Annotated in this window: 50 protein-coding genes and 1 pseudogene (1 of these 51 running past the window's edge); 15 read left to right on the top strand and 36 right to left on the bottom strand. The window is 42.7% G+C overall.

All coding sequences use genetic code 11. The annotated features are described in order from the left end of the window. From ftcD to hutG, 7 genes are all read left to right on the top strand, one after another. Positions 1–252, top strand: partial view of a glutamate formimidoyltransferase gene (gene ftcD, locus ADH27_RS05655; protein WP_023027213.1) — the end only. 648 nt of this gene lie to the left of the window's left edge; only the last 252 of its 900 coding nucleotides appear in the window; its start codon lies off the left edge, out of view; its stop codon occupies positions 250–252. A 12-nt stretch (positions 253–264) separates the two neighbouring features. Continuing rightward, positions 265–894: a cyclodeaminase/cyclohydrolase family protein gene (locus tag ADH27_RS05650; RefSeq protein ID WP_023027214.1), complete on the top strand. Its 630-nt coding sequence runs from the start codon at positions 265–267 to the stop codon at positions 892–894. 52 nt (positions 895–946) lie between these two features. Beyond that, positions 947–2,620, top strand: coding sequence for a formate--tetrahydrofolate ligase (locus ADH27_RS05645; RefSeq protein ID WP_048716390.1), 1,674 nt, complete (start codon positions 947–949; stop codon positions 2,618–2,620). Positions 2,621–2,635: 15 nt separating this feature from the next. Further along, positions 2,636–3,214 carry a HutD family protein gene (locus ADH27_RS05640; RefSeq protein ID WP_048716387.1) on the top strand — a complete coding sequence of 193 codons (579 nt, stop codon included), beginning with the start codon at positions 2,636–2,638 and terminating at the stop codon, positions 3,212–3,214. A 20-nt stretch (positions 3,215–3,234) separates the two neighbouring features. Next, positions 3,235–4,563, top strand: coding sequence for an APC family permease (locus ADH27_RS05635; protein WP_048716383.1), 1,329 nt, complete (start codon positions 3,235–3,237; stop codon positions 4,561–4,563). Between the two features lie 228 nt (positions 4,564–4,791). Then, positions 4,792–6,333: a histidine ammonia-lyase gene (gene hutH / locus ADH27_RS05630; protein ID WP_048716381.1), complete on the top strand. Its 1,542-nt coding sequence runs from the start codon at positions 4,792–4,794 to the stop codon at positions 6,331–6,333. 87 nt (positions 6,334–6,420) lie between these two features. Then, positions 6,421–7,407, top strand: a complete 987-nt coding sequence (gene hutG, locus ADH27_RS05625; protein ID WP_048716377.1) for a formimidoylglutamase — start codon at positions 6,421–6,423, stop codon at positions 7,405–7,407. 102 nt (positions 7,408–7,509) lie between these two features. Here hutG and ADH27_RS05620 read toward each other — a convergent pair whose 3' ends face one another. The 5 genes from ADH27_RS05620 to ADH27_RS05600 form a co-directional block, all read right to left on the bottom strand. After that, a complete protein-coding gene (locus tag ADH27_RS05620; RefSeq protein ID WP_048716373.1) occupies positions 7,510–10,446 on the bottom strand; it encodes an AAA family ATPase in 2,937 nt (978 codons plus the stop codon). A 132-nt stretch (positions 10,447–10,578) separates the two neighbouring features. After that, positions 10,579–11,454 (bottom strand): methylenetetrahydrofolate reductase [NAD(P)H], encoded by an 876-nt coding sequence (metF, locus tag ADH27_RS05615; protein WP_048716370.1) that lies wholly within the window; start codon positions 11,452–11,454, stop codon positions 10,579–10,581. A gap of 71 nt (positions 11,455–11,525) precedes the next feature. Then, positions 11,526–13,775, bottom strand: coding sequence for a 5-methyltetrahydropteroyltriglutamate--homocysteine S-methyltransferase (gene metE, locus ADH27_RS05610; RefSeq protein WP_048716367.1), 2,250 nt, complete (start codon positions 13,773–13,775; stop codon positions 11,526–11,528). Positions 13,776–14,048: 273 nt separating this feature from the next. Next, the gene (locus ADH27_RS05605; RefSeq protein WP_048716365.1) at positions 14,049–15,656 is read right to left on the bottom strand and encodes a glycoside hydrolase family 13 protein; all 1,608 of its coding nucleotides are present in this window, start codon (positions 15,654–15,656) and stop codon (positions 14,049–14,051) included. 256 nt (positions 15,657–15,912) lie between these two features. Continuing rightward, complete coding sequence (locus ADH27_RS05600; RefSeq protein WP_048716363.1) at positions 15,913–16,962, bottom strand: acyltransferase family protein; 1,050 nt, start codon at positions 16,960–16,962, stop codon at positions 15,913–15,915. 120 nt (positions 16,963–17,082) lie between these two features. Between ADH27_RS05600 and pabB the strand changes: the two genes are divergently transcribed. The 4 genes from pabB to ADH27_RS05580 all read left to right on the top strand — a co-directional run bounded on the left by pabB (position 17,083) and on the right by ADH27_RS05580 (position 21,548). After that, positions 17,083–18,813, top strand: a complete 1,731-nt coding sequence (pabB, locus tag ADH27_RS05595; RefSeq protein ID WP_048691168.1) for an aminodeoxychorismate synthase component I — start codon at positions 17,083–17,085, stop codon at positions 18,811–18,813. Continuing rightward, on the top strand, positions 18,810–19,460 hold the full coding sequence (locus tag ADH27_RS05590) for an alpha/beta fold hydrolase (protein WP_048716361.1): 651 nt from the start codon (positions 18,810–18,812) through the stop codon (positions 19,458–19,460). Before pabB ends, ADH27_RS05590 begins: the two co-directional genes overlap by 4 nt. 372 nt (positions 19,461–19,832) lie before the next feature. Next, a complete protein-coding gene (locus ADH27_RS05585) occupies positions 19,833–20,741 on the top strand; it encodes an ABC transporter ATP-binding protein (RefSeq protein WP_048690315.1) in 909 nt (302 codons plus the stop codon). Positions 20,742–20,795: 54 nt separating this feature from the next. Beyond that, positions 20,796–21,548, top strand: a complete 753-nt coding sequence (locus ADH27_RS05580; protein ID WP_048716360.1) for an ABC transporter permease — start codon at positions 20,796–20,798, stop codon at positions 21,546–21,548. Positions 21,549–21,568: 20 nt separating this feature from the next. Here ADH27_RS05580 and ADH27_RS05575 read toward each other — a convergent pair whose 3' ends face one another. Then, a complete protein-coding gene (locus ADH27_RS05575; protein WP_048716358.1) occupies positions 21,569–22,456 on the bottom strand; it encodes a sensor histidine kinase in 888 nt (295 codons plus the stop codon). Then, complete coding sequence (locus tag ADH27_RS05570; RefSeq protein WP_048716592.1) at positions 22,456–23,145, bottom strand: response regulator transcription factor; 690 nt, start codon at positions 23,143–23,145, stop codon at positions 22,456–22,458. Before ADH27_RS05570 ends, ADH27_RS05575 begins: the two co-directional genes overlap by 1 nt. A 203-nt stretch (positions 23,146–23,348) precedes the next feature. Between ADH27_RS05570 and ADH27_RS05565 the strand changes: the two genes are divergently transcribed. Continuing rightward, complete coding sequence (locus ADH27_RS05565; RefSeq protein ID WP_048716357.1) at positions 23,349–23,882, top strand: hypothetical protein; 534 nt, start codon at positions 23,349–23,351, stop codon at positions 23,880–23,882. A gap of 114 nt (positions 23,883–23,996) precedes the next feature. Here ADH27_RS05565 and ADH27_RS05560 read toward each other — a convergent pair. The 8 genes and pseudogenes from ADH27_RS05560 to ADH27_RS05525 form a co-directional block, all read right to left on the bottom strand. Further along, positions 23,997–24,335, bottom strand: a pseudogene (locus ADH27_RS05560) (family 1 glycosylhydrolase); the annotation flags it as partial. Between the two features lie 47 nt (positions 24,336–24,382). Then, complete coding sequence (locus ADH27_RS05555) at positions 24,383–25,678, bottom strand: serine/threonine-protein kinase (RefSeq protein WP_082160980.1); 1,296 nt, start codon at positions 25,676–25,678, stop codon at positions 24,383–24,385. A gap of 7 nt (positions 25,679–25,685) precedes the next feature. Continuing rightward, on the bottom strand, positions 25,686–26,966 hold the full coding sequence (locus ADH27_RS05550) for an AAA family ATPase (RefSeq protein WP_048716350.1): 1,281 nt from the start codon (positions 26,964–26,966) through the stop codon (positions 25,686–25,688). A 275-nt stretch (positions 26,967–27,241) separates the two neighbouring features. After that, complete coding sequence (locus ADH27_RS05545) at positions 27,242–28,681, bottom strand: 6-phospho-beta-glucosidase (RefSeq protein WP_048716348.1); 1,440 nt, start codon at positions 28,679–28,681, stop codon at positions 27,242–27,244. A 639-nt stretch (positions 28,682–29,320) separates the two neighbouring features. Further along, positions 29,321–29,668, bottom strand: a complete 348-nt coding sequence (locus tag ADH27_RS05540; RefSeq protein ID WP_048716347.1) for a VOC family protein — start codon at positions 29,666–29,668, stop codon at positions 29,321–29,323. Between the two features lie 109 nt (positions 29,669–29,777). After that, positions 29,778–31,553: a pyruvate oxidase gene (gene spxB / locus ADH27_RS05535; protein ID WP_048688661.1), complete on the bottom strand. Its 1,776-nt coding sequence runs from the start codon at positions 31,551–31,553 to the stop codon at positions 29,778–29,780. 334 nt (positions 31,554–31,887) lie between these two features. Beyond that, positions 31,888–32,520, bottom strand: coding sequence for an SGNH/GDSL hydrolase family protein (locus ADH27_RS05530; protein ID WP_048716345.1), 633 nt, complete (start codon positions 32,518–32,520; stop codon positions 31,888–31,890). A 52-nt stretch (positions 32,521–32,572) separates the two neighbouring features. After that, positions 32,573–33,406 carry a Cof-type HAD-IIB family hydrolase gene (locus ADH27_RS05525; protein WP_048716344.1) on the bottom strand — a complete coding sequence of 278 codons (834 nt, stop codon included), beginning with the start codon at positions 33,404–33,406 and terminating at the stop codon, positions 32,573–32,575. Between the two features lie 248 nt (positions 33,407–33,654). Between ADH27_RS05525 and ADH27_RS05520 the strand changes: the two genes are divergently transcribed. Next, entirely contained in the window at positions 33,655–34,530 is an 876-nt protein-coding gene (locus ADH27_RS05520) for an AraC family transcriptional regulator (RefSeq protein WP_048716342.1), read from the top strand. 53 nt (positions 34,531–34,583) lie between these two features. On the opposite strand, the gene ADH27_RS05515 is transcribed toward ADH27_RS05520, so the two are convergent. The 6 genes from ADH27_RS05515 to ADH27_RS05490 all read right to left on the bottom strand — a co-directional run bounded on the left by ADH27_RS05515 (position 34,584) and on the right by ADH27_RS05490 (position 39,857). Then, positions 34,584–35,294, bottom strand: coding sequence for a DUF554 domain-containing protein (locus tag ADH27_RS05515; protein WP_048716340.1), 711 nt, complete (start codon positions 35,292–35,294; stop codon positions 34,584–34,586). A 58-nt stretch (positions 35,295–35,352) separates the two neighbouring features. Next, positions 35,353–36,633: a CapA family protein gene (locus tag ADH27_RS05510; protein WP_239681775.1), complete on the bottom strand. Its 1,281-nt coding sequence runs from the start codon at positions 36,631–36,633 to the stop codon at positions 35,353–35,355. Positions 36,634–36,985: 352 nt separating this feature from the next. Then, on the bottom strand, positions 36,986–37,189 hold the full coding sequence (locus ADH27_RS10425) for a hypothetical protein (RefSeq protein WP_082160978.1): 204 nt from the start codon (positions 37,187–37,189) through the stop codon (positions 36,986–36,988). Between the two features lie 34 nt (positions 37,190–37,223). Further along, positions 37,224–38,159 carry a peptide-methionine (R)-S-oxide reductase MsrB gene (msrB, locus tag ADH27_RS05500; RefSeq protein WP_048716334.1) on the bottom strand — a complete coding sequence of 312 codons (936 nt, stop codon included), beginning with the start codon at positions 38,157–38,159 and terminating at the stop codon, positions 37,224–37,226. 282 nt (positions 38,160–38,441) lie between these two features. After that, entirely contained in the window at positions 38,442–38,798 is a 357-nt protein-coding gene (locus ADH27_RS05495) for a hypothetical protein (protein WP_048716332.1), read from the bottom strand. 123 nt (positions 38,799–38,921) lie between these two features. Then, positions 38,922–39,857: a dihydroorotate oxidase gene (locus ADH27_RS05490; protein WP_048716330.1), complete on the bottom strand. Its 936-nt coding sequence runs from the start codon at positions 39,855–39,857 to the stop codon at positions 38,922–38,924. 377 nt (positions 39,858–40,234) lie between these two features. Here ADH27_RS05490 and gdhA point away from each other — a divergent pair, with 377 nt between their 5' ends. Next, positions 40,235–41,581: an NADP-specific glutamate dehydrogenase gene (gene gdhA / locus ADH27_RS05485; RefSeq protein WP_048716328.1), complete on the top strand. Its 1,347-nt coding sequence runs from the start codon at positions 40,235–40,237 to the stop codon at positions 41,579–41,581. A gap of 94 nt (positions 41,582–41,675) precedes the next feature. On the opposite strand, the gene dnaJ is transcribed toward gdhA, so the two are convergent. From dnaJ to ADH27_RS05420, 13 genes are all read right to left on the bottom strand, one after another. After that, positions 41,676–42,818 (bottom strand): molecular chaperone DnaJ, encoded by a 1,143-nt coding sequence (gene dnaJ / locus ADH27_RS05480; protein WP_048716326.1) that lies wholly within the window; start codon positions 42,816–42,818, stop codon positions 41,676–41,678. Positions 42,819–43,040: 222 nt separating this feature from the next. Then, positions 43,041–43,673 (bottom strand): DJ-1/PfpI family protein, encoded by a 633-nt coding sequence (locus ADH27_RS05475; protein ID WP_048716325.1) that lies wholly within the window; start codon positions 43,671–43,673, stop codon positions 43,041–43,043. A gap of 197 nt (positions 43,674–43,870) precedes the next feature. Next, a complete protein-coding gene (gene dnaK, locus ADH27_RS05470) occupies positions 43,871–45,694 on the bottom strand; it encodes a molecular chaperone DnaK (protein ID WP_048716323.1) in 1,824 nt (607 codons plus the stop codon). A 237-nt stretch (positions 45,695–45,931) separates the two neighbouring features. Further along, entirely contained in the window at positions 45,932–46,456 is a 525-nt protein-coding gene (grpE, locus tag ADH27_RS05465) for a nucleotide exchange factor GrpE (RefSeq protein ID WP_325049894.1), read from the bottom strand. A 24-nt stretch (positions 46,457–46,480) separates the two neighbouring features. Further along, positions 46,481–47,515 (bottom strand): heat-inducible transcriptional repressor HrcA, encoded by a 1,035-nt coding sequence (hrcA, locus tag ADH27_RS05460; RefSeq protein ID WP_048716318.1) that lies wholly within the window; start codon positions 47,513–47,515, stop codon positions 46,481–46,483. A 166-nt stretch (positions 47,516–47,681) separates the two neighbouring features. Beyond that, positions 47,682–48,455, bottom strand: coding sequence for a M15 family metallopeptidase (locus ADH27_RS05455; protein ID WP_048716316.1), 774 nt, complete (start codon positions 48,453–48,455; stop codon positions 47,682–47,684). Next, on the bottom strand, positions 48,448–49,146 hold the full coding sequence (locus ADH27_RS05450; RefSeq protein ID WP_048716315.1) for a histidine phosphatase family protein: 699 nt from the start codon (positions 49,144–49,146) through the stop codon (positions 48,448–48,450). Before ADH27_RS05450 ends, ADH27_RS05455 begins: the two co-directional genes overlap by 8 nt. A gap of 41 nt (positions 49,147–49,187) precedes the next feature. Then, entirely contained in the window at positions 49,188–49,904 is a 717-nt protein-coding gene (locus tag ADH27_RS05445; RefSeq protein WP_048716313.1) for a histidine phosphatase family protein, read from the bottom strand. Between the two features lie 133 nt (positions 49,905–50,037). Continuing rightward, the gene (locus ADH27_RS05440) at positions 50,038–51,375 is read right to left on the bottom strand and encodes a PFL family protein (protein ID WP_048716311.1); all 1,338 of its coding nucleotides are present in this window, start codon (positions 51,373–51,375) and stop codon (positions 50,038–50,040) included. An 18-nt stretch (positions 51,376–51,393) separates the two neighbouring features. Further along, positions 51,394–51,660 (bottom strand): ACT domain-containing protein, encoded by a 267-nt coding sequence (locus tag ADH27_RS05435; protein ID WP_048716309.1) that lies wholly within the window; start codon positions 51,658–51,660, stop codon positions 51,394–51,396. 282 nt (positions 51,661–51,942) lie between these two features. Further along, positions 51,943–53,064, bottom strand: coding sequence for a VanZ family protein (locus tag ADH27_RS05430; RefSeq protein ID WP_048716307.1), 1,122 nt, complete (start codon positions 53,062–53,064; stop codon positions 51,943–51,945). A gap of 137 nt (positions 53,065–53,201) precedes the next feature. Beyond that, positions 53,202–53,798: a rhomboid family intramembrane serine protease gene (locus tag ADH27_RS05425; protein WP_048716305.1), complete on the bottom strand. Its 597-nt coding sequence runs from the start codon at positions 53,796–53,798 to the stop codon at positions 53,202–53,204. A gap of 164 nt (positions 53,799–53,962) precedes the next feature. Next, entirely contained in the window at positions 53,963–54,673 is a 711-nt protein-coding gene (locus ADH27_RS05420) for a CPBP family intramembrane glutamic endopeptidase (protein ID WP_048716303.1), read from the bottom strand. Between the two features lie 458 nt (positions 54,674–55,131). On the opposite strand from ADH27_RS05420, the gene ADH27_RS05415 reads away from it, so the two are divergent. Next, positions 55,132–55,335 (top strand): CsbD family protein, encoded by a 204-nt coding sequence (locus tag ADH27_RS05415; RefSeq protein ID WP_021154436.1) that lies wholly within the window; start codon positions 55,132–55,134, stop codon positions 55,333–55,335. Between the two features lie 299 nt (positions 55,336–55,634). Here ADH27_RS05415 and ADH27_RS05410 read toward each other — a convergent pair whose 3' ends face one another. Further along, positions 55,635–56,222: an SMI1/KNR4 family protein gene (locus ADH27_RS05410; protein WP_048716299.1), complete on the bottom strand. Its 588-nt coding sequence runs from the start codon at positions 56,220–56,222 to the stop codon at positions 55,635–55,637. Between the two features lie 484 nt (positions 56,223–56,706). Further along, a complete protein-coding gene (locus ADH27_RS05400; RefSeq protein WP_048716295.1) occupies positions 56,707–57,324 on the bottom strand; it encodes a CPBP family intramembrane glutamic endopeptidase in 618 nt (205 codons plus the stop codon). Between the last annotated feature and the right edge of the window lie 347 nt (positions 57,325–57,671).

Here is a 57,671-nt window from a genome sequence, read left to right as displayed (position 1 = left end):
ATCGGTGTCATGCTAGAAGATCGCAACATCGCCCAAGTCTCTATCAACATGGTCAACTTGGAAAAATTCCCATTGTATCGCGTCGTTGAAACCGTTCGTTTCGAAGCACAACGCTACGGGGTTCGCATCACTGGAACAGAACTCATTGGACTGGCTCCTGCTAAGGCTTTGATTGACTCTGCTGAATACTACTTGCAATTAGAAGACTTTGACTATAGCAAACAAGTCTTGGAAAATCACTTGTTGGGTTAGAAAGGGAGTTCTATGAAACTAGTTGACTTAAGTATTACAGAGTTTGCCAAGGTTCTTGGTTCAGATGCCCCAGCTCCAGGTGGCGGTTCTGCTGCTGCCCTATCTGCTGCAAACGGGATTTCACTTACAAAAATGGTCTGTGAACTGACCATCGGTAAGAAAAAATACGCTGAATTTGAAGACCACATCAAAGGGGTTCACGAAAAAAGTGCCCACCTCCAAGACCAATTACTAGAAGCCATCGACAAAGATACAGAAGCTTTCAACGTGGTATCAGCAGTCTTTGATCTTCCAAAGGAAACGGAAGAAGAGAAAGTCGCTCGTCGTGAAGCCATGCAAAAAGCTTTGAAACATGCGACAGTATCTCCTTTCTCTATGATGGAGCTCATCGTTGAGGCGCTTGAAACAACAAAAGAAGCTGTTGGTAAGTCCAACACCAATGCGGCGAGTGACCTAGGAGTGGCTGCTCTCAATCTCAAGGCTGGACTTCAGGGGGCTTGGCTCAATGTCCTGATCAACATTTCAGGAATCAAGGACCAAGACTTCGTCCAAGAATACCATAGCAAGGGACTCGAACTCCTCCAAACAGGCTCTGAGCTTGCAGATAACATTTACCAAAGCATTTTAGAAAGCCTATCTTAAACCTACCAATTAACGTTATAACTTTAATACCTACAAAGAAAGAAGGGATTCTATGGTTTTATCGGATATTGAAATTGCCAATTCTGTCCAAATGAAGCCCATCATGGAAATCGCTGCTGAACTTGGATTGACTGAAGACGACATTTCGCTCTACGGAAAATACAAGGCAAAAATCGATAGCAACCAACTGGAACAACTAAAGGACAAGGAAGATGGAAAGCTAATCCTCGTGACAGCCATCTCTCCGACACCTGCTGGAGAAGGAAAGACAACCACCTCTGTTGGACTAGTGGATGCCCTCTCTGCTATCGGTGAGAAAGCGGTCATTGCCCTCCGCGAACCTTCACTTGGCCCTGTCTTTGGGATCAAGGGTGGTGCTGCCGGTGGTGGGTACGCTCAAGTGGTTCCAATGGAAGATATCAACCTTCACTTTACCGGAGACTTCCATGCCATTGGGATTGCCAACAACTTACTTGCAGCCTTGATTGACAACCACATCCATCATGGCAATGAGTTGGGCATCGATTCTCGTCGCATCACCTGGAAACGGGTGGTCGACATGAACGACCGGCAACTCCGCCATATTGTAGACGGCCTTCAAGGAAAGACAAACGGAGTTCCTCGTGAAGATGGCTTTGACATCACGGTGGCGTCTGAAATCATGGCTATTCTCTGTCTCTCAGAAAATATCCTTGACCTCAAAGAACGCCTCGATCGCATCATTATTGGGTACAACTACCAGGGACAACCAGTGACAGCCAAAGACCTCAAGGCTGGAGGTGCCATGGCAGCTGTTCTCAAAGATGCCATCCATCCAAACTTGGTACAAACCTTGGAGCATACTCCGGCTATCATCCACGGCGGACCATTTGCCAATATCGCTCATGGCTGTAACAGTGTGCTGGCTACCAAACTAGCCCTCAAATATGCAGACTATGTCGTGACAGAAGCTGGTTTTGGAGCAGACCTCGGTGCTGAAAAATTCATCGACATCAAATGCCGCATGGCCGGACTCAAACCTGCTGCCGTTGTCCTCGTCGCGACCATCCGTGCTCTCAAGATGCATGGTGGTGTCGCCAAAGCGGACTTGGCTACTGAAAATGTCCAAGCCGTGATCGATGGTCTGCCAAACCTGGACAAACACTTGGCCAACATCCAAGAAGTCTACGGTCTACCTGTGGTCGTTGCCATCAACAAATTCCCGCTGGATACAGAGGCTGAGCTACAAGCTGTCTATGAATCTTGTAAGAAACGCAATGTAGACGTGGTCATCTCTGATGTCTGGGCACATGGTGGAGCTGGCGGCCGTGACCTAGCTGAAAAAGTCATTCAACTAGCTCAAGAAGAAAACCACTTCTCTTATGTCTATGACGAAGAAGACAGCATTGAAACAAAATTGACCAAGATCGTCACAAAAGTCTATGGTGGTAAAGGCATCAGCTTAACACCCGCGGCCAAACGCGAACTAAAAGAATTGGAAGCACTTGGTTTCTCCAACTACCCAATCTGTATGGCCAAAACGCAATATTCCTTCTCGGATGATGCCAAGAAGATCGGAGCACCGAAAGATTTCACTGTCAAAATCAGCAACCTTAAGGTGGCAGCAGGAGCTGGCTTTATCGTTGCGCTCACAGGAACGATCATGACCATGCCTGGCCTACCAAAAGTTCCAGCCAGTGAAAAGATTGATATCGACGCCCAAGGCAATATTACTGGTCTCTTTTAAGAAAGAGGAGGTCCTATGGTGACTATCCTTCATCTCACCCCCGCAGATTATCAGATTTCTACTTGGTCTGGTGGTCAAACCACCCAACTCTTCCTCTCTCCAAAAGAGGGAAGTTATCCAGATCGGACCTTTGACTTTCGCCTCTCTACTGCAACGGTGGAGGTTGAAAAAAGTGATTTTACTGATCTCACTGGCTACCACCGAATCTTGATGCCTCTGACTTCATCGATTACACTCACCCATCAACATAAAGAAGTTGTTTTGAAGCCATTTCAAAGCTACTTCTTTGACGGGGGAGATCCCGTATCTAGCCAAGGGACCTGTCAAGATTTTAATCTAATCTATAAACCTTCTTATCAGGGGCATATGAGTGCTATATCCCCAAATGAAAGTGTCACGAGCCAGAGTCGCTATCAATGGATCTATGCTCTCTGTCCACTAACACTTGAATGGAAAAAGGGACAACTTTACTCCCTCAAAACTCACGAGCTCCTGTTTATCGAACAAGCATCTCCTCTTCAAGAGATGACAATCACGTTTTCACCCCTTCAGTCTGGGAAGCAACCGATTGCTATCTGGACTGCGCTAAGATAATGTTTTAAAGGAGAGACATTATGAACGGAGCACATAAACAGTCGATTGAGGAACAAGAAAAAGCGAAATTCAGCTTTAGCGGTGCCACTCTATACGGTATCAATGCCGTGATTGGGTCTGGTATCTTCCTCTTGCCCAAAAAGATATATTCTGGCCTCGGACCAGCTTCCCTGGCCGTCATGTTTGGAGTAGCTATTCTTGTCATGCTACTATCAGCCTGTCTGGCTGAAACGGCTGGCTACTTTGATAAAAACGGTGGAGCCATGCAATACTCAAAAGCAGCTTTCGGAGACTTTGTCGGCTTTAACGTCGGGATCCTCGGATGGGCCGTTACCGTTATCGCTTGGGCTGCTATGCTAGCTGGTTTTGCTAAGATCTTCATCATTACCTTCCCAGCATTCGAAGGCTACAACCTACAGATTAGTATCGTTATGTTGGTTCTCTTGAGTCTTATGAACATCGCCGGTCTGAAAACATCGAAAATGTTCACACTGACAGCTACTGTTGCAAAATTAATCCCAATTGTCCTCTTCTCACTCTTCGCCATCTTCTTTATTCCTGGTGGAGTAAGCAAGGGCAACTTCACACCTTTCCTTCAATTGGAAAGTGGATCAAATCTCTTTAGTGCAATTTCGAGTACCGCTGTTTACATCTTCTATGGATTTATCGGATTCGAAACCATGTCCATCGTTGCAGGGGAAATGCGTAACCCTGAAAAGAACGTTCCTCGTGCTATCTTGGGATCCATCAGTATCGTCTCAGTTCTCTACATGTTGATCATCGCTGGAACAATCGCTATGCTTGGTGGAGGCATTATGGGAACCGAGGCACCAGTACAAGACGCATTTGTTAAAATGATTGGCCCTATCGGTGCCCCTCTTGTCTCCTATGGTGCTCTCATTTCAATCGCCGGTCTCAACATCGGTGAATCCATTATGGTTCCTCGTTTCGGGGCGGCCCTAGCAGACGAAAAACTCTTGCCAGCAGAACTTGGAAAAACAAACTCCAAGAATGCTCCTGTCATTGCCATTATCATTTCCGGTTTCTTTGCATTCTTACTCTTGTTATCTGGATCTTTCGAATCCTTAGCAACTTTCAGTGTTGTTTTCCGTTTCTTCCAATATATTCCGACTGCTTTGGCAGCGCTCAAACTCAGAAAAATGTACCCAGAGAAAAAGGTTACCTTCCGAGTGCCATTCGGTCCAGTTATCCCAATTTTGGCTGTTGTCATCAGTATCTTGATGATTGCAGGGGATAATCTAATGAACTTTGTATGGGGAGCTATCGGTCTAGTAATCGCTAGTGGACTTTACTTTGTTTTCCACGGTGACAAACTAGCTAAAAAATAAAACAGTCCTCACCAATTCTATTTACACATTAGATGGGAACTTAGGAGGAGCAAAGCATTCCTTTGCTCCCTAGCCCATCTAAGAAGCCACGAATATCAAACCTGAGCTCTTTTCTCTAAGACTTCTTTCAATCCTTCTAAGAATCATAGACAATGGGCTCACGTTTGGTATTCAAACCGAAGTAAACAAATCTACTTCTACAGAACAATTCATAATCGGAGGTTTTATATGACTCAATTGATTCATTTAGATGGTAACAGCTTAACACTGGAAGAGGTCATCGCCGTCGCTCGGCACGGTGCCCAATGTGAGTTAGACGAAGCAGCCAAAGAAGCTGTTATCGCATCTCGTAAAATTGTTGATGATATCGTCCGTGAAAAACGTGTTGTCTATGGTGTGACCACTGGATTTGGCTCTCTCTGTAATGTCAGCATTTCTCCAGAAGATACTGTCCAACTGCAAGAAAACTTGATTCGTACCCACGCATCTGGTTTTGGTGATCCACTTCCAGAAGATGCCGTTCGTGCTATCATGCTCATCCGGATCAACTCGCTCTTAAAAGGCTATTCTGGCATTCGTCTGTCAACTGTTGAAAAACTATTAGAATTGCTTAACAAAGGAGTGACTCCTTATATTCCAGAAAAAGGATCACTCGGAGCTTCCGGAGACCTTGCCCCCCTTTCTCATATGGTGCTCCCAATGTTGGGACTTGGACACGCCTACTACAAAGGTCAACTCTTGAGCGGTCAAGAAGCTCTCGACCAAGCTGGTATTGAAAAGATCCAATTGGCTGCCAAAGAAGGGCTTGCTTTGATCAATGGTACGACTGTCCTAACCGGTATCGGCGCTCTTGCGACTTATGATGGTATCCAATTGCTCAAACTGTCTGACATTGCCGGTGCTCTTTCAATGGAAGTCCACAATGGTATTACCAGCCCATTTGAAGAAGACCTTCATACTATCCGTCCTCAAAGTGGACAATTGGCAACCGCTCGTAATATCCGTAACCTCCTTGAAGGAAGCAAAAACACAACTGTTGCGACCCAACAACGGGTACAAGATCCTTATACACTCCGTTGTATTCCTCAAATCCATGGAGCCAGCAAAGACTCTATTGCTTATGTAAAAACAAAAGTTGAAATCGAAATCAACTCTGTGACAGATAACCCAATCATCACCAAGGAAGGACACGTCATCTCCGGAGGTAACTTCCACGGTGAACCAATGGCACAACCATTTGACTTCTTGGGTATTGCCCTTTCTGAGATCGGAAACGTATCTGAACGTCGGGTGGAACGCTTGGTCAACAGCCAGCTTAGTAAATTGCCATCCTTCTTGGTCAAACACCCTGGCCTCAACTCAGGCTTCATGATTACGCAGTATGCTTGTGCTTCTCTTGCATCTGAAAACAAAATCTTGTCTCACCCAGCCAGCGTTGACTCTATCCCATCTTGTGAAAACCAAGAAGACTTCGTCAGCATGGGAACTACAGCAGCTCGTAAAGCAGCAGAAATCCTTAAGAATTCACGCCGCATCGTTGCTACTGAAATTATGGCAGCCTGCCAAGCCTTGGATCTCAAACCAGAAAATCATGAACTTGGTAAAGGTACAAAACCAGCCTATGACATGATTCGCAGCAAGGTGGCCTTCATTGAATTTGACAAGGACATCGAAATCTTCGAAGAACTCAATAAAGCATCTGCTGTTGTCGAAAGTGAAGAATTCTTAGCAACCATCGAAAAAGCAGTTGACTTAAGCATTCAATACTGATACAGTAAGGATACAGCAGAAAAAGGCTGAGAAAATTTCTCAGCCTTTCCAATTCTAGCCAAATACCAACAAACGGAGGCATGTAACGTGCTTAGAGATTATTACCCAACGACTTACAGTTATTACCAAGGCAGTATTGAAGACAATCCTTATACAGCCAAATGGGGAATGCTGACGAAGTTTTTGGATTTGAATGATGAAACCTTGACTCCTTTTGAAGAAGTCACCTTTGGAATCCTTGGTTTTAAAAGCGATAAAGGAGTCTATATCAATAACGGTCGCGTCGGTGCTGTCGAAAGTCCTAATGCTATTCGCACCCAGCTCGCCAAACTTCCTTGGCACTGGGGCACCAACGTCACAGTTTTTGATGTCGGAAATATCGATGGCCCCAATCGTTCTCTTGAAGATTTGCAAGAGAGCCTCTCTCTAACTGTCAAACGGATGTTGGAGCTAAATATTCAACCAATCGTCCTCGGTGGAGGGCACGAAACGGCTTATGGTCACTACCTGGGCCTCAAATCCTCCTTGCAACCAGATGAACAATTGGCTGTCATAAACCTAGATGCTCACTTTGACCTGCGTCCTTACGACCAAACTGGTCCCAACTCTGGAACAGGATTTCGCCAAATGGCAGACCACGCAAAAGAAGAGAGCAAAGATTTCCCTTACTTGATTTTGGGCATCCAGGAACACAGCAACAACCTGTTCCTATTCAACTATGTGGCAAAAACACCAAGCATTGATTTCTTAACAGGACAAGATCTCTTCCGGATGAGCCACCAGGCCATTCTTGATCGGATTGATCAATTCTTAGAAAAACAGACAGCGGTCTACCTCTCTATCGATATGGACTGCTTTGCCGTTGGTTCTGCCCCTGGCGTCAGTGCCATCCAGTCACTTGGTGTGGATCCAAAACTAGCCCTAATGTTGCTCCAACACATTGCTGCTAGCGGCAAACTGATTGGATTTGATATTGTGGAAGTTTCCCCTCCTCATGATATTGACAACCACACCTCCAACCTGGCTGCAACCTTTATCTTTTACTTGACCCAAATCTTGTCCCAACAAAAATAAGATGCAAAACCTCTCTAACATACAAAAGGCTTATCAACATCCATCCCTTGGGTGTTGATAAGCCTTTTTTTATTCTTCCTTCGTGACACTTGATGAGCTATACTAGAGGACTTTTAATCTCTTGAGGAAGGGACGGTCTCTATACGGAGTCAGATGTTGCTCTGCCAGTTTCTTGTAGTAGCCCTTATCTTCTTTCAAGAAAGAGCTCAAAGCAGGAACCAGTTGCTCTCCTTGCTCCTTCTGGGCCGATAGGAAAGCCAAGAGATAACAAACCATCCCCTTGTCTCGCGCATTCGTCGTTTGCTTCATGGTTCCTTCTTTACGAGCCAGATAAGTTGCCACCTTCTCTTGCTCGCCAAAATGACAGGCGATTAAGGCTTGATAAAATTCGAGCAATTCTTCCTTCCAAGGGAAGCGAACGCCGGACAAAACCTTTTGAGCCCTGTCAAAATAGAAGCGGGCTTGGACCAAATCTCCCTTCCAATAGTAGGCAATCCCAAGATCAATTTCAAACACCACTCGGACTGAATCAACAGATTGATCTCCCACCAAGCGTAGGACCTCTTCCAAATGGGTGACAGCTACTTGAAAATGCCCTCTCACTTGCTCTATTTCAGCCAGGTAGGCTAAAGATGCTGCAATTTGAATGGCATACTTGGCCTGCATGCTATTGGTCAGACTAAAGCAATCAATGGAGCGATAGAGGTGGCGGGTTGCCTGCTCCTCATCCCCTACCATCAAATGGTACAAACCCTTCAAACGTAACTGAATCGCAATCGCTTCATGGTTGTTGGCCTGAATCGCATCTTCTAAAGCCAAATCTGTGTAATAGGCCATTTCAGAAATATTTTCTGTTTGAATGCAATAATAAATGATTTGCCGGTACCCTTCTAAAAGAAAGTCGAGCCGTTTGAGTTCCCGCGCATAGGAGATGACCTTTTGAATATCATGAATCCCCTTTTGGTACTCACCACTTCGAATGAAGTAGCGCCCCTCTAAATACAAGTAGCGCAGTTGCAAATACTTGTAGTCTCTATCTTTTTGGTGTCGTGAAAAAAGCTGATCCAGTTCTCGACGAAGACGAGAGAGTTCCCCAAAAATATCCAAATGGCTATTTTCACCATCTGATACTCCCCCTTCTTCTCCCTTGGAGTATATTGGGAATAGTTCATGTTCTAGCTGGAGGATTTCTTCCAAGTAGGTTAGCTCAAAGGATAGGGAACACAAGAGATTTTGGGACTGCTTGTATTGGTAAGCTATTTCCTTATAGAAGAGCAGGTCTGTCGAATCTTCTAAGGTTTCTTCCAGTTTTTGCGCGATTTGTTGATGGAAGAGACGCCGTCTGGCTGGTGACAGGAGTTGGTAGAAATACATGGCTACCAATTGCTTGCAAAATTGGACCAAGAGATCCTCCCCCTCCTCCACTATTGAGATGATTCCTCTTTGAGCTAAAGGATCTAATAATGCAGTTAAAACAGAAAGATCTGTAGCTGTCAAATCGGCCAAGATAGACATGGATATCGGCTTATGAAAACAAGACAAATAATGAAGAAGGGACTCCTCTTCACTGCTCAAGTCACCCAGCTCTTGAGACAGATAGGCTTGAATAATATCAGGTAAGGGCTCTAAACTTTCCTTCTCTTTCCACTCTTCTATATAGCTGGACAACAAGAAGGGACTACCTTCACTCCACTCCATCATTTGCTCGATCAGGGCTGGTTCTATCTGCCCCAGTTGCCCTTGTAAGAGTGATCGACTTTCACTCGGATCAAAATTGGTCAACTCTAGCTGGGACAACCGTCTCTCGACTTTTAAACTCCCAAAGAAGGTGACCAAGAATTCCGGCAAAGGCCCCTCAGCTGTAACAATCAGTTGCCATCTTTCCCCGCTACTTTTCTCCTCCAATTGCTTTACTTTATTGAATGAGGCCGCATCCATCCACTGAGCATTTTCAAGCAGAATCAGGAGAGGTTTTTCTTGGCTGAGTCTTTGAAGGTGCTTCCGGACAGCAGGGAGATTGTCCGCTTTTCCTAGAGGAGGAGCTTCCAAGCCCCCACTCACTTTCTCTAGGGAAGCTTTGAGGTCGTCCCAGATCCCTCCTTCTTCTTGGCGACTGCCGACTTTGCCTTCCAGCTTGACAAAGCTAAAACTACGATTGGACAGCAAGACCAATTGACGCAATAAACGTTTTTTGCCTGTTCCAGATTGCCCCATGACCAAGAGAGGGCCAACCGCTTCCCCCTTCTCTACTAAGGATAGGTATTCTTCCAGTTGGGACAGTTCTTGTTTGCGACCAAAGAAAGGGAGTTCTCGGACATTCACACGATTGCTCTGTTTATGGGTTCGCTTAGCTTCCAAAACAGAATGATACAGTTCTTCTATCACTCGACTAGGACGAACATTCAGCTCACGATCCAATAAATCCACCAGCTTGTAATAGGTCTCAAAAAATTTCCCCAGCTGGTGATGAACTCTATAATACTCCATCAAGAGCTGGTAGTTCTTTTCTTCAAATTCATCCAGCTCTACTAAATGGTGGAGTAAGGACTCTATACCAGGGTCTCCCAGCCCCTCTTTGTCAATCTTTTGATAACAGCTTTCAATATAGAGTTGCTTATAAGCGCTCCGTTTACGGGAAGCCCACTGGTCAAAGTCCTCATCATCCTTGACGTAGAAGCCTTCCAGAAAATCTCCCTGATAAAGATGTAAATTGCTTATCGGATCCCTTTCAAAAAGCTGGACATCCAAAGAAAGATTCAGCTCAGAATTAAGGGCCAAGCTACTCCTACTTGGAGAAACAATGACATCTCCTTCAAAGATTTTATTAGCTTGGTAAACAGTATTCCGTAGATTTTTCCGAGCGACTTGGTTTTCCTTGTCCCCCCAGAGAATGCCCGCAATTTCATCACGGTTGACCTCACCCGATACAGCTAAGTAATAAAATAAAGCCTCCATCTTCGAGAAGGAAAAACGGATGTCTTTCTGTTGGAAAACAACCTTAGGGGGTCCAAATAACTTCAACGTGAGTTCTCTCTTCATTGCAAGCGCCTCCAAAATCTTCATATTAATACTATAAAAAAAAAGTTGTCTTTTAGCAAGCGATTGGCCCAAGTAAAAAAGAGACTGAGAAAAATTTTTCTCAATCTCTACAATTCCTGCTTAGACTGTTGATTAAATCACTTCCAAATTTGGTTGGTGTTCAAATAAGGCTTTTGTTGCATGGTGGACATGATAGGCTACATCTTCATTGTTCATGGTGTAGAGATGGACACCGGCAACATCTTGTGTGACCAAATCAACGATTTGATCCACCGCATAGGCTAAACCAGCCGCACGAAGAGATTTTGGATCATGTTCATACTTATCCAGAATGGCTTTGAATTTCCGTGGGATATGAACATTTTCACAAGTCTTCAACAAGCGAAGGGCCTGGTTTCTGTTAAGAATTGGCATCACCCCTGCATGAATGGGAACATCAATTCCCGCCAAGGTACACTTATCTTGAAAATCGTAGAAACGCTCATTGTCAAAGAAAAGCTGAGTCACTAGGCTCGAACATCCAGCATCCACTTTCTTTTTCAGATTTTGAATATCTGAAATTTGGTTTGGCGAATCTGGGTGACCTTCTGGGTAACAAGCACCGATCACATCAAAGTGAGGAGCTTCTGTTTTAATAAATTCAATCAAGTCCGTTGCATAACGAAAGTCTTTTAAAGGCTCAATACCAGGAATAATATCACCACGAAGGGCCAAAATCCGATGAACCCCTACTTGATCTAATTCATGAAGGGTATCTGCTACTTTTTCCTTGCTTAGATAAATGGCAGGTAAGTGGGCAATGGTCGGAATAGACAATTCATTCTGAATATGATTGGCTAAAGCAACCGTCGTCTCTTTGATATTGTATTTATTATTGCTAGCTGTCACACTGATAAAGTGTGGAGCTAATTCCTGCATATTTTCCAAGGCACGTAAGAGCTTGGCATTGCCTACTTCAGGATTTGGAGGGAAAACCTCAAAGGAGAGCGACGGTGTTTGCTTAGTCATCAAATGTATTCCTTTCTTGATTGAGCAATTCTTTTTTTGCTATCGAGCAAGCTTAGGAATTTCTACTTGCTTTATAGCGCTTTACGAGCAGCTTTTGCCGCTTCTACAAGACGGATCAAGCTTTCTTTTGTTTCTTTAATTCCACGTGTTTTCAAACCACAGTCAGGGTTGATCCAAACTTTTCTGCTTGGTACTTTGGCAAGGATAGCTTCGATGGTGTGATCGATTTCGCCTTCGTTAGGCACACGAGGTGAGTGGATATCGTAAACCCCAGGTCCAACTTCTGTTTGGAAGTTTTTCGCTTTGAGTTCGTCCAAGATTTCAAGGTTTGAACGGCTTGCCTCAAATGAGATGACGTCTGCATCCATGTTGTCGATCGCTGGGATGATATCTGTAAATTCTGAGTAACACATGTGCGTGTGGATTTGTGTGTCTGGTGCTACGGTTGAGTGTACTAAGCGGAAGGCTGGAATAGCCCAGTCAAGGTAGTCTTCGTACCAGTCACTACGACGGAGTGGCAATTTCTCACGAAGAGCAGCCTCGTCGATTTGGATAATCTTCACGCCTGCAGCTTCAAGGTCAAGAACTTCATCCTTGATCGCAAGAGCGATTTGAAGAGTAGAATCCTTGATAGAGATGTCTTCACGTGGGAATGACCAGTTAAGAATTGTAACAGGTCCAGTCAACATACCTTTAACAGGTTTGTCCGTACGACTTTGTGCGTAGCTAGACCATTTCACAGTGATAGGGTTGAGACGAGTCACATCACCCCAGATGATTGGTGGTTTAACCCCACGCATACCATATGATTGTACCCAACCATTCTTAGAGAAGAGGTAACCTGACAAGTTTTGACCGAAGTACTCAACCATGTCGTTACGCTCGAATTCACCGTGTACAAGCACGTCAAATCCAACTTCTTCTTGCCATTTGATCCATTCGTCGATAGTCTCAGCAAGGAAGGCATCGTATTCTTCTTGTGACAATTCACCCTTACGGAAGGCCAAACGTTTCGCACGAACTTCTTTCGTTTGAGGGAAGGATCCGATGGTTGTTGTTGGAAGGGCTGGAAGTTTGAAGGCATCTTCTTGGATAGCTTCACGTTCTGCAAAGGCTGGCAAACGAGTGTAGTCTGCTTCTGTCAATACAGCAATACGTGCACGAAGTTCCGCATTTGCTCCGACACGTTCAGTCGCAAAGAGTTCTTTGTTTGCTGCAAGAGCTTCTTCACCTTGACCATTGCGGATAGCATCCAAGTCACGAAGTTCTTCCAATTTTTCAACTGCAAAAGCAAAGTGGTTCAAGATAGCTGGTTCAAAGTCTTCATTGGCAGTTGTAAATGGCACATGAAGCAGTGAGCAAGAAGTTGTCAAAACAATGTTTTCAGCTGGTACTTGTTTCAAGATTTCCAAGCTTGCTTCGTAGTTGTTGCGCCAGATGTTCTTACCATTGACAATCCCTGCATAAAGAGTCTTGTCAGCTGGGAAGCCACCTTTCACGAGTTCAAGAGTTTTCTTCCCTTCCACAAAGTCCAAACCGATCGCATCTACTGGCAAGTTCACAAGGTCATTGTAGACATCACGAACATCACCAAAGTAAGTTTGGATCAGAACCTCAAGACCTTTCTTGTCAGCCAAGAGTTTGTTGTAGAGGTTCAAGAAGAGCGCTTTTTCTTCAGCTGATAAATCTTTGACAAGAGCTGCTTCATCCAGTTGGATACGAGTTGCACCAAGCTCAGCCAATTTAGCAAAAACATCTTGGTAAGCAGCCACTAAGCTATCAACGAAGTCTTCTGCCTTCACGCCTTCTTCGAAGTCTGATAATTGAAGGAAAGTGAATGGTCCAACCACAACTGGACGAGTGTCAAGACCCAATTCTTTGGCTTCTTGGTACTCATCAAAAATCTTGTGACCAGCCAATTTGACTTCTGTTGTTTTTTCAAATTTTGGAACGATGTAGTGGTAGTTGGTGTTGAACCATTTCTTCATTGGAAGAGCACGCACATCCCCTTTCTCTCCTTGGTAACCACGCGCCAAAGCAAAGTAGCGTTCAAGGTCAGACAAGTCCAAGTTTTGAACAGATGCAGGAACCACGTTGAAGAGGAAAGCAGCATCTAGGAAGTTGTCATAATGTGAAAAGTCATTTGATGGGATTTCAGTAATGCCTTTTTCTTTGACAATGTTCCAGTGTTTGGCACGCAATTCTTTTGCAGCATCCAACAAATCTTCAGCTGTAATTTCGTTTCTAAAATATTTCTCAGTTGTAAATTTTAGTTCGCGGAATTCACCCAAACGAGGGAATCCGATGATTGTAGTTGACATGTTTTGTCCTCCAAAAATTCAAGTTGAGTCTATCTTATCAGAAGAAGCCCCTTCTGTATAATTGCTTTTCAATGGTTTATGGTATAGCCAGAAGCTATAACCTTATAGATCAAGGGTTTCCGCCACTTGCCATTGACCAGAACTAATAGACCTTATAAAAAATAACTATAAGGCTTCTACCAGATAGACTGAGCCCCCCTCCCATTGGACAGTCCTCGTCCCCTCTAAAACAAAAAAAGAAGCTATCCGCTTCTTTTTTGTAGGAACTTATGCTCAAGTTAGTTGCACACAAAAAGCATCCCAAGGTTCCAATACTTTTGTCTGTTTGACCTGCTCTACATTGGTATTGCTAATGAGAACCTCCTGATAGTCTTGCTCCAGTTCAAAGCTCTGGACTTGACTAGACAAATTGACCACAATCAAATAGCGTTGATTCCCATCTACTCGTTGGTAGGCAAAGACCTGGTCAGTTGTATCCAGTAGCTCAAAGTCTGCAGAGATCAACCAATCTTGCTCCTTACGGAGGGCAACCAATTGTTGGTAGGTATAGAAAATGGATGAGGGATCAGCCAAAGCCACTTCTACATTGATTTCCTGATAGTTTGGATTGACAGCTAGCCAAGGGTGACCAGTTGTAAAACCAGCCTGTGGTTGCTTGGACCACTGCATAGGGGTTCGAGCATTGTCCCGGCCAATATGTCGGATCTGGTCCATAATGGTGTCTAGCTCCACTCCCTTTTCGAGGCTTTCCTCGGCGTAGTTAATAGATTCAATATCTTCGATTTCGTCTAGGCTCTTAAAAGGATAGTTGGTCATGCCAATCTCTTCCCCCTGGTAGATATAAGGCGTTCCTCTCATCAAATGAAGAAGAATGGCTAGGGCCTTAGCGGACTTCACCCGATAGGCTTGGTCATCTCCCCAGGCAGAAACAATCCGAGGGAGGTCATGGTTGTTCCAAAAGAGAGAGTTCCAGCCTTCGTCCATGCCCAGCTCCGTCTGCCACTTGTTAAAGATTTCTTTCAACTTAGGAACATTAAGCTTCTTCGCATAGTGCCATTTGGGCTGACCCTCTTGGAAGAGAAGCCCGATGTGCTCAAATTGAAAGACCATTGACAATTCCTCATTATCAGGACCAGAGTATTGCTTGGCAATCTCAGGTGTCGCTCCCCAGGTCTCCCCGACCGTTAACAAATCCTTATCCCCGAAAGTCGCTCGATTCATTTCTTTCAGATAAGGGTGGAGCATGGGACCATTGGCTACGATCTTCTGATCAGGAATTTTCCCAATCATGTCGATGACATCCATTCGAAAACCACCGATCCCCTTGCCGATCCAAAAGTTCATCATGTCATAAATCTTCTGCCGAAGGGTCTCATTTTCCCAATTCAGGTCCGGTTGCTTCTTACTAAAGAAGTGCAAATAATACTGCTGGGAAGCCGGATCAAATTCCCAAGCTGACCCACTGAAGGTAGAGAGAAGATCATTGGGTTGGTCCCTCCAAATATAGTAGTCCCTCTCTGGACTGTTTGGATTTTCCTTGGCCTCGATGAACCAGGCATGCTCATCAGACGTATGGTTGACCACCAAATCCATGATCATCTTAATACCGCGCTTTTGCCCCTCCGCAATCAATGTTTCCATATCTTCCATGGTGCCAAAGATGGAAGCAATATCCTCATAATCAGATATATCGTAGCCATTATCATCCATAGGGCTTTGGTAGACAGGAGACAGCCAAATGGCCGTAATACCTAACTTCTCCAAATAATCCAGCTTACTGATGATCCCCTTGAGGTCACCGATTCCATCTCCATTGCTGTCTAAAAAACTCTTGGGATAGATTTGATAAATCACGGCATCATGCCACCATTTTTTCTTCATGCCCTTCTCCTTTTTGATTTCACTTGTAATCCCTTTCATCATAACCAAACTCGAAAGGAATTTCAACTCTCAGCTGTTTTATCAGTCTTCCTTAAGATAAAAAAGAGAGTGGGACAGAAATCGGTAATTCGTTAGAATTCGATTTCGTCGTCCCACCTCCGCACAGTTGAGTAGGGCTGTAAAAGCTGATGAAATCAGCTTTTACAGCCCACTCAACCACTGCGTCTTGCTCGACAATCCAAAGACAATTGAGTGGCTAGGACTTTTGTCCCAGCTTCTGTTCAAGACTTCGATTCTTCCTTTCTTTTTGCCAAGAGTGATAAGAGAGCATGGCCAATCCAAAGAGATGACTTCCCAACAAGGCCGTCACAAAAATCAACTTGCCCCTGTCTGGATAAGAAAGCGGGACATTGCTAAAGCCATAGCGAGCCCATTCGATAAAAATCGGATGCGAAAAATAAAGCGCCATGCTCATCTGCTTTAAGTACTGCAAATCATAGCTTTTCAAAAAGGACGATCGCAGACAAGCATTAACCAAATAGACCGTCACAATAGGAAGAAATAAGAAAAAGTTCTTATCGATTCCTTCATGTTGAAAAATGATGATGCCTTCCATACAGAACAAGCCAAAGGCGAGAGATAGCTTTTCCCAACGGTGAACCCTAAAGGTTTGTGCATGAAAATGATCATAGAGATAGTAACCCATAAAGATAAAAATGGGCGTGTAAAAGAGACCATTTCGAGCTGTAAAAAATAAATTGCTGTAGAGCTGGTAACCCTCGAGAAGACTCGTGGTGTCCAGATAAGCTGAATAGGTCTCGATCAAGCCCCAGCAGTAAAGAAGAAAGGTGATCACCCCCGTCCAAACCATACCTAAGCGTTTGACCAATTGATTGACCAAAAACAGGCCCAGCAAAAAGGCAGGGATATACCAGAGTTGGTAACACATTCCCAGATAGAGCAGAGCAATCAGAACGCCTGCTGGAAAGAGATAGACAGGGAGATGGAGACTAGAAAAAAAGACCCAGGCATAGGGAAGATAGACACAACTCCAAAATAAATAGGTTTTTACGATTTTGACCAGGTAGGCCTTCATTTTCCTTGCATCTCTTAGTGATGGCTTGAGGAAAAAGCTGGCACAGACGATAAAAAATGGCACCGCTAGCCGTCCAAGGATACTCTTAAGGCCAAAATGCACTGGCTCATAGGAAGTTAAGCGACCACTATGCACCAAAATCACTGCAATCGCAAAGAGGTATTGAAAAAGACTAATACTGGAAGTGTTATAGAGGGAATTCTTTTTCATGGTCCTACTCCTTCGCCAAATGCAGATTCTATGGTTATTTTAGCATGAAAGAGAGGACCAAGCAAGGAATCCTTGCCTCCTTATCTACCTTTTTTCCTCTATTTTTGATATACTCAAAGCATGCACAAACAAACAATTATTGATTTTAAAGAGCTTGGATTGCGACAGCTTTTCACCAAGCCGCTAAAGGAATTAAAAACAAGAGACCTTGACCAAGTAGAGACTCTTCTGAGAGAGGTGGAAGCCTATCAGGAAGCTGGTTTTTATGCCGTAGGCTATGTCAGCTATGAAGCCGCTCCTGCTTTTGAGAAAAAATTAGCCGTCCACCCAGCACCTCTCATGGGAGAGTATCTCCTCTATTTCACCATCCACGAAAAAGTAGAAACCCTTCCTTTCCCAGAGGACTACGAGGCAGTGGATCTTCCAGCCAATTGGCAGGAAGAGGTAGAGGCGCCTGCTTATCAAAAAGCCATCGAGACCATCCAGCACCACATCCGCCAAGGGGATACCTATCAGGTCAACTACACTGTCCAGCTTTCTCAAGAGCTAAAAGCTGACCCTTTGGCCATCTACAATCGCTTGGTGGTAGAACAGAGGGCCCATTACAATGCCTTCATTCAGCACGATGATGTGTCCATCCTCTCTATTAGTCCTGAGCTCTTTTTTAAACAAGATGACAGGCTACTGACCACGCGCCCTATGAAGGGGACGACTCGTCGTGGGCTTACCAACCAAACAGATCTTCAAGAGGCTGCTTGGCTAGAAGCTGATCCCAAAAATCGAGCAGAAAACATGATGATTGTCGATCTCCTCCGCAATGACATGAACCGGATTTCGGAAATTGGAAGTGAGCAGGTGACCCGTCTCTGCCAGGTTGAGCAATACTCTACTGTTTGGCAGATGACCTCGACCATTGAAAGTCGCTTGCGCCCCGAAGTCGACCTAGTCCAAACCTTCCAGGCCCTCTTTCCTTGTGGTTCTATCACAGGGGCACCGAAGATTTCTACTATGGAAATTATTCAACAGACAGAGGTTGCTCCTCGTGGCGTCTACTGTGGAACGATCGGTATCCTTCTTCCAAAAGGTAAACGAATTTTTAATGTGGCCATCCGAACCCTCCAAATGCAAGGGCATCAAGCCATCTATGGCGTAGGTGGAGGCATCACTTGGGACAGCAAATGGGAAAGTGAATACCGAGAGACCAAGCAAAAATCAGCAGTCCTCTACCGACAAGAGCCTCGCTTTGAGCTCCTGACGACCGGCCGCATCCACCAAGGAAAACTGACCTTCCTGGAGCAACACCTGACCCGTTTGAGAGAGGCCAGCCGCTACTTTGCCTACCCTTATGATGAGCCAAAACTCCTGAAAGAACTTCAAGAAGAGCTTGCTCGTTGTGATTCCAACCTTGACTATCGTTGTCGGATTGCCTTGCAAAAAAACGGGTCCTTCCAGCTGGCTATCACCGAACTGAAGGACTTGCCAGCTAGCTATCTGCAGGCTCAACTGACCGAGCAAAAGCTTGATTTAGCAAAGCCATTTACTTATTTTAAGACTAGCCAGCGAGCCCATCTAGTAGCTAAAGATCACGAGCAGATCTTCTATCTTCCTGATGGCAGCTTGTTAGAAACGACAATTGGCAATCTCATCCTTGAAATCAAAGGTAATCTCTATACCCCACCAGCTCACCTCCCTATCCTCGACGGGATTTACCGCCGCCATCTCTTAGAAACTGGACAAGTAGAAGAAAAACTGTTAACGCTGAAGGATTTAGGAGTCGCTGACCAAGTCTATGCCTGTAATGCCCTGCGTGGCCTCTATCCACTCGATTTCACTAGAGAGGAATCAGAATGAAACTTATTTTTATACATGGCCTAGGCCAGGATGCTCACTCTTGGCAAGGGGTCCAAGATGCACTTTCCCCCTTGCAATCTGAATCTTTCGCTATTTTCTCCCATCCAAGCGAAAGCTACCAAGAGGCCAAAGAAAGATTGACGGAGCACCTCCAGCAAGAAAGCGAGCCCTTTATTCTGGTTGGACTCTCACTGGGAGGCGTTCTCGCTCTCGATCTCTCCAGCCGAGACTTGCCACAACTCAAGGGCTTGGTGCTTTCAGGGACGCAATACAAACTCAACACCAATCTCCTCTATAGGCTCCAAATTCTCCTTTTTCGTCTGATTCCCAAACATGTCTTTGAAAAGCAGGGGGCCAATAAACAGCACATGTTGCAAAGCTTTACCGAATTAAAAAGCCTCAATCTAACCGATACCGCTAAAACTTGCCCTCTTCCTAGCTTAGTGATTTGCGGCAGCAAGGATGGGGCCAATCAGGCTTCTTCTAAAAAGTTGGCCAATCTCCTGCCTAAAGGTCACTATCTAGAAATCGCAGACGGGGGCCATCTACTCAATACTCAGAAACCCCATGAACTTGCAGAAGCCATCAAGGAGTTTGTTGGTGAATTTAAAAATGAAGAGGCTAGCTTAAAAAACAGTTCCTCTTAATGTAGATAACGTATTTTTTCATGTTACATAACTTAAAAAATCAAGAAATGTTTATATTTTTAAGTTATGCATGAATATCTAGAGGCTTTCCGCCGTGAGAAAAGTGCCTGAAACACAATTGTTTCAGGCACTCGGGAGTTTTGGAACCTTAGGTCCAAAACTAAGTCATGGAACTTCTTCGAAGTTCGCTGACGTCCGTACTCACCTAAGGAAAGCCTCTAAGAAAACTTATTCTTAAAGTCACGGCTAACTTTTAAAAGGTTAGTCATTTTTTTAGAAATATTTTAGAATTGCTTGATAGTTATTTGAAAAGCAAGCTGTATACTAAGAGTGTAAAGAAAACAACTAGTCATTTGGACGAAGGAGAAAACCATGGAAAAAGTATTAGAAATTTCCCATTTGAGTAAAAAGTTCGGTCAACAATACGCCTTAAATGATGTGAATCTCACCATTCGCAAAGGCGACGTCTACGGCCTCATCGGTAAAAACGGGGCAGGGAAAACCACCCTCATCAAGGTCATCACCCAGCTGATTCAAGAAACTGATGGAAGCGTCTCCCTCTTCGCTTCCACGAATCGCTCTCAGTGGACACAAGCCCTGAAACGGGTCGGATCTGTCATTGAAAGTCCTGTGGCTCACAAGCATATGACCGCTTATCAAAACCTAATCTACTATTGCAAGGCACGCCATATCCCCAATCCCGACCAGGTCATCAAAGAAACCTTGAACTATGTCGGCCTGAATAATACGGGTAAGAAGAAATTCCGCGATTTTTCACTCGGGATGAAACAACGGTTGGGAATTGCGATTGCGCTCATTGCCAAGCCCGACTTCCTCATTTTGGACGAACCCATCAATGGTCTCGATCCTGTCGGAATCAAGGAATTCCGTCAGATGATCAAGCGCCTCAACGATGAACTCGGCATGACCATCCTCATTTCCAGTCACATCCTCTCCGAACTTTATCTGGTTGCCAATCGCTTTGGCATTGTCGACCAAGGACGCCTGATCAAAGAAATTAGCAAGGCTGAATTCGAAGAACAAGGAGAAGATTACATCATCCTCAAAACTAGCCAACTAGCTCTTGCCAGTCAACTGATCCAGGATCAGCTCCATCACCGTATCAAGGTCATCGATAAGGATGGAGAAATCCATATCTTTGGACAGACTCACGATATTAAAGTCATTGTCAAAGCGCTCGTTCAAGAGGATATTGACGTGGATGAAATCTACTATGCTCGCCAAGATCTGGAAAAATTCTTTACGGACTTGGTAGACTAGTCAACCCACCGTCTTGCATTACTTATCCCACATATTTCATTTAGGAGATTTATCATGTTGCATACCATTCAAGCAGATTTTTACAGACTTTTTCGCTCAAAAGGTTTTTGGATTACAGAAGCCATTCTCGTTCTCAACATCCTGTCTGGAGTCATCTTTGGAGCTACCGGCCACGTCGGCGTCAATACGGAATCCAAATTACCCCAAGCAACCGAAGTTTGGACGGGCTTTAAAGCCTTGACCAACTACTCTTCCAGCATCAGTGTGACTATCCTCTTTACCATTATTGTCATCACCTTGGTTCTAGGAACAGACTTAACGCAAAACTTATACAAGAATAATCTGGCCTATGGGGTTTCGCGCACCAGCTACTACTTTGCCAAAAGCGCCGTTGTCCTGACCATTGCCCTCTTCCAATTTCTTGTTTCTTATGGTCTCGTCTTCTTAATCGCGACCCTCTACAATGGACTTGGAACCATGCCAGAGCACTTCCTTGCTCATTTTGGACTGACCGTGCTGATTCAGTTCCTTTCCACCCTGGCTTGGGTCAGCATCATTTCCTTCCTTCTTTACGCTAGCCAATCCATCACCCTAGCCTTCGTTGGCTACTTCATTGGAAATATCCTCTTAAGCCTTCCTGCGCTTTTCTTTAAAGATATTGATATTCTCCACTATCTAAACTTGGAATTCCAATATTCCATGGTCCAAAGCACCACAGCAACGAACAACACTCTCTCGATCGCCCTTGGTTTCATCCTTGTTTTCGGATTCTTGGGACTAGCTACTTTCAAACACAAAGATTTATAACAAAAAGGCTTGAGCGGTGCTCAAGCCTTTTTTCTTAGTGTAATGGTCAAAACAAACCAATCTGCCTCTGTTGCCAGTTGCAAGTCGCCCCCTAAGATCTCTACAAAATTTTGAATAATGTAGAGACCCAAGCCAGAAGACTCTTCTGTATCCGACAGATTTTCAGAGTAGAATCGACTAGCCAGTTGGTCTAAATGTTGGATCGGTAGTTGCACAATATTGCGCAGCTCTACCCGAATCGTGTCCGCGTCCGAAATCAAGGTCAAACGCGCCTGCTCCTTTCCATGTTTGAGGACATTGCTGAGCATATTTTGCAGGAGGCGCTCCCAAAGCTCCGGATCCGTAGCATAATGAAGATGCTCCTCTATCTCCACTTCTAAGGCAATCCCCGCCTCAGACAAGCTATCATAATACTGGAACAACTGCTGGGTCAGGACTTGGCTGAGATTAACATCTGAAAGCCGAGGCTGAATGGCTCCCTCCATCAAGCGTCTGTATTCCAAGAGAGATTCCAGGCGTTTTGAGACGACTTGAAGATTGGAAGCAATTTTCTTCAGCTTCTCCTCTTCCTGCGTCCCACCCTTGATGATTTGTTGGGTATATCCCGATGCAATGGTCAAAGGCGTCCTGATATCATGAGCAATATTACTGATAGCTATATCCAAGGTCTTTTTCTCTTGAAAGGCAATCCGATTGGTCCGCTCGATCTGTTCAAAGAGATCACTGACCTGCTTGGTCAAGGCGACCATTTCTTTTTTTGAAACACGTGACGTTAACCGCACCCCACTCCCATTTTGGAGCTTATTTTGAATCTGCTCCTGCAAATCTTTGAGAGCAGAGAGTAGGCGAAGGTAGCCCAGTCCCAAGAGAAGGACAAGGACGACTAGAATTAGAACCAATCCCCACATTACTTGTCTCCTTTCAAGCGAACACCCAAGCCCCAGACGGTTTCAATGTAATCCTCGTTAGGATCAAGCTGGGCAATTTTCTTCCGGAGATTACTCAATTGGGCATTAAGGGTATTGTCTCCAGGCAGATAAACTTCTTCCCAGACCGCCTCATACAATTCTTCCTTGGTGAAAATCTTCTTTGGATGTGCTAGCAAGGTCTCAAAAATTTGAAATTCTTTTTTGCCCAAGCGAAGCGTCTGTTCGCCAGACTCCAGTTCAAAGGTTTCTGGATTCAGGATCAGATTTTTAAAGGAGAGCTTTTGCGACGCTTGAGCTTCCTGTGCTACCGTCGGTTGATTTCGCAGCTGCACCGTCACCCGAGCCGCCACTTCGTCCAGATTAAAGGGCTTGACAATATAATCATTGGCACCGGCAAGGAGGTACTGGCTAATGAGGTGTTTATCCCCAAGAGCGGTCATCATGATGACCGGCGCTTGACTCTGCAAACGGATCTCCTCCAGGACCTGATCGCCATTTTTCCCAGGAAGCATGATATCCAGAAGGACCAAATCAATAGCTTCTTGCTGGAAGAGCCGCAGCCCTTCTGTACCTGAAAAAGCCTGAAGGACCTCATAGTCTTCACTTAAGAGACTGCATAAAATTTCTTGGATATCATTATTATCCTCGATTAATAAAATCCGTGCCACTTGCCTCGCTCCTTTTTCCTTTGAACTCCAAATCATTTCTATTCCCCTAGCCTATCAAATAAAAGCTCCTTCGTCAATGAAAATATGAGAAAATTCTATAGTACCCAGGTAGATCTGCATGTTAGGTCATCACAGGATGAACTTGACTATCCTTTCTTTCAAAGGGTATAATAGGACCAATGACAGAATAGGGAGAATCATCTATGAAAAAAAATGCCAAAACTAAAATCAGCCTTGTATCCATTCTCGTTATCCTGGGCGTTGCTGGAAAAATGATGCGAGTCATCCACCGACACCAAATTAGAGAGCAACAAAAGCAAACCATCCAAACGACTAAAAAGGTTGCAGAGTTTCAGAAAACACTAGACGAGGAAGAAACGAAGAAACGCAACGAAACCTTCAACAAGGTTTTTAATGAATCCCTAGTTCAGAAAAATTTTGAAAATTGGCAAAAGGTCGACGAACTTCATGGTTTGGGACAAAGAACTGGACAATTTTATATCTATAACTTTGAAAAAAAAGAAGAGATTCTCTTAGAAAATACAGATCAAGCATTTGTTCTACCCATTCGAGACAAGAGTGATAACGTCACATTTCAGGCTATTTTTGCCCACAAGGACGGCCAGTGGCACATCATGAAGCCAGATGGAAGTTCGCAGTTGCAACTAGGAGAAGCCAACATTTCCGCTGAATCTAAGTTTGTCATCGAGAACAATGTCTTAGACTACGACCAGTAAATCCATAATGACTTGGTTTAACTACATACAAAAAGCTTAGGACCCCAGCTTGTGGTTGGGATTCTAAGCTTTTTAGTTTATAGGAGAGAGTCGGCCAGCAAGGACCGAAAACTTTTATTCAACAGAAGCTCCATTGGACGCAATGACTTCTTTGTACCAATAGAAGGATTTCTTACGTGAGCGGGCCAAGCTTCCCTTACCTTCGTTGTCCCGATCGACATAGATAAAGCCGTAGCGTTTCTTCATTTCTCCAGTCCCGGCAGAGACCAGGTCAATACATCCCCAAGTCGTATAGCCCCAAAGGACAACACCATCTTCGTTAATGGCATCTCGCATGGCCTTGATGTGGGCAGCTAGGTAGTCAATCCGGTAAGCATCCTCGATTTCCCCCGCTTCATTTGGTGTATCCACTGCTCCTAATCCATTTTCCACGATAAATAGAGAGTGATAGTAAATTCAAAGTAAGACAAAAGCAAGAGAATTTATTATTTAACTATATTCTATTTTTCACTCATTTTTAATTTATCTTCATAAAAATTGTTCAGGTCATCTTTAGTTGATAACTCATCCAACAGTTGTTTTTTAAAGCTAGCTCGACTATTCAATATCTTACTCAACTCTATTTTTATCAATGACGAAATATCATAAGAACCATGATTAGTATATGATATGAATGCTAATTGAATTAGAGTTTTCCACACAGTACTCAATAGCACTTCATCCGCTCCTGGTTCTTCAATTAATTGATAGAGGCAACTCACTATGAAATTAGCCTCCTCATCAAATCTAGGTAAACCTTGAACCAAATCACAATAATAAATCAAATAGTCCTCAAATTCCTTTGAAAAATTAGTCAAAAAATGATTCACAATTTGTGGTGACGATAAGATTTTTTTAAATTCAATTTCAAATTCTCTATCCTCAGCCTTTTGTATAGTTGGGCGAATAATGTTATTGAATAAATTGTCAAATAATTCTGGACTAACATCTATATGTTCGGTTAAATAACTTATTACTATATCAATCGTTGCTTTATGACTGTGAATCATCTCAACTTGAAAGAATATGTTTTTCAATTCAATGACAGAAGAATATCTCATTCCAGGTCTATATTCAGTTGATTTCTCAACAACTTGCTTAATTTCTTGTGGACAATCAATTTGTAATTTTTGAATAGTGAAGTCAAGAATTTTTCCTAGACTATATATATCTACTCTAAAATCTATTCCTCCCTTACCCATGAGTAATTCTGGGGCCGAATAATTGGCTGATCCCATCCCTAAACCAATCTGTGTTAAATTTGATTTTTCTTTCATTGACTTCCCAAGCCCAAAATCAGCAACAACAACTTCAAAAGGGTCTACATTAATCAAAATATTACTAGGTTTTAAATCTCTGTGTATAATTCCTTCCTCATGTAAATATACTATTGCATCAAAAATATTTTCAAGTACCTCTAATGGAAAACCGTCTGAATCATTAACTAGAGAAAGATATTGCTCATAATTGTATGAATATCGCTTCATAGTGTAAGAATATCTTCTGTTTCCGTTATCTATCCTTTTATCTATGATATTTATAATATTTGGATGATTGACTCTTTCTATATAACTTATTTCTCTTTTGAATCTTTCAATATTTTCTTCGCCTGATCCCATTAAGACTTTCTCTACTATATCGTTTGAGATTTGATATACTTCACAGAAACCTCCCTTACCGATTAGCTGTCTTGTTTTTACTTCTGGAATATTATCCAAGCGCTTAAAAACTTTATTCTTTTCACGTAACATATTCATCCCTCACCTATTCAAAAAGATTATTAAATGTAGGGATACTGCCATATTTACCTGACAAATAGTCTTTCATAATATCTTTATCAAATCTAACTTTATAATCTTCCAATGAATATAATCGAGATTCGTTTTTAAGCTTATCTACAAACCATATCTCATCCCTTCTTAAAAGTTTTAAATCCAGCAATCTGTCTTCATGTGTTGTAATAATTAATTGTATTTTACTATTACTTAGTGCTCTTTTTATAAATTCATAAGTTAAATTCGGATGAAAACTCCTGTCAATCTCATCTATAATATATACTTTATCTTTTACGGTATTCAAAACGCCATACATTTCGATTAATCGTCTTGTTCCATCAGATTCCGCTCTAAGGGGAAATTTTAAACTTGTTCCTTCGTGGATAAAATAAATACGTTCTATCACTAATTCATCATTATCATCAATAGAGAAAAAATATATATTTTCATTTGTCTGAATCATACCAGCAGCAATTTCAGACTCATCTTGCTTATTAATATCAATTAACCGATCTGCTAAAGAATCTATTGATTTTCTATTTATATCATCAATATCTTGTTTACTTATTACCTGTCTTTCAATTCTTTCAATTCCAGTCCCAAAATCTTTTAAAAATTCCGCCAATTTTTCTGTATCTTCTTCATTTAAAAAGGCATCCTCACTTCCTTTTGCACCATCGTATGTTGAAATAACTTCCATAGAATTTGAGAACCATTCATAGACCCTATATAGCTCTATACTATAATCAACTTTTCTCTCAACTGCATTAATATATTGTAAAAATAATGAGCTTGATTTATTTGCATCAGATATATAAACTTTAAATCTTTCTCTATCATTTTCGTTTATTTCCAAATTTTCTAAACATATATCATCGATTTTTATTTCTTTACTGTGATCTATTTCATATAGTTTTATATCTTCATTATTAACTCTCTTATATAACCACTCATTTTTTATCTCAAAATTAAATAAATTTATCGAAAAACCATATGTAAAAATTTCTTCTCCAATTATGAGATCAAATTCGAAATCAGAATTTTTTTCTTTAAATAAAATTTCTCCTTTATAATAACTTTCCTTAACTACACTTTTTCTGATCCTTTCTTCCGAACTAACAATTAAAGTTTGAGAAAATTGAAGTGCTTTAATAAAATTAGACTTACCTGCAGCATTCGCCCCATATATAGATGCAAAATTCAAAACTGATATTTCTTCATTTACTTTTTTTAAATGGTGTTTTAAACTTCTTACCTGACTTGGAATCATAGAAAACTCAGTTAATTCTCTAAATGACAAAAAGTTTTTAAATCGAAAATTCAATAACATTTGCAAACCTCGCGTGATTTTTTCACCTGATTATAACAAAAAAATATTTTTTTGTACAACAAAACCACATATAACGCCTTTGTTTGTTTTTTTATGTGAAATTACCACTTATTCGTTTCGATCAATACCAGTAAATTTATAGTTTCAAAAGAACACAGTTAAAAATAATTTCTATAAAACAATTAAATTAAAAGAAAATCCAATTAATTTAATGCCTACTCAACAGAAGCCCCATTGGTCGCAATGACTTCTTTGTACCAATAGAAGGATTTCTTACGTGAGCGGGCTAGGGTTCCCTTGCCTTCGTTGTCCCGATCGACATAGATAAAGCCATAGCGCTTCTTCATTTCTCCAGTCCCGGCAGAGACCAGGTCAATACAGCCCCAAGTCGTATAGCCCCAAAGGACGACGCCGTCTTCGTTGATAGCATCTCGCATGGCCTTGACATGGGCAGCCAGGTAGTCAATCCGGTAATCATCCTCAATCTCCCCTGCTTCATTAGGCGTATCGACTGCCCCTAATCCATTTTCCACGATAAACATGGGCTTTTGATAACGATCCCAGATGGTATTTAGGGTAATGCGGAGACCAAGAGGGTCAATCTGCCAACCCCATTCCGAGCTTTCTAGGTAGGGGTTCTTCAGAGAGGCAAAGATATTGCCCGCTGTTTTCTCCCTTTCAGCTGGATCCCCTGAAGCGACCCGACTAGCATAGTAGGAGAAGGAAATAAAGTCCACCGTATGCTCTTTCAATAATTGAAGGTCCTGCTCAGTCATCTCAACCGTAATTCCCTGACGCTCCCACTCTTTCTTAGCATAGTTTGGGTATTCCCCACGCGCCTGCACATCGATAAAGAAATAGTTCTTGCGGTCTTCTTCTAGACCAGCCCAGACATCTCGCGGAGCACAGGTATGCGGATAGTTTTGCCCAGCTGCCAGCATACAGCCGACCTTATTGTTAGGATCAATCTCATGGGCTAGCTTGGTGGCAATGGCTGAAGCGACCAACTCATGGTGAGCCGCCTGGTATTTGACTTGCTCCTCATTCTCCCCTTCTTCAAAGCAGAGACCCGCTCCCATAAAAGGCGCATGGAGGATCATATTGATCTCATTGAAGGTCAGCCAGTATTTGACCAAGCCCTTGTAGCGAGTGAAGAGGGTCCGGCAGAGACGTTCGTAATATTCTAACATCTTGCGACTACGCCAACCTCCATACTCGGTAATCAAATGCATGGGACAGTCAAAGTGAGTAATGGTCACCAAAGGTTCAATGCCATACTTGTGACATTCCTTAAAGAGGTCTTCATAGAACTGTAGACCTGCTTCGTTTGGCTCCAGTTCATCTCCTTGCGGGAAAATCCGAGACCAGGCAATGGACAAGCGATAGGTTTTAAAGCCCATTTCCCCAAAGAGCGCAATGTCTTCCTTGTAGCGATGGTACATATCAATGCCATCTTTAGCCGGATAAAAATAGCCCTCTTCAAAGTCAAACATCTTTTTCTGACCCGTAATAATGGCGTGACGATCAGGACCAATCGGTACCACATCCACATTGGCCAAGCCACGGCCATCTTCATTATAAGCTCCCTCACACTGGTTAGCAGCCGTCGCCCCACCCCAAAGAAAACCATCTGGAAATTGAAGTTTATCGGTCATCTCTCTACCTCACTTGATTTGATAGTTCTATTATACCCTTCTCTAACTCAAAAATCTTACAGCATCCTAGGAAAAACTGATACTATTCTAAGGTATCTACCACACTCATACAAGAAAACAGATCGGACGAATCCGATCTGTTAAAATGCATACTCTTTTGCCAAATATAATATTTGGATTTCTTAAATCTAATAAATTCTGTTAAATATAGAAAAATTTTATTCGTTAGAATTATTCAATCATCTACTGAAACTTTCCGCCGTGAGAAAAGTGCTTGAAACACGATTGTTTCTAGCACGCGGGAGTTTTGAAACTTTAGGTTCAAAACTAATTGAACACGGGCTGCGGATTGTGTCAAAAAGATAAGCTTTCCTAGAATCAAAAGATTCTGCGTCAAACTTCCTATTTTGACTTTATCCGAAGACGCCCTTAGTATCTTGATTTAGTCATGGAACTTCCTGGATTGCTGAAATCATCCACTGGATAATTTCACCTAACGTCCGTACTCACCTAAGGAAAGTTTCAAAGAAGATTTTGTCTTTAATAGAAAAGACCGGATGGCTCCGATCTTTTCTATAGTTCATTTTCTCAAATTCTATTTTAAGAATAGCTAAGGTTGACGTTAAATGACCACGCCTCCTATTTCATACGATAAAAATCAATCACTAGACTAGCAGGGCCTTCAACTAGCAAGCTTTCGGTTCCCCAATCGGTTACAACTGGGCCGTTTAAAACCTGGATACCAAGTTCTTTCAACCGTTTGTAGTTCTGGTCTACATCCTCAACCTCGACATGAAGAATGATTCCTGACTGAAAATGTTCCAAAGGAATCAAATGATTTTGGGACAACATGAGACAGTGACTGCCAATCGTAAACTGAGCAAAACTGTCGTCAACATAATCGGCTTTTTTATCAAAAATACGCTCCAAGTCAGCACATACTTGAAGAACATTTGAAACGATGATATCTAATTGATTTAAATTCATTTACTATCCTCCAGAAAAAGACCGGATGACTCCGATCTTTTAAGTTTCTCTCTAAGAAAATCAAAGCATAAAATCTACAATGTTTACTTTTGATTTTCCACAAGAGGAATTATTTGATTGCGCGTGATTGCAAACCTTCTTCTTCCAAGAAGAGGCGGAATGGTACAAGCTCTTCAGCTTCGTATTTTTCTTTGAAGGCTTTAATAGCTTCTTCTGAGTGTTGTTTTGGATCCAACTCAAGTACTTCTACTGGAAGTGGACGATGTGGAGTGATGTGAGCATCGATAACAACAGTTTTACCTTCTTTGTTCAATTTAACAGCTTCAGCAACGACTGCGTCGATGTCTTCGATACGGTCAACTGTAAATCCAATAGCTCCTTGAGCTTCAGCGATTTTCGCATAGTCAGCATTAGGGAAGTCACAACCAAACAAGTGTTTGTTTGTGTCTTCGTATTTGTCCTTGATGAAGGCATATTTACCATTTGAGAAGACAACGTTGATAACTGGAAGGTCGTATTGAACGTTTGTGATAACGTCTGGGTAGCACATGTTGAATGCACCGTCACCCATGATGTTCCATACTTGGCGATCTGGATTGTCTTTCTTAGCAGCGATACCACCAGGAAGGGCAATACCCATTGTCGCAAAGAGTGGAGATGTACGCCACATGTTCTTAGGTGTCATGTGAAGGTGACGAGTAGATGTTTGAGTAGTGTCACCTACGTCGATTGAATAGATAGCGTCTTGATCAGCATGTTTGTTGATTGCATTGTAAACTTGATACAATTGCAATTCACCCTCAGTTTTACCTTCGAGTTTGTTCATGTAATCACGCCAGTTTTGGTTATTCTTAACGTTTGCACGCCACCATGGAGTAGATTCAACTGGATTCACTTTGTCAAGGATTGCTTTCGCTGCTTGACCTGCATCACCAAGGATTGAAGCGTCTAGGGCATGACGTTTACCAAGTTTGTAAGGATCGATATCGACTTGGATGAATTTTTCAGTATTCTTGAATGCTTCGTAAACTTCAGCAAATGGGAAGTTTGAACCAAGGAAAAGAACTGTGTCTGCTTCGAAGACTACTTCGTTGGCTGGTTTCCAACCAACACGGTAAGCAGAACCTGTCAAACCTTCGTAGTTCCATTCGAAAGCTTCAAAGTTTTTACCAGTTGTGATGATTGGTGCTTTGATTTTACGTGACAATTCAGTGATCACTTCACCAGCTTTAACACCACCGTAACCAGCATAGATCACTGGGCGTTCAGCATTGTTCAAGATTTCAACAGCTTTATCGATTTCAACTTCGTTCAAAGCAGGAGCGATGAATGAACGCTCGTATGAACCTGAACCGTAGTATGAGTTTTCGTCGATTTCTTGGAAACCAAAGTTTACTGGAATTTCAACGACAGCTGGACCTTTTTTAGAAACGGCAGCACGGCAAGCTTCGTCAATCACTTTTGGCAATTGCTCTGCATAAGCTACACGTTTGTTGTAAACAGCGATACCGTTGTACATTGGGTTTTGGTTCAATTCTTGGAAGGCATCCATGTTCAATTCGTTAACTGGACGTGATCCAAGGATAGCAAGGAATGGAGTGTTATCCATAGCTGCATCGTAAACACCGTTGATCAAGTGAGTCGCACCTGGACCACCTGAACCAACTGCAACACCGATAGATCCGCCAAATTTAGCTTGCATAACCGCTGCAAGAGCACCAGTTTCTTCGTGGCGAACTTGCAAGAAACGGATATCTTTGTCTTCAGCCAAAGCGTCCATGAGTGAGCTGAGTGTTCCTGATGGGATACCGTAGATCGTGTCTACGCCCCATGTTTTCAATACGTTGAGCATTGCTGCAGATGCAGTAATTTTCCCTTGAGTCATAATGATAACTCTCCTTCAATAAAAATAATTGTCAGTCTTTGAACTGAATTCGACAAAGAGTGAAAACGTTTCAAATAACTTTACTATATCAATTTATCACGTTTTATTGTCCTTGTATAAGAATATGCTCACTGAATGCCTGGAACTATTACATAACACAAAGCAAAAATCTGTTCTGTTTCCGCGAACTATTTTATAACAGAAGTCATAAACCGCATAAGGATAAGGTTTTTGCTCGTTGTAGAATTAGTACAAAATAGAGTGTTTTCCCAAACTGTTTTATAGAAGGCATAAAAAATCCTAGCTGGAAAATCATTTTCCTTGCTAGGATGGGTTAGATTTCTCTTTGAAGAGCCTTACTCAAGATCCTGTATCCTTCAATTGTTAAATGAAGACCATCTGTTGTATAAGCCAGCTTGAGCTGACCATCTTCTCCAAGCAAATGGTCAAAAACATTGATAAATTCAACATTTATCATCCCTTGGGCCAATTCGTGGTAGGCCTGGTTCAAGGTCTGAATCTTCTGATTGGTCCGGATATAAACTGTCCCCTTGTAGGGCTCTCCCTCATTCACAGGAAGAACCGAAACGAGTTTGATTTGCGCCAAGGGCAAAAGCCGCACCATCTCCTGCAGGATGATGCTCATGTTTTCAATGGTTTCCGACAGGGGCATTTCCTTACCAATGTCATTAGTTCCAATCAGCAAAAAGACCTTGTCCACTGCTTGACCGAAAATATGGGCATCTAGATGCTCTCTTAAGAGATCTGTCTTGTAGCCTCTAATCCCCCGGTTCACCATATACTGATCCGTCAACAGCAACTCTTGAAGGGGATAGTATTCGACGATAGAGTCTCCTATAAAAAGAATATCGGGTTCCCTCAAAGGATTGTGATTCAGTTCTCGGTAATTCTTCTGTATTTTTGCCTGTTCTTTCAACAGCCAGGTCTCCAATAATTGTACAGCCATAAAGGCTCCTTTCGATTCTTATAGTAGAAACTGTGCAAGGCAGGATAGGCTCCTAGTCGAAGCTGAGCCTTCCATCCAAGTAAGCTTCGATGACTTCGTAGACCCCCTGATTCTGATGAGAAGGCGCCGTATAGCGGGCTGCTTGTCGCGCATGGGGATCCGCATTTTCCATTGCATAGGAATAGGTCGATAACTCAAGCATCTCGACATCGTTTTGGCTATCGCCAAATGCCATCAGATGCCCACCATCTACGCCCCAGCGTTCTTCTAAGAATTGAATGGCTGTAGCCTTATTGACACCCGGTTGCAGAATATCAATGGCCCCATAGCCACTAGCTGCAGGAAGCAGGCGCTTTCCAAACTTTTCTCGTAACTCTTGCACAAAGGCTTCGACTTTTTCAGTCTCAGTGACGACACTTAGCTTCAAAACTTGCTCGCCATGTTCATGGGTCAAATCATCCACAAAGCGCATCCGTTTGTAAAAAGCAGCTGCTAACTCCGGCGTCATCAATTGCTCTAAAAGAGGAAACTCTGTTCCTTTCTTGGCATAGCCTCCCGATAAGCTACTAACGACCAGGTGGAGTTCTTCTTCTCGGCCTTCTAGATACTGCAAGACCTCCTGCACCAACTCTTCTGGCCAGCTACACTCTCGGATGAGCTTTCCCTTCTCTAATATCCGTGCCCCATTGGCCAGCACCAAGGTGACGCGATCTTTCAAGTCTCCCAATACATGAGCCATACGGCTATAGCCGTTCCCTGTCGCAATGACAAAGGGAATCCCTCTTTGGTCTAGCTGATCCAAGATGCGACTCAAACGCCCATGATCTACTTCTCCTTGCTCGTCCATCAGAGTGCCATCCATATCTGTCGCAATCATTTGTAGCATACCGCCACCTCTTTCCATCTTTCCCCTATTATACACCATTCCCTCATCATTTTGGAGCCTTCTCTCCCATAAATCGCCCCTCTCCTCCTTCCTTAAAATTTAAGAAATTCCACCGAATCCTCTTTAATTTTTGGTCCAATTTTATTATAATATAGATAGTAGATTTTCCCTGTATGAGTAACTAGCAGACCCTTTCACACACCTGGTAAAAACGTCTGCTACTCCCGAAAAAGATCTAAGAGGTAGGCATGAACACAAAGACCTTATACCGCCAAACATCCTTTACCAACAGCGATTTCCCTTTTTCAATCAGACAAATTAGAACCCAAAATGGACAGCCAGATATCTTATTTCACTGGCACACCGATATTGAGATTATTTATGTCAATGAAGGGACTGCTCAGTTCCATATCGACTATGAATATTTTAATAGTCAGCCTGGTGATATTATTTTGATCCGCCCCAATGCCCTTCACTCCATCCACCCCATCCAGAGTTCTTCTCATACTATGGATGTCCTGCATTTTAATCTGGACCTGATTGGGATTACCCATAAAAATATCGCCACTCTAAAATATTTACAACCCCTCCACAATGGGGATTTTGAATTCGTCCGACGCATTCAAGCCCAATCACCCGGTTACGAAGAAATCAAACAGAGCCTCTTAACCTGTATGGCAAACGGAAGAGAACAAGGCCCCTACTATGAACTCCGACTTAAATCCCAGCTCAATGAACTCCTCTATCTCCTCTTCTCTCACAACTATATCGTCGAGAAGAAGTTCTCAACGGACGCTTACCGGAGAGAAGAAAAAATCCGTTTGGTCCTCGACCATATTTCGAACCATTACCAAGAGGAGCTCATGATCGAGCATTTGGCAGAGCTGTGCCATTTTAGCCCGACCCACTTCATGAATTTCTTTAAGAAACAATTAGGGATCTCTTGCATGGAGTACATCATTCAATATCGACTGAAAAAAGCGGCCCATCTCCTCCAGCATTCCGATCAGGCAATCATTGATATCGCGAGCCAATCCGGCTTCAACAACCTCTCAAACTTTAATCGTCAGTTCAAGAAATACTATCAGGTCACTCCAAGCCAATACCGAAAAGCTTGTCTTTAAGCCAAACAAAAAGCACTTATAAGCTGTCTAACCGACAACTTATAAGTGCTTTTTTAGATATTCAGAAAAGCGCATAGAATTGCTACCACAATAGCTGGAAGCATGTTGGCCACTCTGATTTGTTTCCCCCAAGTCAGATTAATCCCCACACACAAAATCAGGACGGAGCCTACTAGCGAAAGATTCGCCAAAGCAGTATCAGTAAGAATAGGTGCTAGAAAACGAGCTAATACAGTTATGGACCCTTGAATCAGAAAAATAGGGACAGCAGAAAAGAGTGCTCCTTTCCCTTTCGAAGCCGTTAGGATAAGGACGATCATGAGATCCAGCACAGTCTTTGCGACTAGGGTAGAGGAATCACCTGTCAAACCATCTTGCAAAGAACCTACTACAGCCATAGCCCCCACACAAATGGTTAAGGAGGTTGTCACAAAAGCATCGACAAAACGCGCATCCTTGTCGCTTCCAGTAACCTTCTTAAGCCAGAGACCAAAATGATCAAACCTCTGCTCAATTTTAAAAAATTCTCCAATAATTGTCCCAATCACTAGACTAGCAATCATCATCATACTATTTTGACTGCTCAAGCTAGACCCGGTTACCCGTAGGAGGCCTTGGACTGCTCCAGCAATACCCAAGATAAAAACCGCTACTCCTGTCACCTTTAACAAGGACTCTTGAACCTCTTTCGAAAGACGATCTCCAACTAAGAGCCCAAGGGATCCTCCTATTAGAACGCCCAGTACATTGTATAGTGTTCCCATTTTCTGTATACTATTTCCTTCTCTTGTGAATCTTAGATAACTTCTAACATTACAATCATTATTGACCCCAATTCAGATTCACACGGTCCTTCACTTCCTGGTAGGCTGTATCGACACGCGCCTTTGTTTCATCATCCAATTGGTCCCGGTACTTGCCGCCTTCAATCCAGTCCTCCAAGATATAGGTCTGGAAATGATAGAGTTCATAGCCTTCAGGAGAATAACTGTCCTTGGGCGTCCGGTTGACCCAAGTAGGATGAGCTGTAGCCGTTTTGATCCGTGTCTTGCGCCCTACCTTCTCAATGGTGATATCCATCAGGACACCCCGTTCGGTCCATTGGGCATTGTCTATCCCTTCCATGGTTTCCATCCGCTGATTGGAAAGGAAATTCCCCATAGAATAAATGATCAATTTCTGTTGCCCATCCTTATCCACAATCTCAGCAGGCTGGACGACATGAGGATGACCACCCAAGACGATATCCGCCCCCCAAGAAATCATCTTATGGTATAGCTCCTTTTGTTCCTCTGATGGCTCTAACTCATATTCAATCCCCATCTGAGGCATGACAATAGTTACGTCCGCTTCCATCTCAGCTTTTTGGATTTCTTGACGCATCCGCTCCTCATCGAGGTCCGATAGACGGTTATCATAGTCCTCTTGTTCTAGATTATATTCCATCCCATTAAACCCGTAGGAATAGGCCAAGATCGCAATCTTGATCCCATTTACTTCCTTGATCAGGATAGGGGCTTGATCTCTCGTCTCATGTGGGTAGACACCAACCGTTTGGATCCCCGCGTCTTCAAATGCCTTGGCAGTCGAAAACAGCCCTTCCAAGCCAGAATCGAGGATATGGTTATGTCCCAGGTCCATCACCTGATAGCCTGCATCCTTAATCGAAGTAACCACCTCCCCAGGGGCATTGAAAATCGGATAGCCCGAAAGCCCATAATCCGAATTGATGGTCCCTTCAAAATCCCCCAAGACCAGATCCCCTTGCTTTAACCATTCCTGAGCATAGTGATAATTCTCGGAAAAATCATAGCTTCCATCTTCCTTGGCGGCACTCATATAAATCAAGTCATGATAAAGTTGATCTCCATTTGCCATGATCCGAGCCGTATGCGGTAACTGATCCGGATGAACTTCTTCTTGCTTTTCAACGACTTCCGGCATTTCTAGCGCTGTAATGGGAAAACCATTCCATTTTTGAACCCACAAGACCAGATTTGCTGCCGCAAATACTGTAATCAGCAAACCATAGACAAACTGTTCGTTGGTCAGGCGGAAAGCGGTCACCTTTCCCAAGCCAATATCAAGCCAGTCGTTGAGCATCCTGAGGATATCTTTCCCAAGCTCGCTCCATCTCTTTAAGAGATCCTTCCAATTCTTCATCATCTTCTCTTCCTATTCAATTCTCTTGCACTTGTCAAAGGCCTCTCCCTAGCATCTTGATGGTACCTTTTACATTCTCACACTTCTCTAACATTCCAACTTTCTCATCTCAGGTTTATACAATGAGCCACTAAACCCATATCAAACCTAGTATTCATTGAAATGCTTTCTCTTCATTGTATCACAAATTTTAAGAAGAGAAAAAAGAGAGCAGGACAGAAGCGCCATTGTTTAGAAACGCTTCATCGTCCTGCTCCTGCACAGTTGATTAATTCATATAAATGATCGATCATCATTTCTTATCGTTTGATTTGGACAAGCTAATCGCAACCATGACAAGACTTAGGAAAAAGGCCGAAAGCAGCCCTTTTGTCGTCCGATTCATAAAAGGTTGATGGAATACAAAATGATTATAGGCAGTAAATCCTAATCCAATCAGAGTTACCATAGCCGAAAGTGAAAAAATTGTTAACCACAAATTTCTATTTTTCATCATAAACTCCGTTTTTCGATCTACTAGAAAGGTCCTCTTATTTCAAAGCCTTTAATAAATAACCATAACCTTCTTGCTCCATTTCCTCTTTTGGAATAAAGCGCAGTGAGGCCGAATTGATGCAATAGCGAAGGCCACCTTGGTCTTTTGGTCCATCGGTGAAGACATGGCCGAGATGGGCATTACCTGAGCGGGAACGAACTTCGATCCGCTCCATCCCGTGGCTATGGTCCTGGTAATAGTGGACGACATCTTTGGCAATGGGACGGGAGAAACTTGGCCAGCCACAGCCAGAAGCAAACTTATCCTTGGCAAAAAAGAGAGGCTCCCCAGTCGTAATATCCACATAGATGCCCTCTTCAAAGGTCTGATCGTAGGCATTGTGGAAAGGACGCTCCGTCGCACTCTCCTGAGTGACTTGGTACTGTTCTGCTGTCAGTTTCGCCTTTAAGGTTTCTTGATCTGGCTTCTGATAGGCTGCCGGATCAATCAAGGGTTGGGCTGCATCCGTCACATCGATATGGCAATAGCCTCCAGGATTCTTCTTGAGATAGTCTTGGTGGTAGTCCTCAGCCAAGATATAGTGACGCAAGGGCTCTAGCTCCACCGCGATCTTGTGCCCCAGTTGCTCTTCTTGCTCCGCAAACACTTGGGCGATCACCTGACGATCCGCCTCGTCTAGGTAATAGACACCGGTCCGATATTGGCGGCCTCGATCATTTCCCTGCTTGTTAAAGGACAAGGGATTGATCACCCGGAAATAGTAGAGCAGAATTGCGCGTAAAGTGATCTTGTCTGGATCGTAGATAACTTGTACAGTCTCTGCATGATCCGTTTCCTTGATCAGTTGATAATTGGTCGTTTCTACCTGGCCATTGGCATAGCCCACCGTCGTCTTTTCTACACCGGGGATCCGAGAAAAATACTCCTCTAAGCCCCAAAAACAGCCACCTGCTAGATAAATCTCTGCCATCTTTTTTCCTCGCTTCCTGCATTCCCTAAGAGGAACTCTTAACATCTATTAGCTCCATCATAATCTAAGAGCCTCAGATTTTCAAGGATTCTGCATCAAAAATCCCTTCTACTATACTAGTAAAAGGGATAAAGGCACTCCCACTTATTTTTCAAATAAGAAAAAGAGCGAATAACCAAGATTTCGTAGAGACACTAAAAACTGATGGAAAAAATCATGCATGAGAGACATGTCCCACACCTCCTCTCAATCATCTGATGTTCCTAGGCGACTCCTTCAACACTAAAGAACCACCGTCGGTCCGTAGACCTGTAACTGAGGCTTCACAACCTCGTAATGCCAGTGATCATAAGCTCGCCAAGCTTGAAAGGTTTCTTCGTTCAATGCTAGCCCACCCAGACCAATCAATAGACTGGCGGTCTGATAAAACTTTTCCAACTCGATCAACAGGCGGTTGTCTACCTGCCTAGCCTTCAATAAAACTTTCAACATCTGATCTAGATTTTCTTTAAATCGAAAGGCATCAGGACTGGGGGTGCATCCTTTAGAAAAGGCTGTTTGAAGAAGGCTGACCGTCGTTCTTGCCTCTTGAATCACATCCCTTTCTCCCATCGAAATCACCTTCCTTTTCACCTCTATTGTACACCTTTTTCTCTCTATAAAAATGGAAAATTCCTAAAACTAGGAACAGAATGTTCTCTCTGGATAAGAAACTATAAAAACTTCCCCAAGTTTCCACTCGAGGAAGCTCTTTTCAAAAAATTAGTCAATGTAGTGCAATTTTCCACGGAAATCTTCTAGACTTTGGTAGCCTTTTTCTTCCATGATGGCTTTGAGCTCCGCAGTAATGCGTTCAAAAGCCCCCACTCCTTCTTTATGAAGCGTGGTTCCGATTTGTACCATACTCGCGCCACAAAGGATATGTTCAAAGGCATCACGACCAGTCAAGACGCCCCCAGTCCCTACAATCTGAATTTCTGGATTCAGCCGTTGGTAAAAGGCATGGACATTGGCCAAAGCCGTTGGTTTGATGTATTCGCCACCAATCCCACCAAAGCCGTTCTTCGGACGGATCACAACGGATTCATCCTCGATGTAAAGGCCATTTCCAATCGAATTGACGCAATTGACAAACTTGAGCGGGTATTTGTTAAAGATCGCTGCAGCTTGGTCGAAATGAACGATATCAAAATAAGGTGGCAACTTGATCCCAAGAGGTTTGGAGAAATAGGCAAAGACCTCTGACAAGATCCGATCTGTCGTCTCAAAATCATAGGCGATCTGAGGTTTTCCTGGGACATTGGGGCAGGAAAGGTTCAATTCAGTCAAACCTTTAAAATCACTTTCTTGCACCTTTTTCAAGATGGTATGGGTCTCTTCAGGAGACATACCGACGAGAGATAGGAAGAAAGTCTGGTCAGGATCGGTTTCTTGCAACTCCAATAGGTAATTCAAATAATAGTCCAAGCCTTGGTTAGGAAGGCCCATTGAATTGATCGAGCCCAGTGGGACATCTTGATAGCGTGGCTCTGGATTTCCCGCACGGAACTCCAAAGTTGCTGTCTTGGTCACAAAGGTCCCAGCAGCGGAGTTCTTCACTTCCTCTAATTCCTCAGTGGTCATACAGGCCACACCTGCCGCATTCATCAGGCAGTTGTCAAATTCAAAACCAGCAATTTGCGTCTTTGTCGATACCATCTTCTACTCCTTGAAATGAATTCTTACAGCCATTATAGCACGAAAAAAAGGATTCATGGCTAGAAAACTAAAAAAGGACAAGGATCGTCCGGAAATAGCAAGAAATTACTCAAGAAGGAGTGGATTTCCGCTCAAAGGAAAGCTAAAAATCGTATCATCATTTCAACCGGAGTAAGTCCAAGCTAGGTATCTTTTTTACCATCCTCCATCAGTTGTGAAAATTTTCAGAAAATTCAACTTTTTTCTTTACAAGTCAAAAAAAGTCTGCTATAATTATCGACGTAATAAAACATGACATTGCTCTCAGCAGTGCCTCCATATACCAGTAAGTTCGCTAACCTGCTGGAATTCGTTTCAATGAAAAAAGGAGAAACATGATGACAACTGCAAAAGAATATATCCAAAGCACTTTCGAAACCGTAAAAGCTCGCAACGGCCATGAAGCAGAATTCCTTCAAGCTGTTGAAGAGTTCCTCAGCACTTTGGAACCTGTATTTGAAAAACATCCAGAATACATCGAAGAAAATATTTTGGCTCGCATTACTGAGCCAGAACGCGTGATTAGCTTCCGTGTTCCTTGGGTTGACCGTGATGGAAAAGTTCAAGTTAACCGTGGTTACCGTGTTCAATTCAACTCAGCTGTTGGACCATATAAAGGCGGACTTCGTTTCCACCCAACAGTTAACCAAGGGATTTTGAAATTCCTCGGCTTCGAACAAATCTTTAAAAACGTCTTGACTGGCCTTCCTATCGGTGGTGGTAAAGGTGGATCTGACTTCGATCCTAAAGGAAAAACAGACGCTGAAGTGATGCGTTTCTGCCAAAGCTTCATGACTGAATTGCAAAAACACATCGGTCCTTCTCTTGATGTCCCAGCTGGTGATATCGGGGTTGGTGGACGTGAGATTGGTTACCTTTACGGACAATACAAACGTCTTCGCCAATTTGATGCTGGTGTCTTGACTGGTAAACCTCTTGGTTTCGGTGGTAGCTTGATCCGTCCAGAAGCAACTGGTTATGGTTTGGTTTACTATACGGAAGAAATGCTCAAGGCCAACGGCGACAGCTTTGCTGGTAAGAAAGTCGTGATCTCAGGTTCTGGTAACGTTGCTCAATACGCTCTTCAAAAAGCAACTGAACTTGGTGCAACTGTTATCTCTGTATCTGACTCAAACGGTTACGTGATCGACGAAAACGGTATTGACTTCGACCTTCTTACAGACGTCAAAGAAAAACGTCGTGCTCGTTTGACTGAGTATGCTGCAGAAAAACCAACTGCTACTTACTACGAAGGATCTGTATGGTCTTACGCTGGTAACTATGATATCGCTCTTCCATGTGCTACTCAAAATGAGATCAACGGTGAAGCAGCGAAACGCTTAGTTGCTCAAGGGGTAAAAGTTGTTTCTGAAGGAGCCAACATGCCTAGCGACCTTGATGCGATCAAGGTCTACAAAGAAAACGGCATCCTTTACGGACCTGCTAAAGCTGCCAATGCTGGTGGGGTTGCTGTATCTGCTCTTGAAATGAGCCAAAACAGCCTCCGCCTTTCATGGACACGTGAAGAAGTGGATGGACGCTTGAAAGACATCATGACCAACATCTTCAACACTGCTAAAACAACTGCAGAAACCTACGGTCTTGGTAAAGATTACCTTGCGGGTGCTAATATCGCAGCCTTTGAAAATGTCGCAAATGCGATGATTGCCCAAGGTCTTGTTTAATTTGATTCTTTTGCCACACCTCTGAAGCCTTTGGTTTCGGAGGTGTTTTTCTTGATAAAAAAAGAAGATTGGAAAAACCAAATCTTCTTTTATTTTATAAATCATCCAAGGCATCTTTAACCTTATCAAAGAAGCCTTTTTTCTTTGGGTTGACCTTCAAATCACTTGCTTCCGCAAATGCACGAAGGGCTTCTTTTTGCTTGTCATTTAGACCTGTAGGTGTCACCACATTTACAGATACATATTGATCTCCTACAGAGCCACCACGCAAGCTTGGTGCTCCTTTACCGCGAAGGCGGAATTTCTTACCTGTCTGGGTTCCTTCAGGGATGACCAAGTCAACATCGCCGTGAACCGTTGGAACATGGACCGTATCCCCAAGAGCAGCCTGAACAACGTTCAAGTTCAATTTATAGTAGATGGTTGATCCATCACGCTCAAATTTGTCGCTCGGCTCAACGTTGACCACCACATAGAGATCTCCGTATGGCCCTCCATTAAATCCAGCTTCTCCTTGACCAGAGAGGCGGATTTGTTGACCTGTTTCAACCCCAGCAGGGATTTTCACATTGACACTGTGGGCTTGCTTCTCGTGACCAGTCCCATGACAGGTTGTACAAGGATCTTTAATTTCTTTACCGCGTCCATGACAGACATCACAGGTGATTTGACGGCGCATCATCCCAAGTGGGGTTTGCGTATCCACATTGATAACCCCAGAACCATGACAGCGTCCACAAGTTACTGGACTTGTTCCTGGCTTAGCACCAGTTCCATCACATGTCCGACAGCTGGCTTCCCGATAGTACTTCACTTCCTTCTCAGTTCCAAAGATGGCTTCTTCAAACTTGAGGTTTACGCGGTACTGAAGATCATCTCCCTGACGTGGAGCATTAGGATTGCGGCTTGCACCGCCACCAAAGAAGCTAGAGAAGATATCTTCAAAGCCACCAAATCCAGCACCATCAAAACCACCAAAACCACCTGCTCCGCCACCGAAGCCGCCGAAACCACCATTGGCCCCTGCAGCACCGTATTGGTCATAAGCTGCCCGTTTTTGTTCGTCGCTCAAAGTCTCATAAGCTTCTTGAACTTCCTTGTACTTTTCCTCAGCACCAGGCTCCTTGTTGATATCTGGGTGATATTTTTTAGATAATTTCCGATAGGCTTTCTTGATCTCATCTTGAGATGCATTCTTTGAAACGCCCAAACGGTCATAAAATTCAGTATTGTTCATAATTCAAGATACAAAGGGCGTCAAACGGACACAGCCAAAATAGGAGTTTTGACGACGGACGCTTGCGTCCTAGAAAAAACTATCTTTTTGGCACCGTCCGCAGCCCGTGTTCGGTTGCGAACACCTTTGTTCCTTTCTATTGTTATTGAGTAAGAAACTTCAGAGCTCGGGTTCAATTCCCCGAACACTCTTTGTTCCTTTCTATAATTTTCATGTACATCTTTAGAGGATGTTTTCTATACTTTGCTTCACTTGATCAAACTCTTGCTCTGATAGAGTAAATATCAAATCCTCTGCTGCACACTCGTTCTTTTCTTTAAAATAGTTGTCCGTATTCTCTACCAACCCTAACCTTAGAATCACTTTTCTTGCAAACTCTTGATGGGCAAAACCGATAGCCGTAATGATTTGTTTATCTTGCACAACCAGTTTGGGTTGGAAATTCTCACGTGGAAGAAATTCAAAATAGTCAAAGAAGTTTTGCCAAATTCCACCTGTAAATTTCGTGTCCTTCAACAGACCTGCTTTCGCTAATAAAAGAGGCGCTGAAGAAATGGCTGCAATTAGGATATCTTGCTCACCAAGGTCCCTCAAAAACGAAATCAATTTCTCATCCTGTAGAGCAGGCCCTATATTGATCATTCCTGGCAAAATCACACAAGAATACTCTTCTATACAGATTTGATCTAGTGTTTTGGTTGGTTGACAGGGCAAGCCATCCTCAGAGACCACTATCGAATGATCTGAAGCGGCATAATCAATCGTAATATCAAAAGACAGAGCTAAAGTACTCGTTAAAGCGGTTATCTCATAAAGAGAAAAATTAGGATAAATGATACAAAGTACTTTTTTCATACGCAACATCCTCTATTTTACCGAAAAACAGAGGCTGGGTTGCAACCTCTGGATTTCTTTATCATTTACTAGTTAGGCGTTTAGGCAAGTCGCTATAGCGACTTGCCATAGAATGCCAATCATTAGAGTGAACAGTCATTCTTAACGCCTCGCTCCCCGATTTTCAAGCTCGGGATAAAATAGTCCACTGGACTATTTTATTTCTCCGTAAACTCTCCGTCTACGACGTCGTCGCCTGCGTTTCCTGTTGCTTGTGCGCCTTCTGCTCCTGCTTGAGCTTGTTGTGCTGCTGCGGCTTGTTCGTAGAGTTTCACAGCAAGTCCTTGAGCTTTTTCGTTCAACGCTTCAAGTTTTGCTTTCATTTCGTCCAAGTTATTGTCTTCTTGGGCTTTCTTAAGCTCATCAAGGGCAGCTTGTGCGGCATCGCGTTCTGCATCGAAGCCTTTACCTTCAGTTTCTTTGATTGTCTTTTCAGTCGCAAAGATAGCTTGGTCTACTTCGTTACGAAGGTCTACTTCTTCTTTACGTTTCTTATCTGCTTCAGCGTTTGCTTCTGCATCTTTCATCATGCGGTCAATTTCTTCGTCTGTCAAACCTGAGTTTGATTGGATAACAATTGTTTGTTCTTTTTGAGTTCCAAGATCTTTCGCTTTAACAGATACGATACCGTTCTTGTCGATGTCAAATGTTACTTCGATTTGTGGGATACCACGAGGTGCAGCTGGGATATCTGTCAATTGGAAACGTCCAAGAGTCTTGTTATCTGCTGCCATTGGGCGTTCACCTTGAAGAACGTGGATATCAACGGCTGGTTGGTTGTCTGCTGCAGTTGAGAAGACTTGTGATTTAGATGTTGGAATAGTTGTGTTGCGGTCGATCAATTTTGTGAAGACTCCACCCATTGTTTCGATACCAAGTGACAATGGTGTTACGTCAAGAAGGACAACGTCTTTCACATCACCAGTGATCACACCACCTTGGATCGCAGCACCCATCGCAACTACTTCGTCAGGGTTCACTGATTTGTTTGGTTCTTTACCAGTTTCAGCCTTAACAGCTTCTACAACGGCTGGGATACGAGTTGAACCACCAACAAGGATCACTTCGTCGATTTCTGACAAGCTCAAGCCTGCATCAGAAAGAGCTTGACGAACTGGAACTTTAGTACGTTCTACAAGGTCACGAGTCAAATCGTCAAATTTTGCACGAGTCAAAGTCATTTCCAAGTGAAGAGGTCCAGCTTCACCAGCAGTGATGAATGGCAAGCTGATTTGTGTTGAAGTTACACCAGAAAGGTCTTTCTTCGCTTTTTCAGCTGCATCTTTCAAACGTTGAAGGGCCATCTTGTCTGTTGACAAGTCAATGCCGTTTTCTTTCTTGAATTCTGCAACCAAGTGGTCGATAATTTTTTGGTCAAAGTCGTCACCACCGAGTTTGTTATCCCCTGCAGTTGCCAATACGTCAAAGACACCGTCGCCTAATTCAAGGATAGATACGTCAAATGTACCACCACCAAGGTCGAATACTAAGATTTTTTCTTCTTTATCAGTCTTGTCCAAACCGTAAGCAAGGGCTGCTGCAGTTGGTTCGTTGACGATACGTTCTACTTCAAGACCAGCGATTTTACCAGCGTCTTTAGTTGCTTGACGTTGAGCATCGTTAAAGTAAGCTGGAACTGTAATAACAGCCTTCGTTACCTTTTCACCAAGGTATTCTTCAGCGTAACCTTTCAAGTATTGAAGGATCATTGCTGAGATTTCTTGTGGAGTGTATTCTTTCCCGTTAGCAGAAACCTTTTCAGAAGTCCCCATCTTAGATTTGATAGAGATGACTGTATCTGGGTTTGTCACTGCTTGACGTTTTGCAGCGTCACCAACGATGATTTCACCGTTTTTGAATGACACTACAGATGGAGTTGTGCGATTTCCTTCTGGGTTCGCGATGATTTTTGATTCAGTTCCTTCAAGAACTGCTACTGCTGAGTTTGTTGTACCTAAGTCAATACCGATAATTTTAGACATATGTTTTTCTCCTTGTTATTTTTCTCTTTTTTTGATATTTCCCTTAAGTGGTGGGGACGTGAGCAACTCCCTCCGGGATTTCATCACTTATTTTTGAGCCTACTGTCTCAAAAATCCCCTGTTTCAGTAGCACAAGCTACTGAAACTTTCACCACGGCGGGAAATATCTTCCTTGCAAGCCTCCGGCTTGCATCTTATCTTTCTTTCATAGTTTAGTGTCGTTTCGGACAAGGTATCCTAGTTGTAGACAACTACCATGGCTGGGCGCAGGATGCGGTCATGGAGTTTGTAGCCTTTTTGGAAGACTTGTGCGATGGTGTCTGCTGGATGTTCGTCATCAGCTGGGACTGTTTGGATGGCCATGTGGTAGTTATGGTCAAATTCTCCGTCCGCTGCGATTTCCTCGATTCCTTCTTCTTTCAAAGCATGAATCAAGCTTTCTTGCACCATTTCTAGTCCTTTTTTGACATCATCTGTCAATCCTTCGACGGCGAGGGCACGTTCGAGGTTGTCTAGTGATGGTAAGATCGCTTTTGCCAAATCTTGGCTACGGTATTTTTGTAATTGCTGACGTTCTTCATTGGCACGGCGCTGAATGTTTTGCATTTCTGCATGAGCACGAAGGTATTTGTTTTCAAATTCCTCGGCACGCGCTTGTGCTTCTTCTAACTCAGAAGGTTGGTTGCTTTCCTCTACAACTTCTTCAGTTGTCTCGGCAACTTCCTCTTCTTTCACGTCTTCTTTTTTGATATCTTCTGTCAAGGCATACACCCCTTTCATTTGGTCTTAATTTACTTCATAATGGTTGCTGTTGAGGTAACGGTAGTAATCCGTCAACTTCATGACCAACACTCGGCCGATAACATTGACCAGACTAATCACCCGCCTGTAATCCATCTCTACGGGACCAATCACATGCATGAGGGCCATCCCACGATAAGGAACCAGGAACTTGTGACTAATCACCGTCACATTTTTCAAGGCCTTCTCTTGGGATTCCGCAACCAGGATCTGGGTCATTTGGTCTTCCGGCATTCCTCCTCGTAACTCCAAGGCTACGTGTTGGGGATTATCTAAGAACTTATAGGTCTGAAGATCGGCATAACTCAAAGATGAAACCTTTCCTTCTACAAAGACCAGTTCTTGAAACAGTTGCGAGAAGACGTAATCGAATAGATCCACGACATTGTCTGTCGTCTTGAAATAGCGCTGTACAATCTGTGGAATCTCCGTCCGTAAGCGGTAGTGGATATCCAAGACCGTATTTCCAATGAAGCGTTCTTGAACCAGCTGATGGAAGATTTCCAAGTCACTGGTTAAGAAATTCTTTGGAATAGCAAACTGTACGGTGACAGGCTTTGATTCATCCAAGGTCAGAACTGCTAAGGCATCATGGTTGGATAATGGAACAATCTCAAAACCCGTCAAGCGCTGCCGTGTCGGCTCCACATCCTGAATCACTGCGGTGTAGCCCGTCATCTGGGCTAGTAACTTGGCCGTAGCATCCAAGATATCGTCTAACTTAAAGGCTTCGAAATCAAAGGCCTTCACCACCTGGTAGACATCTTGTTCATCAATCAACTCTAGATCGAGCGAGTTCTGAACGAAATATTGGAAACCAGCTCGACTAGGCATGCGGCCACTCGAAGTATGGGCTTTCTCTAGCAACCCTTGCTTTTCGAGAGCAGCCATGTCGTTTCGGATGGTCGCACTACTGGATTGAATGACATCTTGTAGTGCTTTTGAACCGACCGGTTCGTGGGTCTTGGTAAAGATATCGACGACAAGATTTAAAATCTCATTTTGACGTTCTGTAACCATGACCTCACCTCTCTTTCATTTTTAGCACTCTAAACACTCAAGTGCTAAACCATGATTCTATTATACACCCTCTCAAAAGAAAGTCAAGAAAAAAATCCAAAAAATTAGCACTCTTTTTTAAAGAGTGCTAAAAATCATTCTTAAGACCGATACTAGGCCAAAAAAACTATAAACCTGCTTCTTTCAGCTTTTGAATATATTCTTCTAAGACCAGTTGGTGCTTGACCATATACTGGGCATTTTCTACACCGACGTAGCGGAAGTGCCAGTTTTCATAGTCCACACCCGTGATCGCATTTTTCCCTTCTGGATAACGGAGAACAAACCCATATTGTGGCGCCAAGGCAATAATTTGTTGCACTACCTCTTCGGATAGCCCATTTGGGGCACTCATATCAATCGCAAGGCCTGTCTGGTGCTCACTAGCCCCTGGGACCTGTACTTGTGTTTGTGCTTGACGTTCTGCCTCTTCATGAGGAAGCCCAGTAGCTTCTAATTGAGCTATCCGCTCATTAAAAAGTTCTGTTTGCTCCTCTACACTTCGATAACCGGAAATCAAGGACTCCTCAGGAGCAATGGCCCTTGCCGCCGCTAAAAATTGCTTAGTTTGTTCTGCGATCCGACTATCCACCTTGATTTCTTCAACGTCGACTAACTGAGGATTCAGCTCAGCCAACTTGTTGTCCCGGTTGACCAAGACTAGGTTCCAATCCTTGCTAGAAACTTGCGGAAGGTCTGTCTTCGGTTTTTCTTCCTTTTTCTCAACCTTTTTTGGAGTAGTCGTTTCTACTTTTTTATCTTCAACAGAGCCCATATGAAGCCATTGAGGTTTCAAATAGAAAATACCCACTCCTGCTCCGATTAGACAGAGGCCTATACAGCAGAGCACGATCCAGCTAACTTTCTTTTCTCTTTTCTTGGCAAGTTTATATTTAGTCATGATTTTCCTCTAACCATTTCGCTCCAACCTGGCGGTATGACAGATCTCCAACTGCTTCTAGTTTAAATTGGCCATCTTCATACTCAATAACAGTCACACTACCATTGTCCAAGACCAATTCTTTAAAGGCTTTTGGATCAATCAGGTAAATCAAGGTACTGATGGTCATCCCATGACTGACTACGATGGCATTCCCACCACCTTGAGACTCGACATCCTTAGCAATCGTCGTAAAGCCATCCAAGATGCGGTCACGAAGGGTTTCCCAAGACTCTGCCCAGCCGGCTGTGTCCACTTCGACAATCCCTTCAGCCAACTCCATCAAGCTCAAATGATGGAAGTCATCGACACGAAAGACACGTGGTAAAACGCCCAAAAAGAGTTCTCCATCGTAGGCGCCATCAAAGCTTCCAAAACACCATTCGCGGATGCGCTTATCATAACGGTAAGGAATCTTACCCGTTAACCCTAATTCTTCTAGCACAATCCCCATGGTTTGAATGGTTCGACCGGAGTCGCTGGACACGGCTTGTTGGAACTGAATCCCAGCTTCACGTAGACCAATCCCCAATTCATGAATCCCTCGTTCGCCAGCTTCTGTCAAGGGACTATCAGACCAACCTTGGGCGCGACCAATGGTATTAAACATGGTTTTTCCATGACGGGCAATATACAATTTTGTCTTTGCCATTTTTATCCTCCTGCAATTGTTTTCTTCTTATATATAGTATCTTATTTTTTTACATCAAGTTCTTCTGAGTGGGCTGCTAACCAGTTAGCACCCAGCTTGCGGTATGACTCATCTCCGATGGTCTGGATTGAAAATTGTCCATTTTCGTATTCTACAAAGGTGACACTACCATTTTCAACCCTTGGATCCAGCTCAATCTCTGGATTCAAAATACACACAAAGGAACCAATGGTCATGCTGTGACTAACAACCAAGGCATTTCCACCACCCTTGGCTTCAACTTCCTTGGCAATCTCCTCAAAGCCATCTACAATCCGTTTTTTCAACACATCCCATGGTTCAGCCCAACCTGCTGTATCTACTTGGTAGATTCCATTCGCCAGTTCTTCCAGGGTAAGTTTCTTATAATCTTCAATATCTAGAACCCGAGGAACAACTCCACGGAAAAGCTCCCCTCCGTAGGCACCATCAAAACTTCCAAAACACCATTCCCGGATCTTTTTGTTGAAAGTATAAGGAATCTGATCTGTGAGCCCAAGCTCGTCTAAAACAATTCCCATGGTTTGAATAGCACGACCTGAATCGCTGGAAACAGCACGGACAAAGTCCAAACCAGATTCTCTCAAACCAACCCCCAATTCACGGATGCCTTCTTCTCCTTGAGCAGTTAAAGGCGTATCCGACCAACCTTGGGCACGACCTATCGTATTAAACATGGTTTTTCCATGCCGAATAATAAATAATCTTGTTTTCGCCATGTGATCTCCTTTTACGTCCTTCTATTATATCATTTTTTATAAGGAAACTGGCAGCGATGACCTCTCGATTCACTTTCACTTCCTCAGCCAACATTAAAAGCCCTGAGCAAAATTCCTGCTCCAGGGCCATTTTTTAATTTTTAAAACTATGAACTGGGGCCGGAATTTGACCACCACGGGCAATAAAGTCAGCTGACGAAGCCTTGTTGACCTTCATCACTGGAGCAGACCCAAGAAGTCCTCCGAGCTCTAACATATCGCCTTCTTTTCCATAAGGAATGATCCGAACGGCTGTTGTCTTTTGGTTAATGACCCCGATTGCTGCTTCATCGGCGATCATGGCCGCAATGGTTGTATCTGGAGTATCAGCTGGGATGGCAATCATATCCAGACCCACGGAACAGATGGCTGTCATAGCTTCCAATTTTTCCAAGTTGATATGACCGGATTGGACCGCGGCAATCATCCCCTCATCTTCTGAGACCGGAATGAAGGCACCTGACAAACCACCGACTTGGTTACAAGCCATAATGCCACCTTTTTTCACTTGGTCATTGAGCAGGGCAAGGGCTGCTGTTGTCCCGTGGGTTCCGACCACTTCAAGCCCCATGGCTTCAAGGACACGTGCAACCGAATCCCCAACAGCTGGTGTTGGTGCGAGGGACAAGTCCACAATTCCAAACTCAACACCGAGACGTTCACTAGCCATTTGACCCACTAATTGGCCAACACGGGTAATCTTGAAGGCTGTCTTCTTGACTGTTTCCGCCAATACATCAAAGCTAGCACCGGGAACTTTTTCGATGGCCCGTTGGACGACACCAGGTCCTGAAACCCCAACGTTGATGACGACATCTGCTTCACCGACACCGTGGAAGGCTCCCGCCATAAAGGGATTATCTTCTACCGCATTAGCAAAGACAACGAGTTTTCCTGGTCCCATTGGATCTGCTTGGGAAGCTTCTTTAATGATGCGCCCCATGTCTCGGACAGCGGTCATATTGATCCCTGTCTTGGTCGATCCGATATTGACTGAAGAACAGACAAAATCTGTCTCCGCAAGAGCACGAGGAATGGAATTAATGAGGATCTCATCCCCTTTTTGGTAGCCTTTTTGAACCAGAGCTGAGAAGCCACCGATAAAGTTGACCCCAACTTCTTTCGCCGCACGATCCAACGCCTTGGCAAAGGGTACATAGTCTGTCGCATTAGTGGCTGCCCCGATAATGGAAATCGGAGTGACCGAAACCCGTTTATTTACAATAGGGATCCCAAGTTCTGCCGCGATCTCATCCCCAACAGCCACTAAGTCCTTGGCCTTTGTCACAATCTTCTGGTAGACTTTTTCTGCCGCCTTATCGATATCCGGATCAATACAATCTAGAAGGGAGATCCCCATGGTGATGGTCCGAACATCGAAGTTCTGCTCCTCAATCATGGCAATGGTTTCTGTTACCTGTCTAATGTCCATAAATTCTCAACCCCTATCTTACAAATTGTGCATGGCATCAAAAATCGCTGCGCTTTGGATATTGATTTTCACATGAAGAGACTGACCGAATTCTTCCAACTCTGAACGGAGCTGTGTGAAATCTTTTTTCTCATCTGACGATACGACCGCCATCATGATAAAGTATTCATCCAATACAGTTTGAGAGATATCATCGATATTGAGTCCTAATTCTGCCACTTTCGTTGCAACACCCGCTACGATTCCTTTTTGGTCTTTACCAACGACTGTAATAATTGCTTTCATTTCACTGCTCCATTCTATCTATTTGCTTCCATTGTAGCACATTCCCCTTAAAATCGCCGTTCTCAACTGGGAACGTTAGGATATTTTTACGTGTATAAAAAATAAAGAGGCTGGGACAAAAGTCCTAGCCTCTTTATTGTTTTTGGATTATCGAGCAAGACGCAGTGGTTGAGTGGGCTCTACTACGCTGATTTCATCAGCTTTTACAGCCCTACTCAACTGTGCGGAGGTGAGACGACGAAATCGAATTCTAACGAATTACCGATTTCTGTCCCACTCTCTCTATTTTGACGATTCGGTTTCATCCTTTAGGATACCTTCCTTCACGCGCACGGTACTCTCATACTCGGCTCCAGCTAGACGGTCAAAGGGAAAGCGACGACTGAGCAAGATGATGGCAAGGGTGAGGATCAGGTACAATAAGAGCACAAAGAAGAGCAATAAAATCATAGATAGAGTCAAAAGGGAATTGTCCGTCAAATCCTGATTCAAAAGCGAGATCAAATAGAACAACCCTTGGGGAATCCAGTAGAAATAGCCTACCACTAGGATTCCTCGCCAGATGGTACGAAGCCATTTTTGCTTGTCAAAACGCAAGCGGAATTTTACCAAAGCCATTCCCAAGGTTTTGCCCCGCCACAAGGGAAGCAAACTAAAGTAAAGCACCAAAACCGCTACATAGGGAATCATCTCTAAACGCTCGATTACCGCATAAAGCAAGGATAGCATCACAAAGTCAATCAAGAAAGCAAGACCCATCCGGAAACCAGATACTTTCGTCCCTACTCGGAAAGAATGCTCGTCAATCTCATCTCGTGTTGGCAATAACCAAACCAGGAACCAACCAAGCAAGTAGCCCACTCCACCACCAGTGGTATTTTGAATAATATCATCGACATCTGCTAGGCGGTAAGGGCCCGGATACAGAAAGTAGAGACCTGATAACTGGGTCAGCTCCAAAAAGAGACTAAAGAGGGCTGTTAGGAGAATCGTTTTCTTAAAACCACACTTGAAATAATAACGTAGATACATCCCAAAAGGAATCAACATTAGGACATTAAAAGCTGGTACATAAAAAGTTGGATGCTTGAGGGCTTGAAGCCAAGTACCAGTCTGCGCTAGATCAAAGGGGCTCTCCTTGAAAAAATCCACCACAAAAGCAAAGGGATGGAGATTGACCATTTCCGAGTAGCTAGTATGGATCTTACTCGGATCTGGCAGAGGCAAGACTACCAAGAGATAGACCGTCATCAAGTAAAGCATAAAAGAATAGAAAATCAGCACCCGCAATTTATTGACCGAGCCATATTTTCGATAATTCAAAATCATGTAGGGCAAGGTCAGCAAAAAGGCCAGGAAAGGAAAGAGCTGAACAGCTGTTTTGATTGTAGAAATGTATCCCATTGTGTCTCCCATTTACCGTTATAAAAACACCCTTTGCACAATGACAAAAGGTGATTTTTTCATTGATATAGAGTATTATACGGCCTGGTAGAGGAAGAGTCAAGGAAACAGGATGAAAACCTAGCTCAATAGTCGGCTTAATTGCTACCTCTCCCCTTCAAGCTTTTACTTCCGATAAAGACCAATAGATAACTCACAATCCCTGAAAGATGCAATAGCGTTGAGATCCATCCGGTGATTACTGGTAAGAGCATGAGACCAGATAGAAAAATTAAGAATAGATAAAGCCATTTTACGGTGCGTGACAATTCTTTCCACACGTTTGGCAGGAGCATAATCCCTCCGGTCACAAAGGCATAGCCGACGGCAGAGATCCCTGTTGCCTGAATGTCCTGCCCGCGTGTTAAGAAGTGAAAAACGATGGAAGAGAGGACTGTCGCCGTCACAAAAACGATTAAGACTTGTATGGAGCCTCTTTTTCTTTCTAGCAGTCCACCGAAGGGAAGGATCATGAGTCCGTTTAAAATCAAATGAACCCATAAAAACCAGACAGGAGCTCCTTTACTGCCATGCATCAGGGTCCCACTGACATATTGCCAACCATACACCGGCTTCGAATGAAAAGCCAATAGGTCATACATAGCATCCCCATAAAAGGAAGTCAATAAACCGAGCAACAAACAGATTAGAGCTATCGTACTGATAACAGGATAGGTTTTTATCATCGTTTTCATTTTAAAACTTCTTTTCTGTAAATAAATCAATTGTCTCACCTTGAGTATACTTTCATTATACCACCCCTTAAACGAAAATAAGATCACTTTTAAAAAGTGATCCTAGTTTCATTAAACAACTCCAACCTCTAACTCCCATTTCACGCCCGGCCACAGAGACAAGGTTATTTAACAAGAAAATGCCAGTAGATATAATTGAAGATGAATATCCAGATTGGTTTCCAAAAAGTGAGAAAATTGCTAAAGGCATGCAAGAAGATGGGTAACCGGATATCTTTAGATTTCTTATAGGCAGTTGCGAAGAAGAGCCCTGAACAGAAATAAAGAGAATAGGTTACAGGGTCCCGATATTGATGGATCAGATGAAAGGCCGCAAAGAGAAAGCCCGAAAGCAAAACGTCTAAATGAAACTTACTTTCTTTAAAGAAGACATTCATCAGATAGCCTCTAAAAATAAATTCTTCGATCATAGGAGATGTAACAGTTGCTAGGACAAAAAACAGAGTACCCGAAATACCAGGGCCATTTAGATAAATGGAGGATGGCAATTTGGTTTGATGAACGACAGGAACCAGCAAATCCTGAAAAGTTTGCAGCACCCACCTTTCAACAAAGAACCACAAGAGCACCAGAGCAAAATACCCCAGATAGTGCCACTTCCATTTCTGTATATTGGAACGAATGACTATCTTCTGCCTTTTTAACCAAAATAGAATGCCGATGAGAAGCAAAGAGTAGAGAATCAAATAGATGAAATAAAGAAAACTTACATCACCATTGAAAACTCCAGTTAGATAGATACCAAGACCTTCGATCCCAAAAACAAATAGATATAACAGGAACAGTAAAGCGACTCCATGTTTGGCATATTTCATATCATCTATTCTCCAATATCATTCTTTCGTACAATTATGTACAAGTATAACACATGGAAAAACTTGTAGGCAAGGTAGCCCTCAATTGTCCCTTTTTGAACAGAAAGTGTCATCTTCTTTTGTTTTTTACTCCACTTTGCTAGAAGAAAACAGCCGTTTAGATTTTCTAACCTGACGATTCTACAATATATTATTCCTTAATCATCTGGACGATTTTGTTTTGAAATAGCTGAAAACCTTTGTTTCTTCAATTAAAGAACAAGGCAAGGACCTATTCATCCCTCTTTTTCACGATATCGTAAGGACTCACTCCAACTTTCAGAATACCGTAGCGAATATTTGACTTTCCATTTCAGAGGGTATATACTTATATTAATCTGAACTAAATAGTTTTAATTTTTTAAATGAACTGTCTTGAACTCAGATTAAAAAACTATTTACTTAACGGAGGTGGCGCTATGTCATTAGAAGATAAATTAAACCAAGTTAAAGGTTCTGTTAAGGAAGGTCTCGGTAAAGTAACCGGCGACACAAAAACAGAAGCTGAAGGCGTTGCTGAAAAAGTTGCATCAAAAGCAAAAGAAGTTGCTGAAGACGCAAAAGAAGCTGTCGAAGGAGCTATCAACGGTGTGAAAAACATCCTTCACAAAGACGATAACTAATCGTTAATGTCCTAAAACCACCCTATTTTTTACAGCACTATTTGGCTTGTAGAGATGGGGTGGTTTTTGTTTATCTTTGATTTAGTTTGGGTATAGAAAAAAGACCCCCTCGAAAGGGGGCTCTTTGTATGTATTGTAATTCTTTTGAATGAACGTTTAGAGTGCAGTGGTTGCCATCCAATTCAAACAACACTCAGGCTTTTACTGAAATTGAGCAAAGTAATTGCAGGTCCCTAAAAACATTTTACTTCATTTTCTCAAACCATTCTGAAACATTTGGGACAATATACTACCCTCTTTTATACGATCACTTCCATTATCCCTTCAATCAGCTCCGTAAAACTTTTTGCCACATAGATAATTTCATCAGGGTCATGAATGTAGCAGATAATCTGCCCTTCTTGCCCCTCCTGGTCTGGATCAAAATCAAGCATGAGATAACAAGAATCGCAATATTCCGCAAAAGGAAGCCATTTCTTATTAAAAAGATAGGGTTTGACTCTACTATCACGCACTTCTTCAACATCTTGGCTCGAAAAATAATCGGGAAATTCCGTTAAGAGGGCATCCCTATTTTGAAAATATCTTTTCCCAGCTTCTATTTCCTGCAAACTCATCAGAGAAAAAGCCATTTCTCTTTGGTCAATCACACAGGGTAAGACTGCTAAGAATTTACTGCCGTTTTTGTAGCGATAGACTTCCTTAAGTTCATCGGGGAGAGAAATTCCAAGTCTCTTCTCAAACTCCTGAATTTCCTCCTCAGATGCACCAGAAATTTCCTGATAATCTTCCAGGAATCCTTCCTCTACAGGATCATCCAAACCCCAGTCTTCAAAAGCTTCACAAATATAAGTTGCTATTTTCTTAACTTGGTCAACTATACACATAAGAACCTCCTTTTTTGATTTCTCTTACCCTTCGAATTTTCATCCCAAAATGTGTTTAATGCATTAACAGACTTGCTCCTTACTTTTTCTAATATTATTTTTAGTATTGAATGGATTTTTTGAGTTTCTTCATCAGACAAAGTAATATCATTCGTCTCCTTTACTCAAGTTAACATTATAAACAATTTCTGCATTCGGACTTCCTTGGTCATCCTTCACGACTCCTTTTAACTGACCATCTACTACTAATAATTCGATATTTTCATCTATAAGATCCTGTTTAGTCAGTTTAACTTCATTATTCAGGAAGTATTTCCCAATTTTCCTCTTCAAACTTTTCAAGTACTCCTTGTTCACGGAGGATATTTTCTATTTTGAAGAACATTTCTTTAGCTGCAAACATTACTCCAGTCATATTTATTAGTGGTCTCTTGAGCAAAACCTTACATAAAATTACAAATATAAAAACAATTAGAATACATAATTAAAAATCTATTACAGCCAAAAAATTAGCAAGCATGTGAATTAGTACAGAGTATTCTATCCTTTTAGTTCTATAATAAATGTAAGATACTATACAGCCTAACAAACTATACAGTAAAATCGATCTAATAAAAATTCCAATACTAGGTTCGTTCATACAATGCACAAATCCAAACAATATATTTGATATGATGAAACCTTTCCTGCTCATATTATAGCAATAATTCATTATTGCACCATGAAAAGTTATTTCCTCTAAAACTGGTCCTACGAAAATTCCATAAAAATTGAATAACTCTACGCCCATAATATCTTTTAAAATTTGTAATAACGCATCATTTTGGGTATCTCCAAAAATGCTTACATACAAATGAACTGTAAGTCTCATCAAAGCAACGAATGCTAAACAATAAAGTACTTTGTTCCACTCTAGTTTCTGAATACGATTAATGACATTATGTTTTATGCTTATTTGATAAGAGAAATATAATGTAAAAAACAAGAAAAGTACAAATAGTAACCTAGCATAGACTAATGAAATATCTTTCAAAATAAAACAACAAAACGGTAAATTTGAGAGCAAAAATAACTGCCCAGTCACTTTATATTTTTCTTTCATTTTTAACTACCTCCAATAAACCATTTTTAATATTTCAATCATTGCTTAATTAACTTAATCATTTTTCTGAAATTTAAAGCGGAAATGCTGATTTTTCTTTGCATATACTGATTCTGACATTTTACCTTTCCTAAAAATTCTCCTACCTTAAGAAAGAAAAACAGATATCTTACAATATTAGCCTCTCCAATAACCGAGTAAGCGCTTTTACATTTTTATTGTAACTACCTTTTTTAGTTTTTTCAAATAATTATATGTAATTCCCAATTTGTAAAATTAAGCCAGAAAAAAGAGGCTGGGACAAAAGTCCTAGCCTCTCAATTGTCTTTGGATTGTCGAGCAAGACG

This window comes from Streptococcus sp. 343_SSPC, from assembly GCF_001072385.1.
Classification (GTDB): Bacteria; Bacillota; Bacilli; order Lactobacillales; family Streptococcaceae; genus Streptococcus.
This window is presented reverse-complemented; position numbering and strand designations above follow the sequence as displayed.

Bases quoted from the DNA above. Each gene is read 5' to 3' on its own strand.
- ADH27_RS05650 (WP_023027214.1), top strand. From the start codon at position 265: ATGAAACTAGTTGACTTAAGTATTACAGAGTTTGCCAAGGTTCTTGGT.
- ADH27_RS05645 (WP_048716390.1), top strand. From the start codon at position 947: ATGGTTTTATCGGATATTGAAATTGCCAATTCTGTCCAAATGAAGCCC.
- ADH27_RS05640 (WP_048716387.1), top strand. From the start codon at position 2,636: ATGGTGACTATCCTTCATCTCACCCCCGCAGATTATCAGATTTCTACT.
- ADH27_RS05635 (WP_048716383.1), top strand. From the start codon at position 3,235: ATGAACGGAGCACATAAACAGTCGATTGAGGAACAAGAAAAAGCGAAA.
- hutH (WP_048716381.1), top strand. From the start codon at position 4,792: ATGACTCAATTGATTCATTTAGATGGTAACAGCTTAACACTGGAAGAG.
- ADH27_RS05620 (WP_048716373.1), bottom strand. From the start codon at position 10,446: ATGAAGAGAGAACTCACGTTGAAGTTATTTGGACCCCCTAAGGTTGTT.
- metF (WP_048716370.1), bottom strand. From the start codon at position 11,454: ATGACTAAGCAAACACCGTCGCTCTCCTTTGAGGTTTTCCCTCCAAAT.
- metE (WP_048716367.1), bottom strand. From the start codon at position 13,775: ATGTCAACTACAATCATCGGATTCCCTCGTTTGGGTGAATTCCGCGAA.
- ADH27_RS05605 (WP_048716365.1), bottom strand. From the start codon at position 15,656: ATGAAGAAAAAATGGTGGCATGATGCCGTGATTTATCAAATCTATCCC.
- ADH27_RS05600 (WP_048716363.1), bottom strand. From the start codon at position 16,962: ATGAAAAAGAATTCCCTCTATAACACTTCCAGTATTAGTCTTTTTCAA.
- pabB (WP_048691168.1), top strand. From the start codon at position 17,083: ATGCACAAACAAACAATTATTGATTTTAAAGAGCTTGGATTGCGACAG.
- ADH27_RS05590 (WP_048716361.1), top strand. From the start codon at position 18,810: ATGAAACTTATTTTTATACATGGCCTAGGCCAGGATGCTCACTCTTGG.
- ADH27_RS05585 (WP_048690315.1), top strand. From the start codon at position 19,833: ATGGAAAAAGTATTAGAAATTTCCCATTTGAGTAAAAAGTTCGGTCAA.
- ADH27_RS05580 (WP_048716360.1), top strand. From the start codon at position 20,796: ATGTTGCATACCATTCAAGCAGATTTTTACAGACTTTTTCGCTCAAAA.
- ADH27_RS05575 (WP_048716358.1), bottom strand. From the start codon at position 22,456: ATGTGGGGATTGGTTCTAATTCTAGTCGTCCTTGTCCTTCTCTTGGGA.
- ADH27_RS05565 (WP_048716357.1), top strand. From the start codon at position 23,349: ATGAAAAAAAATGCCAAAACTAAAATCAGCCTTGTATCCATTCTCGTT.
- ADH27_RS05555 (WP_082160980.1), bottom strand. From the start codon at position 25,678: ATGAATATGTTACGTGAAAAGAATAAAGTTTTTAAGCGCTTGGATAAT.
- ADH27_RS05550 (WP_048716350.1), bottom strand. From the start codon at position 26,966: ATGATTCCAAGTCAGGTAAGAAGTTTAAAACACCATTTAAAAAAAGTA.
- ADH27_RS05545 (WP_048716348.1), bottom strand. From the start codon at position 28,681: ATGACCGATAAACTTCAATTTCCAGATGGTTTTCTTTGGGGTGGGGCG.
- ADH27_RS05540 (WP_048716347.1), bottom strand. From the start codon at position 29,668: ATGAATTTAAATCAATTAGATATCATCGTTTCAAATGTTCTTCAAGTA.
- spxB (WP_048688661.1), bottom strand. From the start codon at position 31,553: ATGACTCAAGGGAAAATTACTGCATCTGCAGCAATGCTCAACGTATTG.
- ADH27_RS05530 (WP_048716345.1), bottom strand. From the start codon at position 32,520: ATGGCTGTACAATTATTGGAGACCTGGCTGTTGAAAGAACAGGCAAAA.
- ADH27_RS05525 (WP_048716344.1), bottom strand. From the start codon at position 33,406: ATGCTACAAATGATTGCGACAGATATGGATGGCACTCTGATGGACGAG.
- ADH27_RS05520 (WP_048716342.1), top strand. From the start codon at position 33,655: ATGAACACAAAGACCTTATACCGCCAAACATCCTTTACCAACAGCGAT.
- ADH27_RS05515 (WP_048716340.1), bottom strand. From the start codon at position 35,294: ATGGGAACACTATACAATGTACTGGGCGTTCTAATAGGAGGATCCCTT.
- ADH27_RS05510 (WP_239681775.1), bottom strand. From the start codon at position 36,633: ATGCTCAACGACTGGCTTGATATTGGCTTGGGAAAGGTGACCGCTTTC.
- ADH27_RS10425 (WP_082160978.1), bottom strand. From the start codon at position 37,189: ATGATGAAAAATAGAAATTTGTGGTTAACAATTTTTTCACTTTCGGCT.
- msrB (WP_048716334.1), bottom strand. From the start codon at position 38,159: ATGGCAGAGATTTATCTAGCAGGTGGCTGTTTTTGGGGCTTAGAGGAG.
- ADH27_RS05490 (WP_048716330.1), bottom strand. From the start codon at position 39,857: ATGGTATCGACAAAGACGCAAATTGCTGGTTTTGAATTTGACAACTGC.
- gdhA (WP_048716328.1), top strand. From the start codon at position 40,235: ATGACAACTGCAAAAGAATATATCCAAAGCACTTTCGAAACCGTAAAA.
- dnaJ (WP_048716326.1), bottom strand. From the start codon at position 42,818: ATGAACAATACTGAATTTTATGACCGTTTGGGCGTTTCAAAGAATGCA.
- ADH27_RS05475 (WP_048716325.1), bottom strand. From the start codon at position 43,673: ATGAAAAAAGTACTTTGTATCATTTATCCTAATTTTTCTCTTTATGAG.
- dnaK (WP_048716323.1), bottom strand. From the start codon at position 45,694: ATGTCTAAAATTATCGGTATTGACTTAGGTACAACAAACTCAGCAGTA.
- hrcA (WP_048716318.1), bottom strand. From the start codon at position 47,515: ATGGTTACAGAACGTCAAAATGAGATTTTAAATCTTGTCGTCGATATC.
- ADH27_RS05455 (WP_048716316.1), bottom strand. From the start codon at position 48,455: ATGACTAAATATAAACTTGCCAAGAAAAGAGAAAAGAAAGTTAGCTGG.
- ADH27_RS05450 (WP_048716315.1), bottom strand. From the start codon at position 49,146: ATGGCAAAGACAAAATTGTATATTGCCCGTCATGGAAAAACCATGTTT.
- ADH27_RS05445 (WP_048716313.1), bottom strand. From the start codon at position 49,904: ATGGCGAAAACAAGATTATTTATTATTCGGCATGGAAAAACCATGTTT.
- ADH27_RS05440 (WP_048716311.1), bottom strand. From the start codon at position 51,375: ATGGACATTAGACAGGTAACAGAAACCATTGCCATGATTGAGGAGCAG.
- ADH27_RS05435 (WP_048716309.1), bottom strand. From the start codon at position 51,660: ATGAAAGCAATTATTACAGTCGTTGGTAAAGACCAAAAAGGAATCGTA.
- ADH27_RS05430 (WP_048716307.1), bottom strand. From the start codon at position 53,064: ATGGGATACATTTCTACAATCAAAACAGCTGTTCAGCTCTTTCCTTTC.
- ADH27_RS05425 (WP_048716305.1), bottom strand. From the start codon at position 53,798: ATGAAAACGATGATAAAAACCTATCCTGTTATCAGTACGATAGCTCTA.
- ADH27_RS05420 (WP_048716303.1), bottom strand. From the start codon at position 54,673: ATGAAATATGCCAAACATGGAGTCGCTTTACTGTTCCTGTTATATCTA.
- ADH27_RS05415 (WP_021154436.1), top strand. From the start codon at position 55,132: ATGTCATTAGAAGATAAATTAAACCAAGTTAAAGGTTCTGTTAAGGAA.
- ADH27_RS05410 (WP_048716299.1), bottom strand. From the start codon at position 56,222: ATGTGTATAGTTGACCAAGTTAAGAAAATAGCAACTTATATTTGTGAA.
- ADH27_RS05400 (WP_048716295.1), bottom strand. From the start codon at position 57,324: ATGAAAGAAAAATATAAAGTGACTGGGCAGTTATTTTTGCTCTCAAAT.